Annotated in this window: 39 protein-coding genes and 1 tRNA gene (2 of these 40 running past the window's edge); 14 read left to right on the plus strand and 26 right to left on the minus strand. The window is 47.0% G+C overall.

What is annotated here, in order from left to right; genetic code table 11:
- The 7 genes from ADJ77_RS11565 to proS form a co-directional block, all read right to left on the minus strand.
- On the minus strand, positions 1 to 1214 hold the beginning of the coding sequence (locus ADJ77_RS11565; protein ID WP_050696443.1) for a hypothetical protein. The gene continues 2173 nt to the left of window position 1, outside the view; 1214 of the gene's 3387 nt are visible here — the first part of the coding sequence; it begins with the start codon at positions 1212 to 1214; its stop codon lies off the left edge, out of view.
- Between the two features lie 10 nt (positions 1215 to 1224).
- Complete coding sequence (locus ADJ77_RS11570; protein ID WP_025078193.1) at positions 1225 to 2841, minus strand: hypothetical protein; 1617 nt, start codon at positions 2839 to 2841, stop codon at positions 1225 to 1227.
- A gap of 6 nt (positions 2842 to 2847) precedes the next feature.
- Positions 2848 to 3234, minus strand: a complete 387-nt coding sequence (locus ADJ77_RS11575) for a hypothetical protein (protein WP_025078194.1) — start codon at positions 3232 to 3234, stop codon at positions 2848 to 2850.
- An 18-nt stretch (positions 3235 to 3252) separates the two neighbouring features.
- Positions 3253 to 4668 (minus strand): hypothetical protein, encoded by a 1416-nt coding sequence (locus ADJ77_RS11580; RefSeq protein ID WP_025078195.1) that lies wholly within the window; start codon positions 4666 to 4668, stop codon positions 3253 to 3255.
- Between the two features lie 1311 nt (positions 4669 to 5979).
- Positions 5980 to 6921, minus strand: a complete 942-nt coding sequence (locus ADJ77_RS11590; RefSeq protein ID WP_025078197.1) for a hypothetical protein — start codon at positions 6919 to 6921, stop codon at positions 5980 to 5982.
- 41 nt (positions 6922 to 6962) lie between these two features.
- Positions 6963 to 7898 carry a hypothetical protein gene (locus tag ADJ77_RS11595; RefSeq protein WP_025078198.1) on the minus strand — a complete coding sequence of 312 codons (936 nt, stop codon included), beginning with the start codon at positions 7896 to 7898 and terminating at the stop codon, positions 6963 to 6965.
- Positions 7899 to 8034: 136 nt separating this feature from the next.
- On the minus strand, positions 8035 to 9516 hold the full coding sequence (proS, locus tag ADJ77_RS11600; protein WP_050696444.1) for a proline--tRNA ligase: 1482 nt from the start codon (positions 9514 to 9516) through the stop codon (positions 8035 to 8037).
- A 377-nt stretch (positions 9517 to 9893) separates the two neighbouring features.
- Between proS and ADJ77_RS11605 the strand changes: the two genes are divergently transcribed.
- Positions 9894 to 10571 carry an OmpA family protein gene (locus tag ADJ77_RS11605; protein WP_025078199.1) on the plus strand — a complete coding sequence of 226 codons (678 nt, stop codon included), beginning with the start codon at positions 9894 to 9896 and terminating at the stop codon, positions 10569 to 10571.
- Positions 10572 to 11725: 1154 nt separating this feature from the next.
- On the opposite strand, the gene ADJ77_RS11610 is transcribed toward ADJ77_RS11605, so the two are convergent.
- Both ADJ77_RS11610 and ADJ77_RS11615 read right to left on the minus strand, forming a co-directional pair.
- Positions 11726 to 14029 (minus strand): hypothetical protein, encoded by a 2304-nt coding sequence (locus tag ADJ77_RS11610; RefSeq protein WP_050696445.1) that lies wholly within the window; start codon positions 14027 to 14029, stop codon positions 11726 to 11728.
- A gap of 21 nt (positions 14030 to 14050) precedes the next feature.
- Positions 14051 to 15580, minus strand: a complete 1530-nt coding sequence (locus tag ADJ77_RS11615) for an alpha-L-fucosidase (RefSeq protein WP_025078200.1) — start codon at positions 15578 to 15580, stop codon at positions 14051 to 14053.
- A gap of 704 nt (positions 15581 to 16284) precedes the next feature.
- Here ADJ77_RS11615 and ADJ77_RS13905 point away from each other — a divergent pair.
- From ADJ77_RS13905 to ADJ77_RS11630, 3 genes are all read left to right on the plus strand, one after another.
- Complete coding sequence (locus ADJ77_RS13905) at positions 16285 to 16575, plus strand: hypothetical protein (protein WP_148301590.1); 291 nt, start codon at positions 16285 to 16287, stop codon at positions 16573 to 16575.
- 110 nt (positions 16576 to 16685) lie between these two features.
- Positions 16686 to 19814, plus strand: coding sequence for a SusC/RagA family TonB-linked outer membrane protein (locus tag ADJ77_RS11625; protein WP_025078201.1), 3129 nt, complete (start codon positions 16686 to 16688; stop codon positions 19812 to 19814).
- A gap of 22 nt (positions 19815 to 19836) precedes the next feature.
- Positions 19837 to 21450 (plus strand): RagB/SusD family nutrient uptake outer membrane protein, encoded by a 1614-nt coding sequence (locus ADJ77_RS11630; RefSeq protein WP_025078202.1) that lies wholly within the window; start codon positions 19837 to 19839, stop codon positions 21448 to 21450.
- A 1101-nt stretch (positions 21451 to 22551) separates the two neighbouring features.
- Here ADJ77_RS11630 and ADJ77_RS11635 read toward each other — a convergent pair.
- Both ADJ77_RS11635 and ADJ77_RS11640 read right to left on the minus strand, forming a co-directional pair.
- Positions 22552 to 26583, minus strand: coding sequence for a glycoside hydrolase family 2 TIM barrel-domain containing protein (locus tag ADJ77_RS11635; protein ID WP_050696446.1), 4032 nt, complete (start codon positions 26581 to 26583; stop codon positions 22552 to 22554).
- Positions 26584 to 27590: 1007 nt separating this feature from the next.
- Entirely contained in the window at positions 27591 to 28154 is a 564-nt protein-coding gene (locus ADJ77_RS11640) for a pilus assembly protein N-terminal domain-containing protein (RefSeq protein ID WP_050696447.1), read from the minus strand.
- A 432-nt stretch (positions 28155 to 28586) separates the two neighbouring features.
- Here ADJ77_RS11640 and ADJ77_RS11650 point away from each other — a divergent pair, with 432 nt between their 5' ends.
- Both ADJ77_RS11650 and ADJ77_RS11655 read left to right on the plus strand, forming a co-directional pair.
- Positions 28587 to 29459, plus strand: a complete 873-nt coding sequence (locus ADJ77_RS11650) for a sigma-70 family RNA polymerase sigma factor (protein WP_004359180.1) — start codon at positions 28587 to 28589, stop codon at positions 29457 to 29459.
- Positions 29460 to 29628: 169 nt separating this feature from the next.
- A complete protein-coding gene (locus ADJ77_RS11655; RefSeq protein ID WP_050696448.1) occupies positions 29629 to 32016 on the plus strand; it encodes a TonB-dependent receptor in 2388 nt (795 codons plus the stop codon).
- Between the two features lie 112 nt (positions 32017 to 32128).
- Here the strand turns inward: ADJ77_RS11655 and ADJ77_RS13910 are convergent, their stop codons facing one another.
- The gene (locus ADJ77_RS13910; protein ID WP_148301591.1) at positions 32129 to 32314 is read right to left on the minus strand and encodes a hypothetical protein; all 186 of its coding nucleotides are present in this window, start codon (positions 32312 to 32314) and stop codon (positions 32129 to 32131) included.
- Positions 32315 to 32444: 130 nt separating this feature from the next.
- Between ADJ77_RS13910 and ADJ77_RS11660 the strand changes: the two genes are divergently transcribed.
- The 4 genes from ADJ77_RS11660 to ADJ77_RS11675 all read left to right on the plus strand — a co-directional run bounded on the left by ADJ77_RS11660 (position 32445) and on the right by ADJ77_RS11675 (position 34867).
- A complete protein-coding gene (locus tag ADJ77_RS11660; RefSeq protein WP_234398099.1) occupies positions 32445 to 32975 on the plus strand; it encodes an SMI1/KNR4 family protein in 531 nt (176 codons plus the stop codon).
- A 253-nt stretch (positions 32976 to 33228) separates the two neighbouring features.
- Positions 33229 to 33675, plus strand: a complete 447-nt coding sequence (locus tag ADJ77_RS11665; RefSeq protein WP_025078205.1) for a hypothetical protein — start codon at positions 33229 to 33231, stop codon at positions 33673 to 33675.
- Positions 33676 to 33767: 92 nt separating this feature from the next.
- Positions 33768 to 34337: a DUF6707 family protein gene (locus ADJ77_RS11670; RefSeq protein WP_025078206.1), complete on the plus strand. Its 570-nt coding sequence runs from the start codon at positions 33768 to 33770 to the stop codon at positions 34335 to 34337.
- Between the two features lie 113 nt (positions 34338 to 34450).
- On the plus strand, positions 34451 to 34867 hold the full coding sequence (locus ADJ77_RS11675) for an SMI1/KNR4 family protein (RefSeq protein ID WP_025078207.1): 417 nt from the start codon (positions 34451 to 34453) through the stop codon (positions 34865 to 34867).
- Between the two features lie 473 nt (positions 34868 to 35340).
- Here ADJ77_RS11675 and ADJ77_RS11680 read toward each other — a convergent pair whose 3' ends face one another.
- Positions 35341 to 37041, minus strand: coding sequence for a putative transporter (locus tag ADJ77_RS11680; protein WP_050696450.1), 1701 nt, complete (start codon positions 37039 to 37041; stop codon positions 35341 to 35343).
- Between the two features lie 268 nt (positions 37042 to 37309).
- On the opposite strand from ADJ77_RS11680, the gene ADJ77_RS11685 reads away from it, so the two are divergent.
- Entirely contained in the window at positions 37310 to 38248 is a 939-nt protein-coding gene (locus ADJ77_RS11685) for an HAD-IA family hydrolase (protein ID WP_025078208.1), read from the plus strand.
- Between the two features lie 104 nt (positions 38249 to 38352).
- Positions 38353 to 38425, plus strand: a tRNA-Met gene (locus tag ADJ77_RS11690).
- A gap of 584 nt (positions 38426 to 39009) precedes the next feature.
- Here the strand turns inward: ADJ77_RS11690 and ADJ77_RS11695 are convergent.
- On the minus strand, positions 39010 to 39396 hold the full coding sequence (locus tag ADJ77_RS11695; protein ID WP_025078209.1) for a hypothetical protein: 387 nt from the start codon (positions 39394 to 39396) through the stop codon (positions 39010 to 39012).
- Between the two features lie 48 nt (positions 39397 to 39444).
- Entirely contained in the window at positions 39445 to 39927 is a 483-nt protein-coding gene (locus tag ADJ77_RS11700) for a hypothetical protein (protein ID WP_025078210.1), read from the minus strand.
- A 119-nt stretch (positions 39928 to 40046) separates the two neighbouring features.
- Here ADJ77_RS11700 and ADJ77_RS11705 point away from each other — a divergent pair, with 119 nt between their 5' ends.
- Positions 40047 to 40307 carry a hypothetical protein gene (locus tag ADJ77_RS11705; protein ID WP_148301592.1) on the plus strand — a complete coding sequence of 87 codons (261 nt, stop codon included), beginning with the start codon at positions 40047 to 40049 and terminating at the stop codon, positions 40305 to 40307.
- On the opposite strand, the gene ADJ77_RS11710 is transcribed toward ADJ77_RS11705, so the two are convergent.
- The 10 genes from ADJ77_RS11710 to ADJ77_RS11770 all read right to left on the minus strand — a co-directional run bounded on the left by ADJ77_RS11710 (position 40265) and on the right by ADJ77_RS11770 (position 56630).
- Positions 40265 to 40771: a MarR family winged helix-turn-helix transcriptional regulator gene (locus tag ADJ77_RS11710; RefSeq protein WP_025078212.1), complete on the minus strand. Its 507-nt coding sequence runs from the start codon at positions 40769 to 40771 to the stop codon at positions 40265 to 40267. The two genes, ADJ77_RS11705 and ADJ77_RS11710, sit on opposite strands and share 43 nt — an antisense overlap.
- 1020 nt (positions 40772 to 41791) lie before the next feature.
- A complete protein-coding gene (locus ADJ77_RS11720) occupies positions 41792 to 42256 on the minus strand; it encodes a MaoC family dehydratase (protein ID WP_025078213.1) in 465 nt (154 codons plus the stop codon).
- 372 nt (positions 42257 to 42628) lie between these two features.
- Positions 42629 to 43939 (minus strand): hypothetical protein, encoded by a 1311-nt coding sequence (locus tag ADJ77_RS11730; protein ID WP_025078215.1) that lies wholly within the window; start codon positions 43937 to 43939, stop codon positions 42629 to 42631.
- A 639-nt stretch (positions 43940 to 44578) separates the two neighbouring features.
- Complete coding sequence (locus tag ADJ77_RS11740; protein WP_050696452.1) at positions 44579 to 45937, minus strand: BACON domain-containing protein; 1359 nt, start codon at positions 45935 to 45937, stop codon at positions 44579 to 44581.
- A gap of 7 nt (positions 45938 to 45944) precedes the next feature.
- Positions 45945 to 47705 (minus strand): DUF4302 domain-containing protein, encoded by a 1761-nt coding sequence (locus ADJ77_RS11745; RefSeq protein WP_050696453.1) that lies wholly within the window; start codon positions 47703 to 47705, stop codon positions 45945 to 45947.
- An 18-nt stretch (positions 47706 to 47723) separates the two neighbouring features.
- Positions 47724 to 48647: a zinc-binding metallopeptidase gene (locus ADJ77_RS11750; protein WP_025078217.1), complete on the minus strand. Its 924-nt coding sequence runs from the start codon at positions 48645 to 48647 to the stop codon at positions 47724 to 47726.
- 23 nt (positions 48648 to 48670) lie between these two features.
- On the minus strand, positions 48671 to 50383 hold the full coding sequence (locus ADJ77_RS11755; protein WP_025078218.1) for a RagB/SusD family nutrient uptake outer membrane protein: 1713 nt from the start codon (positions 50381 to 50383) through the stop codon (positions 48671 to 48673).
- Positions 50384 to 50592: 209 nt separating this feature from the next.
- Positions 50593 to 53901 carry a SusC/RagA family TonB-linked outer membrane protein gene (locus ADJ77_RS11760; RefSeq protein WP_050696454.1) on the minus strand — a complete coding sequence of 1103 codons (3309 nt, stop codon included), beginning with the start codon at positions 53899 to 53901 and terminating at the stop codon, positions 50593 to 50595.
- A gap of 557 nt (positions 53902 to 54458) precedes the next feature.
- Positions 54459 to 55313, minus strand: a complete 855-nt coding sequence (locus ADJ77_RS13605) for an RloB family protein (protein ID WP_081784429.1) — start codon at positions 55311 to 55313, stop codon at positions 54459 to 54461.
- Positions 55314 to 55319: 6 nt separating this feature from the next.
- Complete coding sequence (locus ADJ77_RS11770) at positions 55320 to 56630, minus strand: AAA family ATPase (RefSeq protein WP_025078220.1); 1311 nt, start codon at positions 56628 to 56630, stop codon at positions 55320 to 55322.
- A gap of 176 nt (positions 56631 to 56806) precedes the next feature.
- On the opposite strand from ADJ77_RS11770, the gene ADJ77_RS11775 reads away from it, so the two are divergent.
- Positions 56807 to 57013, plus strand: a complete 207-nt coding sequence (locus ADJ77_RS11775; protein ID WP_050696455.1) for a hypothetical protein — start codon at positions 56807 to 56809, stop codon at positions 57011 to 57013.
- A gap of 444 nt (positions 57014 to 57457) precedes the next feature.
- On the opposite strand, the gene ADJ77_RS11780 is transcribed toward ADJ77_RS11775, so the two are convergent.
- A protein-coding gene (locus ADJ77_RS11780; RefSeq protein WP_025078221.1) for a C10 family peptidase crosses the window boundary here: on the minus strand, positions 57458 to 57671 show its end. 2348 nt of this gene lie beyond the right edge of the window; 214 of the gene's 2562 nt are visible here — the last part of the coding sequence; its start codon lies beyond the right edge, outside the window; the stop codon is at positions 57458 to 57460.

The following is a 57671-nucleotide window of genomic DNA, read 5'->3' on the forward strand; positions in this document are numbered from 1 at the left end:
ACAATCAAAGTGACAGCCAACTGACCAGCATCAGTAATGACACCGGTAAGTGAGGTGTTCCCACCATCAGAATAACCCAGCAAGCCACGCAGGTTATTCTTGAAGATATCTATACCTCTTTCTGATAATGGAAGTGTGAAGTAGCTCATGCTTCCATCCCTCAATTCCTTGACCCGCAGATAGAATACTGGTCCGTCAGAAAGTTTCGGACGTGCGTTGGCATCCTCAGCCCATCCTATGACAAACTTATCCTCGCTGAGCAGGTTCTGAATATCTCCGATGAGCTTATAGTCTCCGTCATTTGTATAAGTGAAGGTGTAATCCGGCTTCAGATACACAGGCACATCGCTCATGAAAAGGAGAGAGAACGGACACTCCAGGTTGCCATACTTGGCAATCGGTCCCTTGTCGCGAAGATTTCCGCCTCCACGGTACAGCAGTTCCTGTTCCCACTTGCGGCTCATCTGCTTGAACCCACCGATATTCATCAACTGCTTGTCGCCTCTTTGGGAATTGATTTTCTTCTCAAAGGCTTCAAGGTTACCATTCATATTCTTCATGAACAGGTAAACTTTCTGCAACTGGTCAGGTGAAAGGAAGGCGGTAGGGTCCTCAAACTTACCATCACGATACCAGTTGATGTCACTGGCATCATCACCGAGGCTGGCATAGCTGACACCCGTGAATACTCCCGTCATTGGCGAAGTACCGCCGACCAGATGGTCACGATAGTAGATGAGGTGAATATAGGGCTGTACGTCCGGACTTTTAGCAAGCACATCCTGATTACTCCAGACATCCTTGTCCTCGAAAAGCATCCGGCCGAATGCTGCTGCAATATCGTATCCATTGCCCCTTACGTTCATCTCTACAGGGTTTGAGAAACGAATACGGTCCGGGAACAGTGCGATGACTGCCAACAATCCTCTCCACTCACCGTGAAGCATATCGTAGAACTGCTGCAAGCCTGAAATGTTGATGTTCGGGTCTGGGTTCGCCAGCGTCTGCAAGGCAAACTTGAAGAGCTTTGCCCGTGCCCACGGTGTAGGAACACCCGAAATGAGTGCGCCGAGCTTCTCGGCAGTCAAACCCTCCAGAATCTTTCCTGTTTCAATACCTTGTATGTAGGACGATGCCATGTTAAGCTCGTTCCACTGACCTTGAGTTCCTGTTGTCAGGTTGGTATAACTCTTTATCAATAATGCTTTTGACATAGCTTCCCGATTAATTAAACTTATACAACTTTGCTAATGTGTCGAAAATCAACTTGTACAACTGCTCACCCTTGTTCGTGAGGTTCTGCCAGTCCTTTGAACTGTCACGTTCCTGTATAAACTGTTTCTTGAACGGGTCGAACTTTGAACGGAATCCGATAATACCGCTCTTGCTGTATTTGTTGTCCTTGCCGATACCTTCGTTTCTGTAGATACACTCATTCCAGTCCATGTTCATCAGCTCCTTGAAGGTCATGGGTGAGAACAGGTTGGCATTAAAGAGGAAGCTGTCCTGACCGCCTGCCGAACGGTGAATCTGCCGGAGCCAGCCTTCCTGCAGCTTGTCGGCAACCCGTTTCACGAAGAACAGACGAAAATAGTTCTTCAGACTTGTAGCCTGGGTAATGTCCATCTCTATAAACTCCTGGATTTCCTTCTGTCCGCCAGCTCTTGTGCTTTCCACGAAGTCATCCTCTCCATTGCAGAAGAGGGAGAAGGCTATCAGCATACCGAACTTACGGGCAAACTCCTTGGCTCTCTCTTTGCCGACGAAGTCTTCAAAGTCAAGTTTGCCACTTTCATTGACTGCACGGTACTGATAATCGGTCTTGTGCAGGTTCTTGTTCTGCTGTAGCTCGTTCTCATCAGAATTGTAGAAGTCGAGCGCAGCACATGCCGCAAGCAGTTCTATGTAGTGGGAATCATTCTTCTGCTGCTCGCCACCAGTAATGGTTTCAGATATCGTGTCAGCCTTTCTCTGCATCGGGTCCCAGTTGAGGCTGCTGGTACCCATCATATAGAACTTCTGATAGGTACTCTTTACCGTAGCATCATCATCGTAGAACATCATCGCAACCTGTGAGTTAAGCGCAAACTTGTCACTCGTTGCGATAATCTTCTGATTGTCCAGCTCACCGCCACTTGGGGCCCTGAAGCTGAAGTAGGCTGTAAGCAGGGTAGAACCGAAGTACGCACTCTTGAGAACATTGGCTGCACCGTTGCTCATTATCTCTGCAGCCTTTGAGATTGCCTGCGGGATGATAGGAATGGATGAAGCCCCCGTTCCTCCGAACACCGAGCCGAGGATGAACACTCTCGGCTGACCATTCTGTGAAGCCTTGATGAGCTCGCTGAGAAACAGCTTCAATTCACTGCTTGCCTGCGACTCTGCTGCTTCAAGGATTGAATGGTACATCATCATCGAGCCCAGATGGGTCTGTGCACGGTAGCCATGACGCAGATTGAAGTCTTCGACATTGTCAGACAGCACGAGGTCTGCCAGATCGGTCTCTTCTCTATGGTTATATTGCGTATCACCATAGTTGAACACCGCCTTGAAGGTACTCTTCTGCTCGTAGTTCGGGCTGAACTCGTAATATTTTATGTTGGCTGAGAAGAAGGAGTTGTTCAGTGACACTCTGCTTGCCTTGTCCTGTCCTTTTGCATTGCAGTAGGCATCCTTTACTTCCTTCAGCCGTGAGAAGTTACCGTTGTTTTTGTCAGTATCAAGTGCCAGCAGATGGATGTCTGTGTCATCAAACATACCCATGGCACACAGGTGGATAAGCGACTCTATGCATCGCATTCCGGTTCCACCAATACCGAGTACGAAAAATTGTCTTGCCATGATGAATTACTTTTTTTCTTTACCAAGAATTGAACCAAACTTTGAGTGACGGAATACAAACATCAGCGCAATACTTGTAACGAGATACACGCCGAGGTTGATACCGATACATTTGAGGTTGCACGTCCTGAGCATATTCTGGAAGCCGATGTTACGGATATGTGACATAACAACCAAATCATTGTACAGCCAGAAGCCCAGTACGGCAATGATGGCTATCACGACGAAGGCGATGCGTCGCTTGATGTAGGAACGGTCATTGCCACCCTCCCACGGGAACATGTTTGACAGAAGTAAGGCTACGAGAACTGCTACGAGGCCTACAATAACAGCATAGATCATTGTGCTGTTCATCAGCTGGTTAAGCTGGGAGATGTTAGTTACAGGAGTCATATCTTGATAGTTTTTAGTTTATCGTTCGTTGGATTTCACGTAAATCGTATAGACAGGGCAGGTGCTGATCATCGCCTTGATGTCAGGGTCAGTCAGGCACTGTTCCACGCTTGCTGCCACCGATACATTCTGGTTGCCCGGCATGTCAATGCTGTCAAAGGTGAACATAGGCTTATGTTGTGCGAACATAGGTTCTACCTGGGACACACAGATGTCAATCTTGAAATAGTTGTATGGGGAACCGTTCAGCACCGGGTCAGGATAGTAGTTCTGCGTGTCAAAGTGCAGGTTTATCTTGCCGTGGTCGCTGAATTCCTTTGGGTCAATCTTTACGAAGTTCTCACACTCAGCAGGCTGAATCTTCGGTGTGGGCTTCTGCTTCCCATCCTTGGCGCAATAGAAGTCAAAGTATTCCTGGTTGATATTGTACACCTTGGCTGATACGTCAGTTATACGATAGCCGCCGAAGCTGTTTCTGTCTATTCTCCAGCCCGAGATGAAGGGTTCTCCGTCAGGGAGCGGCTCACCCGTGTTGGGGTTTACGGCATTGACAATCAGCGGCTCTATTCCGTCTTTCCAGTCAATTTCCCAGTCCTGTACTTCGTAGTCGCCGATGCCGGGAGAAACCTTTGCATTAAGGTGCTGGTTGGGCTCCGTTGTCTGTGCATTCTTTGACATCAGCTGCGGATGGTCAGCAGACAGATGGAAAACTTCAACCTGTGGGAACTGGTCAAGGTTGACTGTCTGCATGATGCGTTCATAGATGTTTCCCTTCAGCCTCCAGTCTGTGAACAGGATGTAGAAGCGTTTTTTATTGAAATTCTGCCCCTTATAGGGTTCTACGTAAGGTTCTGACAGTATATAGACGTCATGTCCTTTCTTCAGCCACGTCTTCAGGGCATTTGCCATGTAAGGGTTGTTGATGTTTCCTTTGGCGATTGACGGCTGGAAATATTCACCGTCAGTAAGGAGTACCGACTCATTGTTTTCATTCGCCATGCGTTCTGCTGCCGTCTTCAGGTCAGCATAGTCGGTCTCGTTGATATTGCGAAGGAGCAGGAAGGTGGAATCCGGCCGATGCTGCCGGATCTTGTTGCCCTCAATGGAATAATACTTCCGGGTAGCGTCAGTCCACGATGGAACCAATGCCTGGAAGAAGGGAGAATTCTGACCTAACGAAATACATTTTGAACAGTCAACGTACAGGGACAGCTGGTCGCGGGAGATCTCATCGATTCCTTTGTTGAAATATTTTTGATGAAATTCCGGAATGTACTTCGTGTCTGAAGCAGTAGGTATGCTGGAGCTGCATGAGTTCAAACTGATAATGCCAAAGAAGCCTGCAGCCATCCAGGCAAGTGTTTGTGTCGTTGTTCGTAGTTTACGTTTGAGCTGATCGCCATGGACCAATTGATTCTTCCAATCGTTAATCATCGCTTTATGCAATATTAAACACATTGTTCCCGGGTTGTGATTTAATTATATTATTCATTCAACACAACTTGACAAAGGTGGGAACCTGCATTGTAATGTCTTGCATGGCAGCTGCTCTGACAAAACGAATGCAACGATTGTTTAAAGTTGCGCTCCTTTTTTCCCTAATGTGCTATAATGTTAAGACTATTCATCTTTCGCAGGTTAGAGTTTAAGACTGTGCTTTTTATGGTGGGGCTGGGGCGTTGTTCGCAAAGATTGTTGTTTGCACCACATGCACATGGCAAAGGTAAAAAAAATCTTTCATAATCACGACTAACAACTCTGGAAAAATAATCCTGCTGTGTTTTTCTCCTTTGATGCGGATGAGGATGTGGGTTGTCTGATTTCCAGTTTGGGCTGATTCTGAAAGTTTCCTTTGTAGGATTCCTGCCTTTTATTCCCGGTCATATCCTGTCTTTCTCTAAAGAAGTTGAAATGCACAAAGACCTGAAGGTCGGGGATGGCACAGAAGGCTAACACCGTAGAAAACTGAAACGTCAAAGTTTAGCACACGAAGAAATGGAGTGAACGGAGGTTTTTAAATGGCAATTTCTCTGTGTGCCTTATTATGTAGCAGGTTTACTTTATCACTCCATATTTCAGAAGATTCGGAACAAAAGGGTCTTCGGTTAAATGTGTGGATTGGAAACAAGATAAAGGCTTACACACCTGTATGGTATGACTATTCAAAATCAGATGGTCTTACAAGGGAGGGATAGACTACAAGATAAAAATACAGAATAGGCAGACAGATACCGTGTCTTCCCGTCTTCTACAAACAGCTTATTCCCATATCAACCAACGTTTGTAAACTATTTTCATACAGTTCAAAACCAATACATGGTCTTTTGGCTTCCAAAAGACGCCCAATTGGCTTGCAATAGACGCCCTTTTGAAGCCTTACTGACGCCCTTTTGAAGTCCAATTAAGCACCTTTTCTTGCACTACCTTATAACTAACTGATTTACTGCCAGTCGCAAACTTGCTTTTTACACGTGTTTTTGCCTTTGTCTGTAGGTATTTTACCCGAAATTATGTCATGATTTTTCAAACCATTGTCCGCATTTTCAAAGTATTAAAACGAAAGGGTTTTCTGTGGGGGAGGATGATAATAAAACAGGTAGCCAAGACCGTCTTGGCTATGCTTTTATTTAACTTCGGTTCTTCTGCTAAAGCTGTACGAAAAGTGTCCACACATTTAACGGATGAACAAAAAAAGGTGGTGAGGAATGCCTGCACCACCTAAATATATAGAATGTTTCCAATGGATTATTTCCAGCTCTTCTCTATTAATTTAGTAACGGAGCTGTTGGTCATATGCACTCCCATCCTGTTTGTATTTACATCCGAGCTGTATTCGGTAGGCCAACCAGTGTTGAGGAGTTGGATGTTAGTAGTTCCGTTGACATCCATTGTTGCCATACCAATTTCCTTCATCCTGTCCCAGTGTGTCTCCACCTGTGCTATCATCAGTTCAAGGTTTTCTTCTGCACCGACTTCCTTCATCTTGTCAATGATAAGAGCTTTTACGTCGTCTTCTGTCATATTGCTGCTAATCTTCCCAACGATGTTGAGTGCGTTAGCCTTCTTGGTAAGTTCGTAGGTAACAGTAGCTTTTATATCCTGTATATCCTTGTTCTCTTTGTAACCATTCTTGAGGGTCTTACCAAAAAGATAGAAGAAAGTGCTGTTCTCGACCGACTCAATAAAAGATTCTTTTGTAAGTTTGTTTTTCAGGGTCGTAATAGCCTTGATCTTCGGCATTGCCTTCTCAATTTTAGGATTGGCATTGTAGACGGAGTCAAGAAGAGCTATCTCAAACCTGCTTATCTTTGACAGTACCTCGTCATAATTCAAGAGGTCATTTATCTTTCCGTTTGCATCCGTCTTTACAATCATCGGGACATTGTCAAGGTATTGGCTCACCATGTTTCCTGTCTGCCGTGCAATCGCCTGACTGCCTTCTATCTTAATACTGTTTGTCAGTATCTCAACAACATAACCATCAGCCGTAGCCTCTTGTACAGTTATCTTTGTTTTGCTGGTTGTCTTTACGCTTTCAGTACCTTTCGCAGAAGACTTGGTTTTAACATCAGCCACGGTTTCATAGACGGCTTTATCGCCTTTATGGAACTTAGCTTTGATTAAAGTCTGGGCGTTCAAGGCTGTTACAGCGAGAAGTAAGGCAAAAGTAATGAGTGATTTTCTCATAATAGCATTATTGTTTGATTCGTAAATTCATGCATAACGGATTATTTCCAGCTCTTCTCCAGCAATTTAGTAACCGAGGTGATGGTCATATCCATTCCCATCATCTTTGTTTTCACGTCCGTGCTGTATTCTGTTGCCCAGCCAGTGTCAAGGAGTTTAGTGGCAGAGGTGCCGTTGACATCCATCTTTGTCATACCCATCTGCTTCATTCTTCCCCAGTTGGCTTCCAGCTGTGAGGTCATGGATTCGTCAGCACCCATTTGTTTCATCTTGTCAATAACGAAGGCTTTTACATCGTCTTCAGTCATGTTGCTCTTGATCTGTCCTGCAATGTTGAGTGCATTTGGCTCCTTGGTAAGCTCGTAGGTAACGGTAGTCTTTATGCCCTGCATATCCTTGTTTTCTTTGTCACCGCTCTTGATAGTCTTGCCGAATAAGTGAAAGAAAGTGCTGTTCTCGACAGACTCAATAAACGCTTCTTTGCTGAGCTGGTTGCTGATGCCCATAGCCATCTTGTACTTTGGCATTGCTTTCTCCATTTCCGGATTGGCGTTATAGAGTGAGTCGATAAATGCCATTGCGAACTTGCTTGCCTTCGTTTGGACTTCAGTATAATTCAAAAGGTCCTTTACTTTTCCGTTTGCATCCGTCTTTATAAGCATTGGGACATTGTTAAGGTATTGGTTCAGCATGTTTCCTGTCTGCTGTGCAATCGCCTGACTACCTTCTATCTTAATACCGTTAGTCAGTATCTCGACAACATAACCATCAGCCGTAGCCTCTTGTACGGCAATGTTTGTTCTGCTGGTTGTCTTTACGCTTTCTGAGCCACCACCCATAGGAGTGTTTATTTTAACGTCAGCCACGGTTTCATAGACCGCTTTATCGCCTTTCTGGAACTTAGCTTTGATTAAAGTCTGGGCGTTCAATGCTGTTACAGCGAGGAGTAACGCAAAAGTGATAAGTGTTTTTTTCATAAGTGAATTATTGTTTGTTTAGGATTTATAATTTAGGATTGAAAGCATTAACGGCTTCAGAAATCATAAGCATTCGTTGTAAGTCCTGCATTAATTAATATCCTGAAGCCGTTAAATATTTAGTTTTGTGAATAATTTAGTATGACCTTGCGATGATGACACGATACTTGGCTGGCTTGCCGCTGACCATGTCAATGCCCGGTGTCTGCTCGAACATATAAGGAACGCAGCGGATAGTTGCCTGCGTGTCTTCCTTGATCTTCGCCTCAGTCTCCTCTGTTCCATCCCAGTGGCAGAGGAAGAAACCACCGTCCTTCACCTTTTCCTTGAACTCCTCATAGTCCTCGCACTCGTAGATGTGAGCGTCACGGAAGTCCTTGGCTTTCTTGAAGATGTTGTCCTGAATATCGTCGAGGAGGTTCTTGATACGCTCTACGATACCGTCAAAGCTGACGCTCTCCTTCTCCAAAGTGTCACGGCGCATCACCTCAATAGTGTTATTCTCCAAGTCACGACCACCCATTGCGAGGCGTACCGGCACACCCTTCAGCTCGTAGTCAGCGAACTTGAAGCCCGGACGCTTGTTGTCAGCATCGTCGAACTTGACGGTGATTCCCAGCGCACGCAGCTCGTCAATAACTGGCTGCAACTTCTCTGTGAGCTCCTTCAACTGCTCTTCGCCCTTGAAGATTGGTACGATAACCACCTGAATAGGTGCAATCTTCGGAGGAAGAACAAGACCGTTATCGTCAGAATGGGTCATGATGAGCGCACCGATCAGACGGGTACTGACACCCCAAGAGGTAGCCCATACGTACTCCGGCTTGTTCTCCTTATTAAGGAAGGTAACATCGAACGACTTTGCAAAGTTCTGACCCAGGAAGTGGGAAGTACCGCTCTGGAGAGCCTTGCCGTCCTGCATCATTGCCTCAATGGTATAGGTATCTAAGGCACCAGCGAAACGTTCAGTCTCACTCTTCACGCCCTGTACGACAGGAACAGCAAGCCACTTCTCGGCGAAGTCAGCATAGACACGCAACATGGTCTGTGCCTCCTTCTCAGCCTCCTCACGTGTAGCGTGAGCGGTGTGACCCTCCTGCCAGAGGAACTCAGATGTGCGGAGGAAAGGACGCGTACGCATCTCCCAACGCATAACATTACACCACTGGTTGCACATCAATGGCAGATCGCGCCAAGAGTGAATCCAGTTTTTATAGGTATTCCAGATGATTGTCTCACTGGTAGGACGGATAATGAGTTCCTCCTCCAGCTTTGCGTTCGGGTCAACCTCGACGGCATTGCCTTCCTCTGTAGCCTTCAGTCGATAGTGAGTAACCACGGCACACTCCTTGGCGAATCCCTTTACGTGCTCAGCCTCACGAGAGAGGAAGCTCTTAGGAATCAGCATTGGGAAGTAAGCATTCTGCACACCAGTCTCCTTGAACATCTTGTCAAGCTGTGCCTGAATCTTCTCCCAGATAGCATAGCCGTAAGGTTTGATGACCATACAGCCACGTACGGCAGACTGTTCAATCAGGTCTGCCTTTATTACCAAGTCATTGTACCATTGAGAGTAGTTCTCTGCTCTCTTGGTCATTTCTTTTAGTTCTTTTGCCATAAATATATTATTCTGTTCTTTTATTTTGCATCTTTAGGGGATTTCCATGTGCTTATAGGAAAATCCCTTTTGTCACTACAGTCAGAAATGCTAATTTTGCACACAGATACAGCTGACGAACGCAAATGAAGTTTGGTTCTATTCTGCTGAAAGCAGCTTGTCTTCTGCAAAAATAATGCAAACGAAAGCAAAGGGAACTTGTTTCTGATTTGCTGATTGCAGTTTATTTTCTGCAAAAATACAAAAAAATGTTGGCAATGGATGCTCTATGGCATATATTTGTTTAACTTTGCATGAATAAATCGAATTAAGGTACGGCAGCAATGCCAAGCCTTGAGGGTAAAAAGATAATTATTAATCAATAAACAGTTTTGGTTATGAAGAATATGAAGTTGATGGCAGTTGGAATGTGTTTCCTTTCTATCGTAAGTTGCCAGACAAAGCAGGGAACAGGAACATTAATCGGTGGCGGTGCTGGTGCAGCATTAGGCGGTATCGTTGGTCAGATTATAGGTCATAATGGCAGAAGCACGGCAATCGGTGCAGCAATCGGCGGAGCCGTTGGTGCTGGTGCTGGTGCGCTCATCGGCCGTCACATGGACAAGGTGGCACGCGAGGCTGCACAGCAGTTGCCTAATGCACGTGTCGACAAGGTGACGGATGCAAACGGACTGGAGAGTGTGAAGGTGACCTTCGACTCCGGTATCCTCTTCCCACTGAACGGCTCAAACCTCAGTGCTGCAGCAAAGAACGACCTCACGAAGTTCGCTGCACTGATGAAGCGTAACTCTACCTGCGATGTTGCTATCCAGGGTTACACTGATGCTTCAGGTAATGACAATATCAACCTCCCGTTGTCACAGCGTCGTGCAGAGGCTGTATCATCTTACTTGAAGGGTAAGGGCGTCAGCCACAGCCAGATTCGTTCGGTACAGGGCTTCGGTAGTGCCAACCCGATCGAGAACAAGACAGTAAGTCAGGCTAACCGCCGTGTAGAGGTTTACCTCTATGCTTCGTCAGAGATGGTCCGCCAGGCAAACAACGGTTCATTGTAATCATTTGAAACCTTGGGGCATACGCCTCGTATGTCCCAACAAACTTTGCTAAATAAATTCTCAAAAGGATATTGCTTCGGCAGTATCCTTTTTTGTTTGGACTGTTGGCAGGGTAGTGTAGGACACGGTAACAGAAGAACAATAAGGAGAGACGGAATGTCATAAAAACAATGAATGACGGATTGTGCAGGTGATTAGTGGAAAAGACAAAGAAACATGGGCATAGAATGAGAGAGTAACAGATTTCCTTTTCCTTTATTACCCTTTTCCTTTTCTATGCATAAAAGACACATGGAGAAATGGAATGAGCGGAGGTAATATGTAATGATGTAGAGGTGTCGTCAGTGCAAAGAGAAAAGGAGTCATTCCATACATGGTGCTGATATGTTCGCTGCAGAAATCTATCAATAATCCTTGCGGATATGCTCCTTTGCTCCATGTAGCGATGGTGTTGACGTGGTCAATGAACTGTAATATTCAATAAATATCAGCTTTCCGCTTCTTTCGTGTAAGACTTGTATAATTCATGAATTTGATTACCGACAAGTCTGAAACATCGGTTCACGGGATTTGAATTATCCTTACAAAATATTTGGCTGAAATGCTCGGGAACTTCAAAAAACAAGCGTTTTCAATCCTTTCGTAAGTGACTTGTTATCAGACCATTGCGGACTCACGCAAGAAAAGGTGCTTAATTAGACTTCAAAAGGGCGTTAGTAACAGTCCAAAAGGGCATCTTTTGCAAGCCAATTGGGCGTTAATTGACTTGCAATTAACGCCCAATTGATTTGCAGTCTTTGAATTTTATTTACAATATGGGATGGAAAGGGGTAGTAGACAAGTGAACAGGTTGCCTGTGACGGATAGACAGAATGACCCTAAGATATAAAAGAGGCAGAATGACATAAAGGCATAGAAAAGACATGGTAACAGAAGAACAAAAGAGGCAGAATGACATAAAGACATAAAAAGACATGGTTAACAGAAGAACAAAAGAGGCAGATAACAAGAAGATATAAAAAAGACAGAGCAACAGGTTAACCTGTTACTCTGTCCTCATTGTCCTTATGTTACTTTGTCTTTATATCATCCTGTCTTTGCAAGCAACTCGTTAACTCGTCAACTTGTCAACTCGTTAACTTGTTATCTTGCCATCACTTCACAAGTATTTTCTTACCGTTGCGGATGACAATTCCCTTATGGTCTTTGCTGACAGCTCTGCCCATGAGGTCGTAGGTGGTGTCGGATTTGCGTTGCAGCGGGAAGCTGGCGATACCTGTCGAGGTCTCTTTTACCTTTGTCGGGATGAAGGTTGAACCGCCATCCTTGCCGCCGGTCCAGTAAGCCCAGTTGTTGTCAGCACGGTAATTCAAGCCGAAACCCTCCGGATTACAGATGTAGAAACCGTTTTCAGCATACTGGCTTATATTCAATGTCCAGTTGCTGGTATAGCCTGCAGGCAGATTGTCAGCCGCCTGAAGGGTAGCATAAGTGTTGCCGCCACCGTTGGCAGTGCCTTTCGGAGATGGCGATGCCAGCACCTGGCCAGCACCTGTTGCCTTGTTGATGAGCAGGAAACCTGTGTAGGGATTACCTGCCAATGCCCATAGCATGGCATCATCACTCTCGTCAAATGTGCTTGCGAAGTAAACGTTAGGAGTATAGGTCCTTGAAGAAACCCATCTCTCCTGACTGCTCACCTTCATGCTGTACCAGGCAGTGTCAGCAGGAGTTGCCACCTTCATCGGACCGTTCCATACAGCATTGATGCGTACGGTAGCAGGGAGTTCAGTGATGGTCTCCTGGTCAGCCGTCAGTTCGACGAAGTCTCTGCCCAGCTCTTCAGGGATGACCACAGCACCTGTCTTCGCACCGTGGACAACCTTTGAGCATACAAACTCGTTGTTGAAGTAAACATTATAGACCACGGAAGTCTTTGCATCAATGAAGATACCCTCAAGTGATACGTCGCCGTCAATCATCTCTGCCGGCAGAGTGAAGGTGCCGTCAGCATTGAACTTCTCACGTGGGATCAGCAAGTCAACATACTGACAGGTGCCGTGGCTGAGGCTGTCGCCTGTGAGGTTATAGCCGTGGCGCACCTTCAGACCATTGAAATCAAAACCGTGTTCAGGCTTCATCTTTATCTTATAGGGCTGACCGAATGGGATAGAGATGTCGTTCAGTTCAGTTCCGTCAGCTGCTACCACCTTGCCATTGAGCGCACTTTGGCTGATTTTCACTGTCTCGCCGTGCACGTTGAGGCGGATGTCAATGGCTCCACCACCATTATTGATGATGTGGTTGTCGGATACTATGCTGCCTCCTGCATCCGCACAGTCCCAGTCCACCTTGTAACGCATGCGGTAGAACCCGTGCTTGAGGGTGTCGGGCAGAACGAACTCAGGCATGACGAGCGTGTTGCGTGCTCCACCTGTAATCTCCTCGCCGTTGCTGTTGTAGCCTGTTTCCCCGCTCTTGGTGAGGAAGGAATAAGCCAGCAGCTCGTTGCCCGAATCAGGTATGATCATGCCGTCCTTCACGTTGTGCTCAAAGCGGCCGTTGTTGTTCAAGTCAAGATAAACATAGCTGTGCATCCATATTCCCTTATACTGAACAGCCGGACTGAGAGCCTCGCCCGGCTTAGCCAGGAATGCCTGCTTGCTGAGATAGGTGTAGGCAGGGGTCGACTTTGTTATATCATCATAGACGCTGATACTCTGGTCTCCAAGGCTGATACCCTTGAGTCCGCGGTCAGTACGTGTGCAGGTCTGGTCCTTGCTATAGTTCATCGGATAGTCTTCACGGTTGGTAGCGGTGAAGGCTTCATTGTTTACTTCGATGTTGTCAATATAGGCAATGAAGTCTTCCTTCATGCCGTTAGGGTCTTCGCAATCGACAACAACGACGAGACTATGGATGTCAATGCCACCCGCTCCCTTGACCGGGAAGACCGCATCAACCCACTTGTTCGGTTCAATCTCTCGTGTTGAAAGCTCCCAGAACTGCTCGGTCTCTGCGCTCTGACCCGCACGCTCCTTGCGTTTGCCAAGTCCGATAAGCATCGTACGGCCAGCCTTTGGCTTGTGAATCATCACGTGCACGTACTTTGTCTCCGGTGTCAGCGTGAACGGCTGCTGGAGGTCTATGCGTGCACCGAAGGTGTTTGAGCCGAAGCGTGAACGCTGGAAGCCCAGCACTTTGTCGGATGTGTTAGGTGCAGCCTTCAGTATCTCGTCATAGTTCTTGTCGATATTACTCACCACTTGCACGTTTCCGTCCAGTACGGCAGCTTGTCCGTTCTGTCTGCGGAAAGGCGACTTCTGCCAGCTGTCATAGACACCTGTTGCTTTATAGTTCTGATTCTCAAAATCTATTTTAACCTGTTCTGTGGTCTGTGCATGGAGCAAAGTGGTGCAGAATAACAAACCACAGGTAGCCAATATATTCTTTTTCATGTTGTTTCTCAAGTCAAACGATTAGTAAATAGCAATCTCACTCAATACAGGGCACGCCTTGGCATCCTTGATATGTATGCGTATTCCCTTGGCATCAAAGCCATCACCATAGCTGTTTGAGGTGCTTCCGTTGAGCGGAATGATACGCTTGTAGCCGATGGTGGTCAGCTTCACCTTGCTGGCAAGTGGCTTCCATGTGCTGCCGTCGGTGGTATATTCGATCGAGAAACTCTTTACACGCTGCCCGAGTCTTACATACTCCTGCAGAGTTACATAGCGGACCGTTTGGCTGTTGTTCCATTTGAAAGTGAGGGTAACATCCTTCACCTCGTCCTCTGCAGCCCAGTAGGTGTCAGCATTCTCATCAATGAGATTGCCCGCAGCGTAGGTGCGTGTCTGTCCGTTAGCACGTGTACTTGTTGCTTCAACAGCAGCAGTCTTGGCAAGATTGTTGCTGAGTCGGTTCTTCAACATTGTTCCGAACTCCTTCAGACGCCTCGCCTGATTCTGTGGAATCTTACCGCTTCTGTCAGGAGGGCAGTTCAGGATGAGGGTAGCATTGCGACCTACAGTCTCCAAGTACATCTGGAAGGTGCGCTCGGCCGTCATCGGTTCACAGCCTGGATGCCAGAACCAGCCCTGGTCAGTGAACTTGGCATCGCTCTCGCCGGGGAGCCAGAACCAGCCGTTTTCCGTACCATACATGCCATTACGCTCAGGAGCAGTACCACGGTTTTCGTTACACCAGTTGGTTTCGCCTGCCCATCCGTCTTCGTTACCGATCCAACGTGCCTCGCCACCGACACCCCACAGGATGATATTCGGGCTGAGCTTGTGGATGGAATCACGCAGGTTAGGCACGTCATAGTAGGTAGCACGGTCAATATTGATTACCTTGTTCTTACCGCCATAGTAGCCATCGCCGCCATTGGCACCGTCGAACCACATTTCAAACTGGTCTGAACCGTATTGTGCAAGTTCAGCACATTGCTTCAGGAACACGTCCTTCACGTATTTGTCCGTCCCATAGAGACCGCTGTTCCTGTCCCAAGGTGACACGTAGAAGCCATACTTCATCTTCAGTTCCTGTGCTGCTTTGGCAAAGAGGTCGGCAATGTTCACGCCCTGTGCGTTAGGACTTGACGAACGTGAGATGTTGTGGTCGGTTGTCGTAGTTGGCCACAGGCAGAAACCGTCGTGATGCTTCACGACAGCGATACCACCCTTCATTCCCGCCTCTTTCACTACTTCCAACCACTGCTTGGGGTCGGGTTTCTCAGTCGGATTAAAGATGTTCACGTTTTCATCTCCTTTACCCCATTCCTTGTTGGTATAGGTATTCATACCATAATGGAAGAAGGCATAGAACTCCGTCTGCTGCCATTTCCACTGACGGTCAGTGGGTACAGGGAACACAGGACGAGGTTCGTTCTCCGTGTTGGGAACGTTTTGCGTCTGAAGGGTCATAACGGTATTGGTCTGGGCAAAGCCCGTTGCCGATGCCGTCAGGGCAAGTGCAGTAAGCACACCGTGTAAAAATCGGTTGTTCATATTAGGTTTTTAGTTTTGCAGCACTTGGGTTCTAACTCGTTTTGTAAGTGTCTGACTGGACGATGTACAGTTTAGGTTTTTGTCATCATGAGGGTCCTGTATGCCTTTGTGCTGCAATTTCAAGGCATCAGACCACTCAAAAGATGGTCGCAAATATACGAATAAATTTGGATATACGTGTATTATATACCACAATTTATGATTATTGTATAAAAAACCGTCATTCCATGTATTATTCTGCAGAAAGTTCTGCTTTGCAGTTTCACTTCTCATCATTCATCACCTCCTGTCTCTCCTCTCTTCTGTGTAAGCCCTGTTTCTTCAGGAATGTAAAGTAATTTCCTTGACAGGAAGATGCTTTTTCTCCGGCAAATTTCAGAAGTATAATCCGTGCATGATGTGGATGCTTTCCGCTTTGTCCTGTGCGACTGTAAAGTGTTGATAATTAGTTATATGTAAGGATAACACGTGAGCTTGTTTCGTGTTTTGAGATTTTATGTTTTTCAATTGACGCCCTTTTGCATTGCAACTAAGGCTTACTTGCGCTTCAATTGACGCCCTTTTGCATTGCAATTAACGCCCTATTGGAACGCAATCAAGCAGATGTTGTTTTCACACGGTAAGTTTAGTAAAGTTTTTTCGCAACCCTGTGGACTGCTTGTAGGTTGTGTTTATGGGGCATTGCAGGGCTACGGGTATGGGCTGTGAGAGAATTGTTGTCGGTCAGAAACTGGCAGGCAGCTGTATGGATGGTGCCTGTCAACCGTGAAACAGGGATGCAGACAGCGTGCATTCCTGTATGGTTGCCGATAGTATTTTTTGCACCTCTTTACTATATAAATAGGTGTATATTATATAAGGTGGAAATAGCCGGCTGCTGTTGCGATAGCTTTCAGCACCCCTTTTCCATGCTTGCGAAGCTGAATTCATGGTATATTATCAGCCGGTTATTCACGATGCAGAAGCGGACAGGAACAAGTGTCGTAACTGTCTGATTATCTTGTGTGCGAGAACAGGACGATATGCTTAAAAAAAAGACTTATTCTTTTGGTTTATATTGTATAAACTACTATATTTGTGGCAGAAAACCTAAATCAGTAAATATATGTCTAATTTTATGAAAGTGGATCAGAACCGCAGAAAGCATCCGCCGTTTGTAACAGGCAGTCTGGCTTTCTCTTTAGTTGTCGGCTTGATGGCTTTTTCACCGTCATCGGCTTTGGCAAATGTGGACGTGAATGCGATTACAAGTATTCAGCAGCAAAAACAGAGTATCAACGGTGTGGTAAAGGATGCTAATGGCGACCCTGTCATTGGTGCCTCCGTACTGGCTAATGGTACTCCTGTGGCAGTGACCGACGTGGACGGTCGCTTCTCTGTTTCAGTCGCTCCGGGTACGGAGTTGAAAATCAGTTATGTTGGTTTTGCCACGCAGACCGTCATGGTGCGAAGTGGTGTAAGCAACTACAATGTGACATTGAAAGATGACGATCGTGCTCTCAGTGAGGTCGTCGTTGTCGGTTATGGTACCCAGAAGAAGGCGAACCTCTCAGGTTCTGTTGCCCAGCTTGATGGAAAGACGCTTGAAAACCGTCCTATATCGAACGTTTCTTCGGGCTTGCAGGGTCTGTTGCCGGGTATTACGGTGACAGGAGCTGACGGTGCGCCGGGTCTTGATAACGGTACGATTCTTGTGCGTGGTGTGGGAACTTTGAACTCCGCTTCGCCTTATATCCTTATTGATGGTGTTGAGGCAGGAACGCTGAACTCGCTTGACCCGGAGGATATTGCGAGCATCTCCGTCCTGAAGGATGCTTCCTCGGCAGCCATCTATGGTTCAAAAGCATCCAACGGTGTGATTCTGGTAACTACAAAACGAGGGCAGAACGGTGCGCCGAAGGTTAGTTATTCAGGTTATTTCGGTATTCAGAATGCAACAGCCTTGATGGAAAGGATGAATTCAGCCGATGCTGCCTACTATTACAACAAGGCATTGGAACGTAGCGGTAAGGCACCCCGCTTCTCTGACGAGGCTATTCAGAAGTTCCGTGACGGCTCTGACCCTTACAACTATCCTAATACCGACTGGTACGACCTTGCATTCAAGACAGCCTGGCAGAACCGCCATAACGTGAATGTCACAGGTGGTAACGAGTATGTGAAATACCTTGCTTCTGCCGGCTATCTCAAGCAGAGCAGTATCCTGCCGAATGCCGGTCGTGAGCAGTTCAATGGTCGTGCAAACCTCGACATGGTGCTGTCAAAGCGCATCACTGCCCATCTTAACCTTTCTTATATCCAGAACAACTACCGTGATGCGAGCAGTGCATACGCCGGTGGCAGCAGTGACCAGATTATCCGCCAGCTGAACATCATCGCTCCGTGGATTCCTTATAAGAACGAAGACGGCAGCTATGGCACCGTTTCTGACGGTAACCCGATGGCTTGGCTTGAGTCAGGCATGACCGTAAACCGCAACAACCGTAACTTTACGGGTATGATTGGCATTGACTATCAGATACTCAAGGATCTGAAACTGACGCTCCAGGGAGCCTACGTTGATGCTTCCCAGCGTTACTCTTACTTCCAGAAGTTCATCCAGTACAATTCTAACAAGGCTACTGAACCAAACAACTTGACGATTGCCCACTATGACTGGCACCGCACAACCTTCGATGCGTTCATGAACTATGACAAGTCGTTTGCACAGCATAACTTCAAGGCTATGCTCGGATGGCATACTGAACGCTTCAAGTATCTGCCGGATTGGATGTACCGCAAGGGCTTCCCTAACAATGACCTGACCGATATGAACGCTGGTGATGCTTCGACACAGCAGAATGCTGGTCACACTCGTGAGCTGGCAATGGTGTCTTACTTCGGTCGTCTGAACTACGACTATGCAGGTCGTTATCTCTTTGAGGCAAACTTCCGTTCTGATGCTTCTTCACGCTTTGCCAAGGAACATCGCTGGGGCTTCTTCCCGTCATTCTCAGCTGCATGGCGTATCTCCGAGGAGCCGTTCATGGAGAGTGCGAAGTCTTGGTTGAACAACCTGAAGGTGCGTGCATCATGGGGTCAGTTGGGTAATCAGGACGCTCTGAGCGATTACTATCCTTGGATGAACACTTATAACCTCGATGCGAAGTATCCGTTTGGCGGACAGCTCACACCGGGTTACTATCAGGGTAGCTATCATCTTGAAACAATTTCATGGGAACGTTCAACCACATGGGGTATCGGTATCGACTTTACGCTCTTCGGCGGACTGACTGGTTCGTTCGATTACTATAACCGCAAGACTACAGGTATCATCATGGACGTGTCAGCTCCGGCAGAGTTTGCACTCGGTGCATACAAGGATAATATCGGTGCATTGCGCAATCAGGGTGTTGAACTCTCATTGGCTTACGCAAAGCAGTTGAACAAGGACTGGGCAATCAACGTCGGTGCGAACTTCGCTTACAACAAGAATAAGATTCTCTACTTGGGTGAGGGAACAGAATATATTGAAGATAAGGATGACCGCAACCGCCGTACAGCTATCGGTAAACAGTACAAGAGCTATTATATGTACAAGGCAACTGGTAAGTTCTTCAACTCACAGCAGGAAGCTGATGACTACACAGCGAAGTATGGCAACCCGTTCGGACGTAAGTTCATGGCGGGCGACCTTATCTATGAGGACACCAATGGCGATGGCAAGCTCGATTCAAACGACCGTATCTACACCAAGCATACGGACATCCCGGCTATTACTTACAGTTTCAACCTCGGTGCTACATGGAAGGACTTTGACCTGTCAATGATATGGCAGGGTGTCGGTTCAGTATCTCATATCTACAACCGTGAGGTTCTCGGTGAGTTCTCCGGTGATGCAAGCCACCCGTCAACACTGTGGAAAGACTCGTGGACAGACGACAATCACAATGCCAAGCTGCCTCGCGTATTCGAGACAGGAAACAGCCCAAGTGACATGACCCGTGCCATGTCAACCTTCTGGTTGTGGAATACAGCTTACTTGCGTCTGAAGACTTTGCAGCTTGGTTACTCTCTTCCAAAGAGCGCACTCAAAGCCATCGGTCTTGAGAAGGTACGCATCTACTATGCAGGTGAGAACCTCCTTACCTTCGACGCATTGCCATTCAATATTGACCCGGAGGTAACCAGCGAACGTGGATCATCTTATCCATTGCTGCGTTCACATTCTATCGGTATCAATATCACATTCTAACCGTAATTACCCGATATACATTATGAAAACTATAAGAACATATATATTGGCAGGTGTGGCAGCATTGTCGCTGTCATCCTGTGATGATTTCCTCAACACTGTTCCGAAGGATGCAATGTCGCCAGCTACAACATGGAAGACAGGCGACGATGCAGCGAAGTTTCTTGTCGGCTGTTATGATGGTTGGGAAGAAGGTGCTGCCCTGCTTTATTGGGATGCCGGCTCCGACTTTGCCTACAACAACTTCCCATGGGAGGGCTTTACCAACATCGGTAACGGCTCGCTTTCACCCTCATCTCCGGGTTGGTCGTTCTACGACTTCACCATCATCGGCAGGTGTAACACCTTGCTTGAGAATGTTGACAAGTGTGTTTTCAGCAGCGATGCAGTAAAGAAAGACCTTATCGCGCAGGCGAAGGCCATCCGTGCTTATAACTATTTCCGCATGGGTTTCCTTTATGGAGGTGTGCCAATCGTCAAGCCTTTCACCAGTGCACAGGAAGCACGTGTGCCACGTAACACGGAGCAAGAGGTGAAGGACTTGGTATTCAAAGACTTGGATGAGGCTATTGCCGACATCAATACTACGCCTGCAGCACGTGGACGTATCGCAAAGGGTGCTGCCCTGGCTATGAAGATGCGTGCTGCCCTTTACTGGGGCGACTATCAGAAGGCGAAAGATGCTGCGCAGGCTATCATTGACATGGGAAAATACGAGCTTGAGGCTGATTATACCAACCTCTTCAAGTTAGATGGCAGAGACTCAAAGGAGATCATCCTTGCCGTGCAGTATAAGAGCGGTACCCGCCAGTTGGGTACTATCGGACAGCTGTATAACAACGGTGATGGTGGTTGGTCATCAGTGGTTCCGACGCAGAAGTGTGTCGATAACTATGAGATGAGTAACGGCATGACCATTGACGAGGCAGGCTCTGGCTACGATGCAACCCATCCTTTCCACGGTCGTGACCCACGCATGGCGATGACCATTCTCTATCCAGGTTGTACATGGAAAGGCTATGTGTATAACACGCTTGGTGAGGAGCTGAACGGGAAAAAGAATCCTAACTATCCATCAAATGCTGCCAACTCTTCCAAGACTGCGCTCACATGGCGTAAGTACTTGGATCCTATGAGCCAGTATTCTGATATATGGGATACCGAGTGCTGCCCGATCGTATTCCGTTATGCCGAAGTACTCTTGACATGGGCAGAGGCTGAGAATGAGTTGAACGGTCCTTCAGCAAATGTCTATACGATGATTGACAAGGTACGTACCCGCGTTGGTATGCCAGTTGTTGATCAGGCAAAGTATAACACAAAGGAGAAACTTCGTGAGCTGATTCATCGTGAGCGTGGCTCTGAGTTTGCTGGTGAGGGTCTTCGCCGTGCTGACATCCTACGCTGGAAAACCAATGGTAAGATGGTGGCAGAGATTGTGTTGAATGGTCCATTGAATCGTATCACTGGTACCATAGACAGCACTCTTGTCGATCCAACGATGCGTGCCGTAGTCAGTGGAGCAAGCAAGGTAGAGGATCGTACTTTCCAGACTTTCCACAGATATCTGCCTATCCCGCAGTGGAATATCTCGGACAATCCTAAGCTGGAGCAGAATCCGGGCTACGCTAAGTAGTCTGCCTGCCCTGCAAATGGATTTTTTATAGCTTTTTCATCGTTTTGCCCGGACATCACCAAGTGTGGTATCCGGGCTTTTCCGTGGGTGCTTTCTGCTTTTATACACCTTCTTTTTCTTCCTTTCCCTTGTCATGGGAATGTCCTCTGCTGGCTTGCGACTACACCATCTGATTTACAACAAGCTCTCGTCTTTACCTCTGCTTACTTCGTTCCTCCGTGTGAACGCCAATTAACACTTAATTGAGGTGCAAACAAGCATCTGTTGTTTTTTCTTATGATGATTTTTTAGGTTCTTCCGTTAAATGCGTAGATTGGAAAAGAACAAAGCCTTATACACCTGTATGGTATGATTATCCAAAATCAGATGGTCTTATAAGGGGGGGACAGGCTACAAGATAAAAATGCAGAAAAGGCAAACAGATACCATGTCTTTCCGTCTTCTTACAAACAATTTATTCCCATGCTGACCGCTATTTGTAAACTATTTTCGTACAACCCAAAACCAATACATGGTCTCTTGGCTTTGAAAAGACGCCCAATTGACTTGCAATAGACGCCCTTTTGAGGTCTAACTGACGCCCTTTTGAAGTCCAATTAAGCACCTTTTCTTGCATGACTTTATAACTGACTGATTTACTGTTGGTTGCAAACTTGCTTTTTACACGTGTTTTTGTCTTTATCTGCAGGTGTTTTACCCTAAATTATGTCATGATTTTTCAATCTGCTGTCTGCGATTTTCAAAGTATTGACATGAAAAGGTTTTCTGTGTCGGAGGATGATAACAAAGTAGGTAGCCAAGACTGTCTTGGCTATCTTTTTGTTTAACGCACAACTTCGGTTCTTCCGTTAAAGCTATACGAAAAGCATCCACGCATTTAACGGATGAACCATTTTTTATTACATAATCCGTGAAAGTCGGTTGCTTTTCACAGTTGACTGAACTGTAATCGTCAGCCTTTTACCCAACTCTTCAGAAAGCGGTTTCAGAGAACAGGCTACTTGAAAGGCAAAAGCATATCAGAGGATGGTGCATGAAAATAGGGACACACAGACTGTGCGCCCCTATGATTCTCTTTGATTATAGTATCTATACAGGTTCTTACTTCTCCAATACCTTGAATTCGGCACCTGTTGCAAAGTCCTGACCATTCTGCTCACTGAGGGCAGTCAGACGGACGAAGCGAGCCTTGACTGGTGTGGTGAGAAGGATAGCCTTTTCCTTTCTGTTGTTCTCAAACTCACCCTCGGCAACAGCCTTGCCCCATGTCTTGCCGTCGTTGCTTACCTGAATGCTGTACTTCTTGATGTTACCATTGTTGCTGTCCTGACGTGGGAGGTAGGTGAAACCCTTGATAGTCTTCATGCCGCCACAGTCGAAGTCAACCCAGTGTGGGTGGTTAGCCACCGTAACAGAGTACATTGTGTGCCAGTAACTGCTTGGATTGCCGTCGGTAAGATGGCTTGCATCACCCTCGCCACTCTCCTGACTTGAAGCGAAGACCACTGACAATGGGATGCTCTCGATGCGTGAGAAGGTCTGTGAAGCCTTGAGCCAAGCGTTCTCCTTCGTCCATGCAGTAATGGTTCCACCATTGCGCAGGCTGACAGCACCCGTGTACTTCATCGGCTTCTTGCTGTCGTTGGTCGTATAGAAGATGTCGCTTTCTGCACCGTTTGCATTGATAGTCACATTGCCTTCTGCGTCACGAACGATAGTAAGTGGTGTAGCACCGCCAAGACTTACGTTCGCATTGCTGACGAGGTCGTTGGTCTTTGCAGAGCTCATAGGACGAATCATGTAACCGAAGGTGTGTGGCGTTGCCATCACACGGTCGAGCATCAACGGTCCACCCTGTCCGCAGCTGTTACCACCAAGACCGGTGATAGCCATGTCAAGGTGCAGATGCGTGTATTCGCTCTGTGGCAACTCGTGCGGGTGATTAGCCATTGCGATGGTATTATCCGACCAAGGAAGAGCTGAGAAACTCATCTTGTCCTTTGCCACGAAGATAGCCCCATAAAGCGCATCGTTGCCATCATTGCCTGTAAGCGAGAGCCAACGAGTATCCTGATGGTTGCCGGTATCCTGTGGTTTAGGGAAGGCAACGAACTCATCCTCAACTTCCTGCTGCTCGTAGATACCAATCATCTGACCTGTCTTGCGGTCTGGATAGTTGTCAACCATACCACGACCATAGTAAGTCAGGAGGTTGAGATTCTTAGGAACACGAACGGTATAACCCAGCTTAGCGAGTGTAAGATTAGGCTTGTTGCTTGTGATTGCGCTCTCGCTCTCGATGCTACCGTCAGGGAAGATGGTGTAAACCACCTGCGTATTGAAGCGGAAGTCGTCCTTACCGAATGGTTTTTCCTTGTACTCGATGAGCTTCTTCCAGTTGGCATTGCCACCCTCAAGGCGATAAGCGTGAGGTGCCTGTGACTCAACGTTGAATACAACTGATACGGAACCGTCAGCATTTGCGTGGGTTGTATAGTTGGTACACTTGTGCTGCAGGTTGTTCAAACCATTCGCATACCATGCCTCGTAAGCCCAGTTGTCATTGTTGACCCATGCACGAAAAGCGTTCAACTCCGGTCCACAACCATCTGCAATGACGGTCTTGCCATCGTACTGAAGGTTATAGATCGTACCCTTAGCGAGGTCGAAAGTTGTGGTAAAGGTCTTGCCGGAGAAGACAATCTTATTGTCCTTCACCGCTGACATCGTCACCTTACCAGCTGCAGCGATTGCCGGACGAGCTGCCGCAGCCTGCACAGGCAACTGCTCCTCAGCCTGAACATAGCCCGCCTTAGCCCAAGGCATATCACGCTTGAGACGATAGGTTACGTGGAGGAGGTACTCCTTGTTAGGGTCAAGACTCTCGTTGAGTCCTGCGATTGTAATGCTCTTATGGCTTCTTGCCGGTACGCTACCCAGCTCAAGACTGCCCTGCTTGACACGTACACCGTCAGCTGTCAGCACGTATGACATAGCGTAATCGCTGAGATCATCAGAGTAGTAGTTCTTATTGAACACATCCAAAGTGGCTGTCTTAGCGTCCTTCCAACTTGTACCGATATACTGGTAAACCTTCTTCACCTCATAATACTGTGGTTTCGGAGCCTCATCACCGAAGATGACACCGTTCATGACAAACTGTCCGTCATTAGGCGTATCACCGAAGTCACCACCGTAAGCAAGGTAACGCTTGCCATCCTTTGTGTAGTTGTACATACTCTGGTCAATCCAGTCCCAGATAGCACCACCCATAAAGAAGTTGGTTGACTCCATCGCCTCCCAGTAGTCAACGAGGTTGCCCACGGCGTTACCCATAGAATGGGCATACTCCGAGATATGGAAAGGATACTTAAGACCCATCTTTCCCTTCACCGCATCACGTGTCCAAGCGATACTTGGATACTGGTTAGAACCCATGTCCACGATGTCGTTGTTGCGCTCATACTGTACTGGTCTTGAAGCATCGTAAGCCTTCAAAGAGTCGTAGGCAACGACGAAGTTATGACCCGGTCCTGCCTCGTTGCCCAAACTCCAGATAACAACAGAAGGCTGATTGACCAACTGGCGTGTCATAGTCATTACACGGTCAACGTGGGCTGCTTGGAACTCTGGTACGTGTGAAAGCGACGCCTTGCCATAGAAGTACTCATGGCTCTCGATGTTTGCCTCGCTCTCCAAGTAGATACCATACTTGTTGCAGAGATAATAGAAGTAAGGGTCATTAGGATAATGTGAGGTACGCACGTGGTTAATGTTCGCACGCTTCATCAGCATAATCTCACGTTCCATCTGCTCACGAGAGATAACCTTACCCGTCAACGGGTTGGTGTCGTGGCGGTTTACACCCTTGAGCTTCACGGGCTTGCCGTTGATATAATAATATCTTCCAGCCAAACCGAATTCGTCCTGACTTGCTGGTGTATCCTTGATTTCAACAGTACGGAAACCAGTTTGGAAGCTGATGGTCTCAACTACCTTCTTACCCTGCATCAGCTCACCGACAACAACATAGACGTTAGGCTCTTCAGCTGTCCATGCTGCCGCATTGTCCACGGTAAGTGTCTGACGAACGTGAATCTGCCCCTTGCTGTTACAAGCGGTCTTTGCCTTCGCATCCTCGAAAGTAGCAACGAGTTCGTTGTCGTCAGCAAAGAGTCTGTTCTTGTATATGCTCCAACGAAGGTGCAAGTCCTTTGCATTCTTTGTCGTGAGGTTCTGCAATGTCGTGTTGAGGTCGACAGTCCCCTTGCCGTCAGCGTAGGAAGGGATTGCCTTCACGTCAGCCACGTGTACCTTTGGAGTCGCTGTGACATTCACGCTACGGAAGATACCCGGCAGACGAAACATGTCCTGTGCCTCGAGGAAGCTACCGTCAGACGAACGATAAACCTCTACCGCCACCTCGTTCTTGCCCTTGGTTATATAAGGTGTAATATCGAATTGTGCCGTATTGCGCGAGTTCTTTGAGAAGCCCACGTAACGACCGTTGATCCACAAATAGAAGAATGAATCTACACCATCAAAGTTCAGGTAGACTTCCTTGCCGTCCCAAGTAGCAGGAACTTCAAAACTTCTTCTGAACGAACCCACCTCATTACGATACTCGTAAGTGGTGTAGTTCTTTGGCGGTTCACGCATGACACCCTTCTTCCAGTCACCCGGTTCGATGTTATACTTGAAGATAACCCACTGATTTACATAGATTGGCACACCGTACTTCAGCGTTCCATCCTTCTGAATACCAGCCATGTTCCAGCTTACAGGTACCTGCAGACGGTCCCACTTGCTGTCATCATAGCCCTTTGTGAAGAAGTCCTTTGGACGCTCATCAGGGTTCTTTGAGAAGTGGAAACTCCATTCTCCGTCGAGAGAAAGGTAGTCCTTTGCAAACTCTGGCAATACCTTTCTTGCCTCATCGACAGACGAGAAAGAAGAGAACAACGCACGAGCAGGCAGCTTGTTGTAGCCCAATGCGCCCGGCGACTGCCATTCATTACCAGTTGGTGCTGTAGCCTGACCAAAGAGGTAGCCTCCTGCAGGATAGTCATCAGCCTGCATTGGCGCAGCTGTTAATGACGATAATAATAAACCGAATAGTAATTGTTTATACATAATAGAATAGGTGTTAGACATTGTCAAATGTGTCTCCGGCCTCCCTTCTCAAGGACTCTCCAAAGACGGCTATGAGACTGTAACTCAGCATGCAAGCCTCACTTCATTTTTCAACGCAGGCAAAGTTAATAAAAAAAAACAAATAAGCAATAGGAAAGGGAGGATATTGCGTAAATAATACACTATTATCGGATAAGCTGGCAAGTGAACGAGTTGGCAAGTGAACGGGTTGACGAGCAGACAAGTGAACAAGGTGCTTGGGAGGAAAGGGTAACAGGAGGGCGGAATGGCAGAATAACATATTTCTCTTCTCTTTTATCGTTTTCCCTTTTACCTTTCCCTACCAAGCACCCAGCTCTCTTTTCACACCTTTATTTCTTATAAGACAATAGAATTCCATCAAGACCTAAAGCCCGTGGATGGCACAGAGGCTACGTAACTCTTAATGCAATGTCCGGAACTCTGAAGTAATCAAATTATTTGACAATATCGCAAGGGCTAAAATGCAGATTATGGACTCTGATTTTATATCAATCATCAATAGCGTCGTTATTAACGCCTAATTGCATTGCAACTAACGCCCTTTTGACGTCTAACTAACGCCCTTTTGCAATGCAATTAAGCACCTTTTCTTGCAGCACCCTGTAACAGATTGATATGCTGATGGTTATGGGGACGGATAAAACCCACTGTTTTTGATGGAATTTCAGGACTGAAATGAATAGAAACGGCAAGCAGTCTGAGGACTGTTTTGGTAAAAAATTTTGCGTAAAACGGAGGAGAAAGGAAGAAGGGGATGTGCGGAAAACACGCAGTGGGAGGATGAGCCTGCCCCTCCACAGGTGCATTAGCCCCCGATGTGCATTATTTAAAAAGACCATTTCTTCACTCGAAAACGAGTGTTGAAATGGTCTTTCGTTTGTATCTAAGGAGAGATTCTATTTTTACTTACAGACAAGAAGCTGTCAAGTCATTAGTTGACACGCCCTTTTTCTGTAGTAATTTCTTTATTTTACAGTTACGGTTATTGTACCTGCCAGTTTGTTCTTGTCAAGCACGTTGACAGTTGTTGTTCCGGCCTTCACCCCCTTGATGATAACATTGGACTTCTTAACGGAAGCAGTTGCTATCTTCTTGTCCATTACGCTAACCATATATGGAGCATTCCCATTTTTGACAGTTACAACTCCCTCCTTGCCAACAGCAATCTCTAAGCTCGACTTGTCAAAGGTAAGCGGGGTAGCCACATTGACAGAGATGGTGCCGAAGAGCTTATTCTTGTCAGTAACGGTGATAGATGTACTGCCTTCTTTGACACCTGTAACAGTTATGATATTCTTGTCAACTTTTGCGGTAGCAATCTTCTCGTCAGTAGACTTAACCGTGAAAGGCTGTGCTCCGTTACCAATCTTAACTTTTGCAGTGGCTTTGGGAGCTACATTGACTTTAGTAGTACTGAACTTCAGTCCAGTGTTTTTGTCATCATTGTCATCACCGCAAGATGCGAAGGTTACCGTACCAAGGCAGAGGGCTGCCATTACCATTGTTTTGAAAATACTTTTCATTTCCATTGTTTAATTTATTTTATTAGGTTGAAAATAATCTTTCTGTAAATTGTTTTCGCCTATATAAAAACAGTTTTCCAAATATCTTGCCTCGTGTAAAAGCAAATTTTTATTAAAGAATGAGTGCTTTATGAAAACTGCCACAAAGCGGGACAGGATGTACTTCAGTATCATTTGCTGTCCGTTTTGTTCCTCTGCCTTTCCTTCCCCCGTCTTTATCCACATTAATCTCAAATCATAACAGCCTGCTTGAAATTCTCTATTTTATCTATTATCTCCGTCTTCAGACAGGGTTTTACGGTATAAAAAAACATAAAAATACAAAACATAACGCTACCAAGTTTGGTTATTCACATAATTATATGTACCTTTGCACGCCGTATCGAATTTGGATAACGGGAAAATGCTATGTTTTAAGGAGGAAATAGTACACAATTCATGAGACAACTTAAGATTTCAAAAAGTATCACCAACCGATCAAGTGAGGCACTGGATAAGTATCTTGTTGAGATCGGTCGTGAACCGATGATTACCGTTGACGAAGAGATTGAGCTGGCGCAGGAAATCCACAAGGGCGGTCGCAAGGGCGAGCGTGCCAAGGAGAAACTGATTAAGGCTAACCTCCGTTTCGTCGTTTCTGTGGCTAAACAGTATCAGCACCAAGGACTCTCTCTCACCGACCTTATCGACGAGGGAAACATCGGACTGGTGAAGGCTGCCGAGAAATTCGATGAGACCCGTGGTTTTAAGTTCATCTCATACGCTGTCTGGTGGATTCGCCAGAGTATTCTGCAGGCTATCGCTGAGCAGAGTCGCATCGTGCGCCTTCCATTGAACCAGGTGGGAGCCATCTCTAAGATTAATCAGGTGACGAATGAGTTTGTGCAGCAGCACAACCGTCGCCCGTCTATCCACGAGCTGGCAGAGCTGACCGGCATTGACGAGGCACGTATCCGCCAGAGTCAGAGCGCAGACAATCATCACATGAGTATCGACGCACCGTTCAGTGATGACGACGACAACTCAATGAGCGACATGCTGTCATCGGGTGATGATTCACGTACCGACCGTGGCGTAGACTTCGAGTCCATGTCTGACGACCTCCGTGCTGTTCTTCAGAACACACTGAAGGACCGTGAGATAAAGATTGTCACTGAGTGTTTCGGCATCGGATGTCAGGAGAAGGGTCTGGAGGAGATCGGAACAGAGATGGGTCTTACCCGTGAGCGTGTCCGCCAGATTCGTGAGAAGGCTATCGAGAAGATTCGCGAGAGCGGCAATGCACGTGTGCTGATGAAGTACTTAGGCTAAAACAAACAATATAATATAATCCTTCCGAAAGTCCTGCAATGTTGATTGCAGGGCTTTTGCTTTTGAGCCAAATCTGCCATTAGAAAAATCCAACTTCATTTTATCTGAGATACTGCCGAATGTGTGTAGATAGACAATAAAACAAAAGCCTCTACGTTATATAAAAGTTATGAAGCGTAAGGATATTCAGAAATACATATTATTACTTTTGTTCATGGTGACAGCGCAGCTGGCATTGGCACAATCATTCATGCTGCAAGGCAAGGTTTCCGACAAGGATGGCAACCCGATTGAACTGGCATCTGTCATGGTTGTGTCGCAGGGAAAGCTGTCGATGACCAACCTCAAGGGCGAATTCAATATGCAGCTGCAGAGCGAAGACTCCGTAAAGGTGCGCTTCTCTATGATTGGCTATAGGACCAAGACAAGGGTACTGGTGCGTCCAAAGGGTAAGCAGACGCTGCTCATCCAGCTTGCTGACGACAACGAATTACAGGAAGTTGTTGTAGAAGGAAAAAACAAACAGCACGGTACAACAGAAGAATTGGATATTCAAAAGACTAAACAAGGACCATCGACTTCGGGCAATGCCGTGGAAGAGATGGTGCAGACACAGGCTGGTGTTTCAACCCACTCGGAGCTGTCTTCACAATATAACGTCCGTGGTGGTACGTTTGACGAGAACTCTGTATATATCAACAACATAGAAGTGTTCCGCCCCTTCCTTGTGCGCAGCGGACAACAGGAGGGTCTCTCCATCATCAATCCCGATATGGTAGAGAGCATCGGCTTCTCAACAGGTGGCTTTGAAGCGAAATATGGTGACAAGATGAGTTCTGCCTTGGACATCACCTATAAGCGTCCTAAGAAGACTGAAGCCTCCGTTTCAGCCTCACTCTTAGGTGCCAGTGCCTACCTCGGACTGGCTACGAAGCAGCTGACGTGGACCAACGGCGTGCGATATAAGACCAACCGCTACCTCCTCGGTTCACTCCAGACAAAGGGAGAATACCGTCCGTCGTTCCTTGACTATCAGACTTATCTTTCGTGGCAGCCTAACAAACGCTGGCAGGTAGACTTCATCGGTAACATCTCAGACAATCATTATAACTTCGAGCCGGAAGACCGTGAGACGAACTTCGGTACGCTGCAGAACGTAAAGAAGTTCCGTGTCTACTTCGACGGACAGGAGAAAGACCTCTTCCGCACGTTCTTCGGCTCATTGGGCATCACCCGACATCTCAGTTCCCGCACGGATATAAGACTGCTCGCATCGGCTTTCTCGACGAAGGAACAGGAACGATATGACATTCAGGGACAGTACTGGCTTACACAGACGGAAACATCTGAAAACCTCGGTGTGGGCACTTATATGCAGCACTCACGCGACTATCTCAATGCTAATGTAAAGAGTCTGAAGCTGATGATGCAGCACCGTGCAGGCAAACATAGGATTGAGGGTGCTGTGACCTATAAGATTGAGAACATCAAGGAGAACTCGGCAGAATATGAATACCGTGATTCTGCGGGTTATAACGTTCCTCATACAGGGCGTGACCTGAAGATGATTTACTCGCTCCGTGCCCGCAACGAACTCAATGCGAAACGCTTTGAGACTTATCTGCAGGATACATGGAACTTCCAGACACGTGACTCTGTCCCTACCCTCTTCACACTGAATTACGGCGTGCGCTTCGCACATTGGGACTTCAACGGCGAGAGCCTGTTCTCTCCACGTGCATCGCTCACCATCACACCGGGCAGAAACCGTAACCTCAGCTTCCGCATTGCAGGCGGCATCTATTACCAGGCACCTTTCTATAAGGAACTCCGTGACACGACAAAAGTCAATGGAGTCACCTACGCAACGCTCAATAAGAAGATTCGGGCACAGCAGTCTATCCACGCATTGGCAGGTATGTCCTATCGCTTTGAAATGTTAGGTCGTCCCTTCAAATTCACTGCCGAGGCTTATTATAAAGCGCTCTCACGGCTCGTACCTTATTCAGTTGACAATGTAAAGGTAACTTACTACGGTGAGAACACGGCAACAGGTCACGCCACAGGTCTCGACTTAAAACTTTTCGGTGAGTTTGTACCGGGTGCCGATTCATGGCTGACTTTCAGCGTGATGAACACCAGCATGAAGTTGAATGGCAAGAGTATTCCACTCCCAACCGACCAGCGTTATGCTCTCAACCTTTATTTCACGGACTTCTTCCCGGGCACAACCCGCTGGCGTATGTCGCTGAAGCTGGCTTATGCGGACGGTCTGCCTTTCTCTGCCCCACATCAGGAACTGGAAAACAACACCTTCCGTGCACCAGCCTATAAGCGTGCCGACATCGGTATGAGCTACCGGCTGCTGGACAATCACGACGGTAGTCGCAACACGATTTTCAAGAACATCTGGCTTGGCATTGACTGCCTTAACCTCTTCGGTATCAACAACGTCAATTCCTACTATTGGGTAACTGACATCGCCGGACAGCAGTATGCTGTTCCTAACTACCTTACCGGACGGCAGATTAACGGAAGGATTACGGTTGATTTTTAATTGGTCTTCTATGTTACTTTCCAAATAAATCGGATAATGTTTATTTATTTATCAATTCCGCAGCATTTCTCCTTGTAATACAATTTCATATATTGAGATGTCTTTTGGGACTCTATACATTGACAGGATGATTCTTCAGTCCACGCCTCACAGCGATGGATGGGATATGGGGCAAGCAAGCCATTCTTCCCTCTCTGATGCTCCGTATTTTCACTTGAAACACGAGGGCTATGGCAAATGAACCGTAGCTGGCGAAAACTGATGTAGCAGCAGAACCGTACAAGAACAGATCAATCAATTCTTATAAGATGGAAATCAACCGCATTTTAGAATCTAATGGGATATACGGTGCAAGGATATTATCATCGTGCGATTGTACAGCTGTACCTGAGCAATGGCATCCCATACTGAGGGAAGAGGATAAAGGTTTGCGGAAGGATTTTATACTGGACTACTGGAAACCCTTTCATCACCTTCTCCCCAAGACCATTAAGATATTTGAGCAATATCTTGCTGATGCGTTTCTAATCCTACACGACGATCAGGTAAAGATGGCTTACTTGTTCCTGATAGATAACGAGCATATCATATACGTGGGCAATCCTCCTAAAACAGATAATCTGCCCACTATCCTTCCCGGACGACTGCTTGACTTCTACACACACATACATGACGGGTGGCTTGAAGGCATCAGCGGAGGATTAGGACTGCTGCCGACAGAGAACATCCGGTTTCTTGCTGAATCAGAATGGGGACTCCCTGACGAAATGTTACAGTTGGTTGATTTGTCAAGAACCTACTATGTTTTTCATAATGGCGGGGGTGGTTTTCTTTGTATTAACATTGAAGAGGCTGAAAAGCCCAAGTCACTTGTCTGGTGGACAACCGAGCAACCGAAGCTGGACGTTGACTTCTGGAGTTTCTTAGATGCCTGGATAGAAATAGGTTTTCTGTATTAAGTTCAGTTGTTTCTGTCTCGGGAAGGGTTCTTCCTTCAATGATGGCGGATGAAATCTGACGGAGAAGCTGTAAGATAGTACGGTCACTGCCATGAAGAATAAGATTATTTTTCCTATCTTTGTCGGGACTATGGTCCCTGAATCGACAAGAGAAGAACAGTTGCTCGGGGAAGGGAAGGGACATGTTGATAGGAAAGAACGTCAACCATTGTAAGGAAAACAACATAATAGAAACCCTTGAAACGAGCTGATTATGGCATATACACAAGAGAACTTTCAAGACTGGATATTCTTCATCCCTGACAAGATGGAGTATTTCACAGGCGAATTTGCACAGGAAAACGGCTTGACATTGGATTACAGTATCAAGTCATTGGATGAAATAGAGGGGTGGATTCTCGCTAATTTCAAGCATCATAACGACTTGATAGCAGAGAAGAAGCTGCTGGACTATATAACTATTTATATCGGTGAAACCTTCAGAAAACACATCGGTGGCAAATGGTATATTGACTTAGAGAACAAGAAGAACGCCTATTACTCGATGCCTGTCCTCACTGACCCAGCTTATATCGGGGAACGATACGTAGCTTCAATGACCTATGCCACAGCCTGTATCAGCAGACAAAAAGGCAATTACATCAGTACTATTCTGTTAAATTGTATGGAAGACATGGGAATTGTTCCGAAAGACAGATAACCTTTTAGAAGCCGTTTTGCTTATCCCTTCTCGTCATAGAAGTTCCGGCTTACTGCTACCAAGCTGACAAAAGCAAACTAAACAGCATTTTTATGGAAGATTTACTTAACGGAATCAGCACAGAGTTCCTTCATCGTATGCCTTTTGGAGAGCTCTTCAAAGATTGGAACATCTCAAAAGCGGGTGCAGAGGAAAGGTTAGAATACCTGATGTATGCAGCCTATTGCGCTTATTTCGACAAGAAGGACGCTACTGCAAAACAGTTTCTGAGCATCCTGACAAAAGAAGAATTTGAGGGAAACTATGATAAATGGACTTGGACAGAAGGGGCTATCCTTCTGCAAATTCATCTGGATAATTATGCAAACCATCGGTTAAAAGAGAAGCTAAAAACTACCTTGGACTATGCAGAAAGTGAGGCTGTAAGGAAAATATGCAGAAAAGCATTCCAAAGAAGGGCTAAGGGTTTCCTGCTAAACAAGAGGGAATTCCCTTTCCAGGAGGAAGATAAGAGAGTGGATTTTCTTAAAGTCATCCCATATTTTAGCGAACTTATATTCATAAGAACATTCAATGAAAGTGACCTCACCGATGAGCAACTGTCATTAAAGATGTCATTGATAGAGGATAAGATAACGCAGGTTATTTCTTCTTATAAGTAAGCGTTTCGCCACAAAAACAATGGTGAAGCCGCACGATTCATAAAGCAGGAACAAGGCTGTTGCGGTTCGGAAAAAGGACAACAAGAGGCTATCATCTACTTAAAACAGGCAATATGGAATTTGAACAAACAGAACAACAACTGACAACCGCTGAATTAGCTGCTTTTGAACAGCAGTTCAACATCAAACTTCCGATGGCTTTCAAAGAGCATTATCTGAAGCATAACGGCGGCTACCCTCCATACGAATACGTGAAAGGAATTGCGAATGTTCTTACCATAAACGGTTTCTACCCTATAAAATACGGGCGGCTGCCTGTCGAGAAGATAATAGCTGATTACGGTAAAAGCGGCATTGTCTTTGACGGGAAAATACCCTTTGCCTACGATAATGGTGGCAATATGTATCTCATATCGTTAGAAGCAGACACGTATGGGCATATATTCATCATTGAAACGGAGTTCTTGGAGGATAAGAACTACACTTTGGTGTCAAAGTCATTCACTGATTTCCTGGGTTCATTTCATTGATTATAGGCTGGCTATAAAAATATGTTCAGCCTCAAATGACCCGCCTTGGACTGAAACAGAATAAGGTTAACTCCCTGTCTTTTCGATAAAAAACGAACATCGTTTTGCCGTAGCCGGAACTTTGAAATATATTTACATAAAAGTTTATCTTCCTGCCTTGAAACACGTATGAAAACCCTTTTCGTTTCGCACATATAACTAACTGCTGTCCAATACATTACAAAGCTATGCAGAAAAAGGTGCTTAATTGGACTTCAATTAACGCCCTTTTGGACTTCAATTAACGCCCTATTGAACGTCAATTGGGGCTTAATTCGAGTGCTGGAAAGCATAGATTGAAAATGACAAGAGGAAAAAACAGGACAAAAAAGACTCCCCCGACCCCTCCTTTTCGGAGAGGTCGGGGGAGTTCCAGTATGGAATAACTGAAGTATTCCGAAGGGATTAAAGAGGATTATATGGTTTTATTACCCCTACATGTGACAGAAGAACAGCACGAGCACCTGTGCCGTGAAGATTCTGAGGAACATGCTGAGCGGATAAACCGTTGAGTAACCGATGGCTGGAGCCTCACCTGCACAGATTGAATTGGCGTAAGCCAGTGCTGGAGGGTCGGTATAGGTTCCGGCAAGCATACCCATGATGGTGAAGTAATTGAACTTATACTTCAGACGGGCGATGGTTCCAACGATGAGAATCGGGATAATGGTAATGATGAAACCTGTGTAGACATACTTCAATCCGTCGCCCTGAATAACTGTCTGCCAGAAGCTCGCTCCAGCCTTTATACCTACGGACGCAAGGAAGAGTGCCAGACCAATCTCACGCAGCATCATGTTGGCTGACGTTGTGGTGTAGGTCACAAGTCCCATACGATGACCGAAACGACCTAACAGAATGGCGATAATCAGCGGACCACCAGCCAGACCGAGCTTCATTGCTACAGGCATCTCGGGGATAGAGATAGGCAGACTTCCGAAGATGACACCGACGATGATGCCGATGAAGATGGTTGCGATGTTCGGCGTGTAGAGACGTTTCTCGGAGTTACCCATCAGCTGGGCAACACGGTTCACATTCTCCTCCGGACCGACAACCATGATACGGTCGCCCACAATGAAGCAGTGGTTGCGACCGGCAAAGAGGTCCATACCCTGACGGCTGATGCGTGTCACGTTCACGCCATAGACTGAACGGAAGTGCATCTTGCCCAGTGTCTTACCGTTGATTGCGCTGTTCGTGATGATAATACGACGGCTGATCATACGCTGCGGCTGGTCTTCTTCGTGCCAGTCAACCTCGATTTCCGGACCGATGAATGCCTGAATAGCCTTTGCGTCACTCTCGGCACTGACGATGAGTATCTCGTCACCCATCTCAAAGACGGTTTCAACCGTCGGAAGGGTCAGCTCACCGTTGTGCATGAGACGCGTGCAGACAATGTCACGGTTGAGGAACTCCGAAATCTCTTTCAGCTTCCGCCCTGCGATGTAGGTGTTCTCCACCCTAAGATACATCGAATGGGGCTTCGCCTGTGGATTCTCAGCCTCTTCCTCCTGCAGCTTATCGTTCTCTTCCTTGAGGTTCACCTTGCAGATATAACGCACGGCAATTGTCGCACCGATAATACCAAGTACACCCAACGGATAGGCACAGGCATAACCCGAAGCAATGTCGAAGTTCATGCCATTCTTGAAGACACTGTACAGTGCCTCATTGGCAGCACCGAGACCCGGCGTATTCGTTACGGCACCGTAGAGCGTACCTATCATCATAGGCAGGCTGCTGCTATCCTTGGTATCGAAGAAGATAAAGTAGCAGGCAAACATCACAAGGATGTTAAGCAGTATCGCTACAGTCGAGAGGATGTTAAGTTTAAGACCGCCTTTACCGAAGCTCTCGAAGAAGCCCGGCCCCACCTGTAGACCAATCATGAAGACAAACAGAATCAAACCGAAGTCTTGCAGGAAGTTAAGGATAGGCAGTGGTCCCGTAAAACCAATGTGCCCGGCAACGATGCCCACAAACAAAATAAAGGTAACGCCAAGCGAGATACCTCCAATCTTAATCTTGCCAAGATAGACACCCAAGGCAATAACACAGGAATACAATGCCACAATGTGAACTACAGTATCCTGTTTGTCCGGAGAAAAAATATCAGTTAACCAAGTCATAAGTATTATTTATATGGGTGCAAAGGTAAGGATTTAAAAGCATATAAACTAATCTTTGGTGGCGAATTTTAAATAACTGTCTGCTTTTCGGGGTAGTTAGCTGCGCCTGATATGTGTGAGAACTTCTTTGAAAAGACACAGAAAGCCATCCGGAACACCATCAAAAGCCTCCCAGACTCCAACAATTATCACCGTTTTTCATCACAAATGGCTGATAATAGGAAGATTTTGTCTATATTTGCCGATTAAAACGAAGTCCAGAACAGACATGTCAATCAAAAACAAACTACAAACGCTCTCTTTCCGCACAGGTGTCATCGTGCTGCTTATGTGCGTACCTTTCTATGTCCTTTCCTTTGCCCAGATGTTTCTGCCAGTGTCAACTGCCACGAAAGGAATACTGCTGACCGTGTTCTTCGGACTGGCAAAGAGCTTTCAATATGGCGGCATTGCAATCCTTGGAAAGGAAGGATACAAGCGTGTGAAAGGTTATTTCCGACGGAAGAAGGCACAGGAAAACAACGAAGCACCGACATACAGTGAGCCCGTCCGCTGCTGTCCCGACCTCTTCTCCAATCCCGATATTCTCGCAGGAATCCGTCTTGTCATCTTCGACTTCGACGGAACTCTCGGCGACTCGCAGCAGCTTATCACCGACACGATGCTTGCCACAATCGAGAAACTCAACCTGCCCGAACGTACCCGTGAGGAGTGTGCCCGCACGATAGGCTTACCGCTGAAGGAATGCTTTTCCTCTATCATCCCCATGACCGACGAGCAGGCGGAACAGTGTGCCGAAACCTATCGGGAGATATTCAATGTGAAGAACGTTCCCGGTGCCGTGACTGCCTTTCCCGGCGTCAAAGAAACCCTTGAAAGGCTGTCGGAACGGGGTATAAAGATGTCTATTGCAAGCAGCCGAAGCCACCACTCCCTCGCCTCTCTTGTACAGGATTTAAAGCTATCCTCATACATCACCTATCTCATTGGTGCCGACAATGTTACGAATCAGAAACCGGCAGCAGAGCCCGTCACCCGTACCCTGCATCACTTCAATGTAGAGGCTCACGAAACACTTGTCGTAGGTGACACCGAGTTTGATATTCTCATGGGACGGAATGCAGGTACACATACCTGTGGTGTGACCTACGGAAACGGAAGCCGGGAGAGTCTGGAAGAAGCAGGTGCAGAGTGGATAATGTGTTAAATTATGTATAATCATTTGGCGGTTACACAGAAAACCACTACCTTTGCACTCGCAATTCAGGAATGCACTTCGGTTCATGAATGAATTTCATTGATAATTAACATCGCGGGTTGGAGCAGTTGGTAGCTCGCCAGGCTCATAACCTGGAGGTCGCATGTTCGAGTCCTGCACCCGCAACTACACAGCTTAGAAACGCTTAGAGATAAGGTTTCTAAGCTGTTTTCGTATGTAATAATCTGCGAAAACCGCTCCCCTGGAAACCTCCGCAAGCTCCTCCGAAGGAGGCGATGTTGCAGACAGCAATGGGATGCCATAGATGACGATGGGGGTTTACAGGTGGCAACACACGCCCCCCTTCGGAGGAGACAGGGGAGGTTTTCACCCTTCATCCGCCTGAAATATATTTACAACAAGACCTGCCTTTCCTTGTTCTCGGACAGGGAAAGGCAGGTCTTTCTTTATGCTTTATAACAATCAGACAACCAATCGGTTACAAGACAGTGCACGAACTGGTGCTTAACAGCGTTGCTACTGACGCCTAATTGCAGTCCAATTAACGCCCTTTTGCATTACAACTAAGCACTGATTGGAACGCTATTGATGCTTGCTTCAAAGAACGGATGCATAATCTTATGATGTTTTATTTACAAAGGGAGCGTTCAGAACGGACGGATACAAACTTTCCCTTGACCCTCCACGTGCTTTATCCACACCTTATTAATATGCAATCTTGTCAACAGCCGCCTTCGTGTACACGTTGATCAATATTCAATCTTGTCGATTGTCGGCTTCTTGATTTCCGGCATCGGAGCCTTTACGCTTGGTTCCGCCTGTCCTTCCGGAACATCAGGAACGATGACTGGCTGCTCGGGTTCTGTAGGTTCTTCCACCTTTGGCGCAACCTCCTTGGGTTTTTCCTCCTGCTGTTTCTCCTCTTTGACTTCCTTTTCCTCGATTTCCTCCTTCGTGAACACAGGAGTCTTCGGACCGTTGTCAATACCGATGACCTCACCCGACATATCCACCTCATACTTACGGGGCGGTGCCATCTGGCGAGTCTCCATAAGGATTGCAAGGATTATCGCACCTACAACCAGAGCGATGGCGCAGATGGACACAGGGGTCTTATAGGTTGGTTTCTTCTTCATTCTGTCTTGCCTTTATCTGTTTGTTCCTGTTTTTCTTTCCGTTCTACTTCATTCCGTAATCTGCATGCAGTACGGCAGAGGCTGCTGGAGAATAAGGAAAGTAACCGTCGGCTGGTTCTCCTTCGTGCAGATCAGCGTACTCTTGTCGCCCTTCACAGCGTTGCCCATGTCATAGCCCATCGCCTTCACCTGCGACTGCAGCCCTGCGAAGGCTGTGCGGTTGAACACATACACGTAGACCGTCTTGCCGTTCTGTGCAAGAAGAACCATGCTTGAGTTGCCACGCTTCATGGCTGTCGGGAGGAAATCCTTTGTCAGATTCATGTTCTTCACCCAGTTATAATCCTTCCCGAACTCGTCGGACGAGACGCCTTTATAGCTGTATCCCTGCCTTTCCAGCACCTGCTTGCCCGTGTAGAGCGTCTTTGCCTGGAAAATCTTGATGGCATCAGCCACCGAGACAACATCTCTCTGCGCCTGCATCCCCGTAGCGAAGAGGAGGGCGGTGAGTAGGAGTAGTATCTTTTTCATTCTGTTTCGTTAGGTTTATCCCATGCCTGCGAATGCCCGCTTTCCTTGCGTGCAACCGTAATATGACACGTTACAAATTTATGAAAAATATGGATAATAAGCAAGAAAAGGAAGAAAAAATGAAAAAAGCACACATCATCGGGCATATTCCCAAGCTGTTTACTGCCGTGATTTGCCGGTATCAGCGTGGTTTATATACTATGAGCAGCGGCTGGTTTCTGCATATCCTGCACCGACAAGCAGACTGGACAAAACGCAACTGTGGCTGTATCGAAACAAGCATTGACACGCTCCAGTGCTTCGATACAGCCACAGTTTATTTCTTTCACGCAGCAGGTTATTTCCTCAACGTGGCACGTTCCTCACGGAGCCTTGTATAGGCAGCCTCCTTTGCCTTGGTGCGCTGCTCGGAAAGACGTGCAATGATACCGTCAAGCTCCTGTGTAACAGGCTTGATTCTTTCCTGTCCCTCCGCTCCTCCAAGCACCTTGTCAACCATGCAGAAGGGGATGTCCTTGGCCATCTCTTCCAGTTCCTTTCCGTGTTTGGTAAGCGAAACAAAGGTCTCACGTGCATCCTTTTCATTTTTTACACGGTTGACAAGCCCTACCTTTTCCATGCGCTGGACAAGCGGTGTCATCGTGTTTGAATCGAGATAAAGGCGTCGTGCAAGTTCCATTACTTTCAATCCGTCTTTCTCCCACAGCACCATCAGTACGAGGTATTGCGGATAGGTGATGCCCAGTTTGTCGAGCAATGGATAATACGTCTGTGTGATAAGTCGGCTGGCTGTGTACAGTCTGAAACAGAGTTGGCTGTGGAGTTTTAATTGGTCGTATGCCATCTTTCTTCTTAATAATGCTTTTGAGAGTCAATAATATTTATTTTATCCTGATCTATTTGTTACCAGAAGCGGTATTAATTTCTGCAAAGATACAATAATTTCCACCTAACACTACTGATACAAGAAAGGATTTAACATTTATTGCACGGAAAGCAAAACTCTTTTAAATACTCTGAAATCCCCCATTAACACTTTCGATATATTCAAATAGCTGTTCCGAAGGGAAACTCCGAGCTCATGAAAGCAATGGTCATAGAGGAAAAGAAAACCCAGAAAGGAGGGAGATTTAACAGGGAGAAGGGGGAGATGGGATGATAAAAAAGGAGAGGGAAGAAAGGAGAACAGAGGGAAAAGGGTTCTTCCGTTAAACACATAGATTGTAATTATAAAGGATTACATACCTGCATGGTATGACTATCCGAAAACAGATGGTCCTACAAAGGGGAACAAGTTACAAGATGTAATGTAGAAAGACAAACAAAATATTTTGCCTATCTATTAACAAGTTTGCCGTCTTCTATAAACAACTCATCCCCATACCCAACCTATGTTTGTAAACTATTTTCATGCACCTCAAAACCAATACATGGTCTTTTGGCTTCTAAAAGACGCCCAATTGAGTTGCAATAGACGCCCTTTTGAGACCTTACTGACGCCCTTTTGAAGTCCAATTAAGCACCTTTTCTTACACGACCTTATAACCAGTTGATTTACTGTTGGTTGCAAACTTGCTTTTCATGCGTGTTCTTGCCTTTATTAGTAGATGTTTTATCTGAAATTATGTCATGATTTTTCAACGCCTTATCTGCAAAGCAATATATTATCTTCAACAACTGATAGCAGCTCATAACACTTTGCCCTCCAAAATCTCTAATGATTTGGGCTTAACGGATGAACAGAAAAAGGACAGGAACAGGACGGGACTCAGAGTGGGAAAAACAACGGAAACAGGCGTTTACAGGTGCATAAAAACACTTGCAAACGCCTGTTCTATAACAGATAGGGGCAGCTTACTGCCGATTACTCAAAGTAATAAAGGAAGGTAGCGATGCCCTCAAGTGCCGGCTTGCGCTCACCCTCAATCTCAATCTGGAACTTGATGCCAGCCTTGCAGATACCACGGAGGTTCTCGATGCTGTCGAGCGATGCAACAAGACGGATACGTGAACCGGTGAGAACCGGACGACCGAAGCGCATCTTGTCCATACCGTAGTTGACCATCATCTTGAGATTATTCACCTCAATGATTTCCTGCCACATGTGCGGAAGCAGCGAGAGCGTCAGATAACCGTGGGCGATTGTGCTCTTGTAAGGGCTTTCCACTGCAGCACGCTCCGGCTCAACATGAATCCACTGATGGTCGAGGGTTGCGTCAGCAAAGAGGTTTATTCTTTCCTGGTCAACGAGAATCCATTCGCTCTCGCCGAGCTTTTCGCCCAGACGGGCAGCAAGCTCATCGTAATTGTTTACTGTTAATTTTGCCATAGTTATTGTTTTCTTGAAGTTTAGGGGTTGGGGGATGCATGGGAGACAAGCGGCGACAGGCGGAGATAAGCGGTTACGAGCCGCTTGCGAATGATGCTGGCGGGTGCCGCTTATGGGTGGCTTATGTGTCGCTTATGGTTGCCAGTGGGGCTGCAATTGTTGGAGTGGCAAGGTTTATTACAGGCTTTGACCAATGCCTCCTGCCAGTTATCACCCTGCAAAAATACTAAAAACTTTCGGATTTCCCAAATCAACTGACAGGACTGAAGGTGTTGCGAATCACTCTTCCAAACCAACTGGCAGATGTGAAAGTGAGGTGAAACACGCCCCGGAACTGGCGGGAGAAGCAGGGATGACGTGAGACTTCCTGAATCATCTGATGCCCGTAAAGGCACTATGGAAAGAGCGGAAGTAGTAGAGTGTCTCGTGACGTGCCTCGCTGTTGAGCCACCACATCGGCTCCTCCCCCGATGCATGGCGCTGCAAACGCTCCAGACAAAGGGCGATCTTACGCCTGTTATTGCGCATCTGGGTCATATCAGCCTGTGCAGGCGACTTCTTCGCCAACGACTCACAGCGCAGCCGTTGCATGAAACGGTCGTAACGGTTATAGAGCCGTGCCAGTTCCATCATCTTCTGCTGGTCCTGCTCAATGCCGTCAAGACCGAGCAAGTCAGACAGATGTTCATAGCCCCAGTCGTCAGCCTTCAGCCAGAACCACTGGAACGCCAGCTTCTCTTCCCTCACAAGCAGTTCTTCTGCCAGTGCGTCCTCGTCAACACCTTCCTCCTGCAGACGCTGGAAGACAGAGCGTGCAAGGCGTACCGGGTCAAGCTCGATTCCCTCGACTGGCACCGAGCCCTTCGCCACCATGATGCGCCAACGGCTGTCCTTATGCTTCACAAGGGCATTGAACGAGCCCATCATCAGTGCCGACAGCTTGCCCGTAGCAGGCTGGTCGCCTACCTTTTCCATATTTCCATACCGGTTGCGAACCGACAGTGTGCCGTCCTCGTACCATATATACTGATACGACTGACCGAGGTCGCTCAAACTGACAGCAAAACGGTCGTCGCTGCTGTTGCCCACAAAACTATAGTTAAAAACCGACAATTCAGCGACGGATATTTTCAGTTCGCCTGTCACCATCCTACCATCAGGGTCGGTGATATTGAATCCTGCGAACGGCAGATGAAGTTCCAACGTGAACGGAGTACTGCCATCAGCAGGCATCAGCGTGCAGAGCAGCGGCCTGCCGTCACTGAGGTCGGCTTTGTGCACCTCGTATCCGTCGTCCACTTTCCGTGCATCCTCCACCTCAACCTCACCGTGATTCCAGTGAATGCTGAAGACGGTAGACTTTGGCTCCAACCGTTCCACCTGCAGGAATTCCGCCGGTTCCACGCCCAGGCTGATTATCCCGACGGGCTTCACCTCCTCGCCTTCATCGCCGATTACCTTTGCCTCGATGCGTCCCACGGGGGCAGTATCACCCCACTCCTCCGTACCTTTCCGACGGAAGACGACGGAGCTCTGTTGCACCTGCTTTGCCTCCTGCCCTTCCCGGCAGAGGCTGAAACGTGTAGACTTGCCGAGGAGCGGAGTCCTCACGAAGGAGCTATAGTTATCGGGTTGATAATTCACCTCGGTCCACGCCTGTGAGCCCAATGTCGTATTATCCATATCTTGTGTTTATTGACTGATTATTTGTAATGCCATGCCCTTGGAGCAATATGATGGGACAAATTTACAAAAAATATCCGAAACGGAGAAAGGGGAAGGACGGGAAAAGCGGGACTGGGCAGCGGAAAGGCTTGAGGAAAGACGGGAGGAGGTTGTTCCGAGGCAGGGCATCGGAAGCAGGAAACGGATAAGGGAAAGACTGCCATGGATCAGATAATTATAGAACTGCAGAATTATCAGTGCCGAATTGCGTTCCAACTAACGCCCTTTAAGCGTTCAATTAAGGCTTAGTTGCAGGTCAATTAAGGCTTAGTTGCAATGCAATTAAGCATCTGTTATATTCCATGCGTGACTTTATTCTTACAAAAGGGTGTTTTGTTTCTGACGGGGTCAGTGGAATCCTGCAACATTATGGAGCTGTGAGAATATGCCCGGATTATCAAGGTTTCACACGGAGCGAAGGAGTGAAAAGCAATCAGGCATTAGCTGCGATGCAGCTAATGCCTGATTCTAAGCTATAAATCTGATGTCTCCGAGTTTCTTGCAGCAAGTAACAGGCAACACATGAATCCGTAAACCTGTCTACTCGTAAACCAAACAAGCAACTTGTCAACTCGTAAACTTGAAACTCTCTCACTCCTAAACCTTTGCCATCGCCTTGAGCATTGGCAGACTTACCTTTGCTCTTTCCCGAAGGAGGTCAGCCGGCTTGGCATTAGAGCCTTGCGGCAGCATGTGATAGAGCAACGGAACCTGAAGGAGGAGCAATGGCTTCTTGAACTTATCCTTCTGTCCGACCCGGGTGTACTCGTAAACGCCTAACATGTTTGCGTTGAAGTTATTGATAGGGAAGCCCAATTCCCCCAAGCCTTTCTGCTTGCCTATGAAGTCGGCATTGGTACCACTGTCCGCAAAGAGTCCCATGACCACACCATCTTCCTTAGAAGCAAGCATAGGGGCAGACATAGACAGGTATCTTGATGCAAAGATGTCAAAGATAGCCGGCACCGTTGAGCCGACGAAGCTGTTGTATTCGTCATCACTCAGCTTGCCTGCTGAATGAGCCTGCGTAGCCTGATTGAACAACTTTGCCAAAGCAGCATAGAAATCCTTGTCCCAGATTGCCGTCTTGCGAAGCGTAACACCGCTTGCAGCCGTCTCCTTCAGGATAACATCATTGCCCTTGATGCTAAAGCTCAGCGTTGAAGGGTCAAAGCCGAAGTGCAACTCCATTTCAGAGTTATTGACATCAAGTGCCACCTCAGAATCAGAAACCTTCACCAGCTTACCCGAAATCTGGGTTACGAGTTCATCCATACTCTTAGTAGAAGACGTGAGTTTCAGCAGGTCATACCCATAGAGATGATATTCCTTTCCGATAAAATCGTTCAAACTTCCCTGTGTTACCATGATGGTATCACACTTGTCCTGATTCTTCAGAACAAGATTGACTGTGCGCACCTCGCCCGTTGTGTTGGCATTGAAATGCGCCACGAAAGCATTACCCTTGTCCTCGGTTGATGCTACTACTGGTGCATCGCCATTGTCGGCAAGACTGATGGCAGGCTCTGCTCCCACCTTCGTGTAAGGCAGTGTGAGTGTTGTTGCCTCATCGCTGACAACGTAATACTTCTCACCCGTGTACTTGAAGACAGCCCCGGTCTGGAGGATTGGGACATTTGTCGAGTCAGCTCCGTTCTTGATTGTCAGCACAGCAGAACGACTGTCAACAGCCGCATTGTTGGTAACACTGACAACTACAGAATCGTTCTTCAGCTCGGCAGTAGCCCATGTCTCACTGACGGATACCGTTGAGCCGGCAGGTGCGGTAAACTTCACACCACCCTTCTGTGCATTGGCATTGAAGAAGAGGTTTGAACTGACCACCTGTACAGGGTTCTCGCGCAGGTAGCTGCTACCCGCATCGTTGTCGTCACTGCAGGCAACGAAGCCTGCAGCGACAGCAAAGAGGAAACCGATATTGAATATCTTTTTCATAAGCCAATCACTTATTTAATTCTACTTGTTTCTTATTCCATGCTGGAAGAAAAGTGTTCCAGTCCACATCAAGGCGGGCAACACGGTTAGGCATATACTGTGGCATCACGAGTGCCGCACCGCCGTTTCCACCGTCCAGATGCTCGTCAAGCGACTCTGCAGGCTTTGCCGGTGATGAACCTGAAGCCTTCTTCGTCAGCACAGGGTTGAGCCATCTGTCCCAATATCCTGCCATGTTATCCTGTGAGAACGGCTCACCTGTGTATGCCCAGAGGACGATGCGCTCTGTGGTCAGACCCGTGTACTGAGGCTGTCCGTTGGAAATCAGGAACAACGGACCGCACAGTGACGCACTGATGTCGCCATTGTCAGCGATGTTGAAGGTAATAAGGTTGTAGGCACCATTGCCTGCTCCTGTACCACGGCTTGCATCAATATTGAAGGCATTACCGATATAGTAGGTTGCACTTGAGCTTCTGAGAGTCATCACCTTCTGTCCTGACTGCATCAGGAAGGCATGTGCCGAAGCCACGTAAGTAAGCTGGAAGAGGTAGTTTGCACCGTATGGACTCTCTACATCGAGGAAGTACTTCCTGTTGTTTCCGCTGCCCACGTATCTGATCTTGGCAGTACGTGTGTTCTGGACAAACTTCATCTGTCCGCCATCGCGTACGAGAGAAGTCATCGTGAGCTGGTAATTACCCAACAGAGCCGGCAGGTCGAACTGCAGCACCTGTACCTGAGCCTCGTCAGCACCGTTTGAAATCTTGATCTTTGCACCACGTGCCTGTGTAGCCATTGCATTGGCATCCACCGTAATGGTCAGCTTGTTGCCTTCCTTGCTGAGGTGAACCCATGAAGCATCGCAGCTGATGTTGAGCTTGTCAAGATAAGGAATGACCTTCGTGACGGTCTTTTCACCATTTGAAACGCTGATGTTACCAAGAACCTTGGCAACGGTATTGACATCAACATACGACTCTGTTGTCTCAACACCGTTGGCAGACAGCTTCGCAGTTGCGGTATCAAACGTCAGGTCATGCACCCGTACACCGTTCAATGTAACCGGCTGGTAGAGGCGGATGCCCTTGTCGGTAAAGGCATAAGCCGAAGCCACGACACGTGTTGTGCCGTCATAGATAGCCAGCTGGCGTGAGTCAGCATCGGTGATGACGAGCGTGTACGGCTTTCCGCCGATGTTCAGCTTCACCTCCGAGAAGATGAAGATGCTGGAAAGTTCGGTCACCTTCTCCATGTATTCAGCAGCATCAGCAGAGAGTTTGCGGAGATACATGTGGTTCAGCGAACGCTTGCCGTGCACCTTGATGCAGTCAGAACCGATGCTGTCGATAACAAACTCGAAGTCACCTTCCTTGCCACGGAACTCGCCCTGCTTAGGGGTTGCATAGGTGTGGAGGAACGTATTGTAGGTATCGAACGACAGAACCGGTCCGCTGTCCTCCTTCATCTTGTAGAGCGACTTCACCTCTCCGTCGTCAGGCTTGTTCTCATAACGCACGATGGCATTGTCACGGGTGAACCTGATGGTATAAGCCACACCACCGTAAGACTGGTTGCTCTCAGGATAATAGTCGAAAGCCCAGCCATGCTGTGCCTTCACCAGCGTGTCCTGTGCCTGCTGCAGGAACTTCTCCATACGGTCAGAGTAAGACGAGTCGAAGACATCATCCTGATCTGTCAGACATGACTGGAGGACAAGTGCCGGCAAGGCAAGCAGAAGATATATAAATAGTTTTTTTGCTTTCATATTATGATCCTTTCTTAATTAATTAAGATTTGTCAGATTATAACTGCCGCTGACAACGTCGTTCTCACGTTCGATAACCGCATCACGCACCTTGTCAAGGTCGATATTGAACGACTCCTTGTAGTAACGTTTGCATATCTCGAGCTTCTTGTTGATGGCAGTCACACCCGGCTGGTCGCTCACCGCCTTGCCGTTTGCATCGACGATGACAGCCTTCTTCAGGATAGCATCCCACTGCTCCTTGGTAGAGATGATATAAGTACTTACCATCTCGGCAATGTCCTCACGCTCTTCCTTCTGCGAATAGGCAGTTACGAAGCCACGCTGTTCGAAGCCTGTTCCGTACTTGCTTGAGCTCCATGAGTCGTTGACATAACCGCCCGGCGTAACCTTTCCGAACTCGCGCGGATAGTCCTTCGTCTGGTTGACGATGTGCACGAACTCGTGGTGGATGGTCTTGAGATAATACTCATCCAGGTAGGTACGGTTGTTCTTGTACTCATCCAGATGGTTCACACCCAGGAGACGGATCTTCTTTCCGCCCTCGGCAGTACCCAGCTTGAACGACCCGCTGTTCTCAAACTCGAACTCACCGAGGAAGCTGAAGAGCTTCGGGAAGTAGCGGCGTGTGAAGTCGATGCCGGCTGCCTGCGTGTAAGCCTCTACACAGGTGTACTTGATGATGTGTGCCAGTTCAACTGACTGGGCAGAGTCGGCAGGAACATCATAGTAAGACATATCCGACTCGTTATCCTCATAACGCCACTGAACCTGAATGTTATAAGGTACGACGAAGTTCTTGTGCAACCACTTGTCAAAGACAGTCTCTGCCGTCTTTGAGGGCTTGATGACGCTCTCACTTGACAGGTCTTCGTCCGAACAAGCAGTGAAGCCTGCTGCGACAGCTGCCAATAGCGACAATGCCAATATATTCTTCTTCATTTCTTTTCCTTTTTAATTAGCTGTTAAAACGTAATGACACCCGGGCTGAGTGGACGCTGGTTGACCAGCGAGAGCTCAGGCTTCTTGTACTGTGAGATGTCAACGAGCTTTGTAGAAGAGCTGAGTGCCTTTGTAGGGTTGCCCGCTACACCAGCCTCACGGATGCTCTGTGGTATCTGTACAGTCTGACGTGGGTCATCCTTCACCAGCCAGTCGAGGTTCTTCAACGGCTTGCCATTGGCACCGATCAGACGGCGTGGTATCTCGATGTTGTAACGACGGATGTCGAACCAGCGCATTCCCTGATGTACGGTCTCGATACGACGGAAGTTGAGCATGCACTGCAGCAGTGACTCCTGTTCAGAACCTTCAGCACCGATGGTGAAGCGTGGGCTGATGTGTTTCTTGAAACTCGGCACCAGCTTCTCAGCATCATCGTAGGCATAAGGAACGGAATTGAAGTAAGCGGTCACACTTGCCGGTGTGAGCGTTACTGACGTGTTAAAGTAGTTCTGCATCCAAATTGTCATGTCAGCGCAGGCTGCATCGTTCTGACCGAGCATGATTTCAGCCTCAGCACGGTTGAGCAGTGCCTCGTCAATAGTGAAGTCGACGTTCAGCGTACGGAGATAACCCGAACCGGTTGTCACGTTGACAATCTCCACCTCACGTGGGAGCTTCATCGTCATGGCACAGTTGCTCTCACCCTGGTTGATGGTAAACGGCTTCCAGATAAGGTTCGACTCCGTCCCCCAGATGTTGTTGCTCTCAACCACCTCCGTCTGTGAGAGATAGTTTGTCAGGGCATAACGCTTGTAGTAGTTCCATGGTGCAAGTGCCATACCGGCATTGCTGACGCTGGTCTGGATAAGCAGGTTGCACTCAGCCGCAACGTTACAGTAAGCCTCGGCAATCTTCACAGCCTGGTCAGAGTTACTCAGCGGCATTGCCTGCAGTGCCTTGTAGTCGCGGAGTGAGGCTGCCGGATTGCTGCCCAAGAGCCTGTCAGCATATTCCTTTGCCTTGGCCCACTTCTCATAATAGAGGTAGAAACGGGTTGCAAAGGCGTAGGCAGCCTTCTTGTTGAAGTGGTACTTCTGCACCTCGTAGGTGTCATTGATCAGCGGGATACCAGCCTCAATGTCAGCAGCTATCTTCGCATAGACGTCAGCCACGTTGCCACGCTCACCCTGCTGTGCACCTGCCGAGAAGTCAGCAATGTCGGTTGCATAGTAGATACCTGCATCGGTCGTGCTGGTCTTGCCATTGTAAGGACGGCAGAACTCGTTGGCAAGGATGAAGTGGTTATAGGCACGCAGCAACAGTGCCTCACCCTTTGAATTGCGGAGCGACTCATTGTTTGCACCGCCGAGTTCCTCGATGGCAGCTAGAGCCTCGTTAGCCTTGTAGATGCCTTCGTAATAGAACATCCACACCTGCTCTGGTGAGTCATTGCCACCCTCCGTATGTTCCTGCCAGAAGAAGTACTGGTCACCGCCACGGTCGCCCAGGCTATTGCGTGGTCCCATGTAGTCAGTATTGTCAGACATCCACTCGTTGAAGAGTGTCGGTGTACGGTCAGGATAGGCTGTCACCAGCAGTCCCGCAACCTTCTTCGGTGTATCCAAAGTCGTACGGTTGTCGGGCAGCGTATCCAACTGGTCGGAACAGGATGCGAGCATCGCTGCGGATGCAAGCACCAGACTGCTCTTGTATATGATATTCTTTATTTTCATATTCTTTCTATATTAAGTTACTTCAGTTCCCGATTCAGCTTCCGGAGGCGGAAGACAGTGGCAGAACACCGCCGTTCTTTGTCATTCCACGATGTTACAAACGGCTTGTAATCATGTTACAAAGGCTTTGTAATCCTATTACAAACGGCTTGTAATCATGTTGCCTGTGCCGGCAAACCTCCTGCTGAGCATGAACCTCAGTTAAGATATTAAAGACCTAATCTCAATGTCAGGGTGAACTGCTTTGGAACCGGGGCAGCCACACCACCCGTATTGAAGAACTCCGGGTCCTGACCGTTCAGCTTCTTGTCAGCATAGAACAGGAAGAGGTTGGTTGCCTGCAGCTTCAGTGCGAGACTGTTTGCACCGATGTGTCTGATCATTGCAGCCGGGAAGGTGTAGCCCAGTGAGATTTCCTTCATGCGGATGAAGTCACCCTTTGCAATACGTGCATCTGAATAGTTATAGGCATTGTAAGCCACGTTCAGCTGTGGGTTATTGCGGTTCTGACGGCGTGAAGCGATGACAGGGATGTCAGTAGAAGCCTCGTCGCCACCGTGTGTCCAGCGGTTGCGGAACTCCTTAGGCAGTGCGTCCATGTCGTCATAGGTACGGTTGAACACCGGGTTGAGACGTACCTTGTTGCCGAAGCTGTAAGTTACGAATACGTTGAGGTCCCAGTTCTTGTAACGGAAGATGTTACCGAATGAGCCGGTTGTCGTCGGGTCAGCAGGACCTTCATACTTCAGATACTTGATCTTCTCCTGGTCACGCTCCTGGAGGTTGATGTCGGAGATGGTTCTGTTGCCGTCCTCGTTCATGAACGTCGGCAGACCCTCGCCGTTAAGTCCAGCGAACGGGATGCTGAAGATGGAGTTGACAGGATAACCTACAAGACTGTAACCTGTTCCCTGTACGAGGTCGATGACACGTGCATGGGTGAAGAGGCTGGTAATCTCATTGTGGGTCCATGAGAAGATGAAGTTCGTCTCCCAGCTGAAGTCCTTGCCCTTGATGTTATGTGTGTTCAAGGAGATTTCCATACCGTTTGACTTCATTGAAGCAACGTTGGCAAGGTTGTAGGAACCCAGCTGTGGATGGTTCACGTAACCGATAAGGTCACTATTGCGACGCCAGTAGAAGTCGGTGGTAAGGTTGATGCGGTTGTCAAGGAAACCGAAGTCGAAACCGAGGTTGAACTCACGCTTCTTCTCATAGGTAAGGTTCTTGTTACCGAACTGCTCGTCGTAACCAGTCTCCTGTACGGTTGTGAACGGACGCCAAGGCACTGTTGCCGAGAAGATTGGCAGTGAGTTCGTAACAGGAGGACGGTCACCGGTGAGTGAATAACTCAGACGGAATGTCGCATGAGTCAGCGCCTGCTTGAACAGCTTGCTGAACCAGCCTTCCTCGTGTGCGTTCCATGCACCGGAGACGTTATAGGTCGGCAGCCAGCGGGCAGAGGTAGCCTTGCCCAGATAGTTCGTACCTTCATAACGGAAAGTACCAGTCATCTGGTAGCGGCCCTTATAAGAATAGGTACCTGTACCGAAGTAAGCAAGACTGCGGATGTGGGTGTTTGATAAAGAGTAATAGTCCGTACCCTGCTCCTGGAACATCTTGAAGGCACGGTAGTTCAGCTTGGCAATCTCGCCAGCATCGAACATCATACCCCATTCACGGTCGAAGGTCTGCTTACGGTCAACGCTGTTGCTTTCCACACCGGCATAGAGATTCACGATATGAGTATCGTTGAAAACATCATTATATGCAGCCGAAAGACGTGTGTCCCAGCCGAAGAAGTGGTTACCTGTCCTGTCGAGAATACCGCCCTCAGGGAGGATTGACTCAGGAAGGGCGAACGGATTGTCCGGATCCTTGTAGAGGTAAGGGTTCGCATCACGGATGGTCGTCGTACCCATAGCACGGTAAGCCAGCGCCTGGTTGGAGTTCTCGCGAACGGAGTGCTCCATGGTTGAAGCCGCACTCTTGACAGCCACCAAGGCAGTAAGTTTCACCTTCGTGACAGGTTTATAGTCAACACTTGCCTGTACACGGAAGTCGTGTACGTTAAGGTCCATATAGTTGTTGTTCAACTCGTTGAAGATATTGAACGGAGCATAGTTACGTGTGTAGAACTCGTTAGGGTCGAGTGTACGTGACGTATTCAGAGAGTAAGAGTAAGGGTTGATGTCGAACGCACGGCTTACGGCACCTGTTGCAGGGTCGATGGTACGGCTCAGTGAGCCCGGAGCCCTCTGCTTACGGTAAGAAGCATTGGCAATAAGGTTCAGACCGATCTGCTTGTTGATGTTGTAAGTGGTATTGATGTTACCAGTGTAACGCTGCACACGGCTTGACTTGTACCATCCCGGGTCATACATTGCAGAGAGGGAAGCATAGTACTGCCCCTTGTCCGTACCGCCTGATGCACTGACAGAGTGGTTATGCATGATTGAGCTTGAGAAAAGCTGGCCGAACCAGTCGGTGTTGCGGTATTCCGCTGCACGCAGGTAAGCATCACGTGCTCTCTGTGTGTTCTCCAGACCGAACTGTCCCTTTGTAGTGTCATACTGGGAGAGCAGCTGGTACATACGACCGTAGACGCCACTCGTTGAGGCATTTGCAATCTCGGCATAGTTCAGGTAACCCTTCTTCTCCAGCTCACGGTAAACCTCCATCTGGTCCTGTGAGTTCATGATATTGAAGTTCCTGTAGCTTGGCTTCAGACGGAGGGTGTACTCGCCGGTATAGCTCAGATGGCTCTGACCAGCCTTACCCTTCTTCGTCGTCACGACAATCACACCCGCCATGGCGCGCGCACCATAGATAGATGTAGCCGAACCGTCCTTCAGAATCTGGAAGCTCTCAATGTCGTCAGCGTTCAATCCGGCAATGGCTGAAGAAATCAAGGTCTTCGCATCACCTGATGACAACGAACTTGCATCAACATTGGCAATGTCTTCCATGATGACACCGTCAACAACCCAAAGCGGCTTTGACGAACCGAAGATTGACGTGGCACCACGCACACGGATCTTCGGAGCAGTACCGAACGTACCTGACACGTTCTGCACGCTCACACCGGCAGCACGCCCTTCGAGCGAACGGCTCACGTCAGCCATACCATCCAGCTTCGCCTTTGAAGCGTCAATCTTCGTGGCAGCACCTGAGAAGAGGCGCTTGTCCTGCTGGGTCATACCCGTCACGACAACCTCGGTGAGCTGGTGATTGTCATTGGCAAGCACTACCTTCATGCCATCCTTGGCAGCAAGGGTCTGCGTGACCATACCGATGTAACTGACTACGAGTTTCTTTCCTGCAGGAACATCGAGCGAGAAGTGACCGTCAATGTCGGTGACAGTACCCGTCGTGGTACCCTGTACCATGACTGACGCACCGATAACGGCTTCCCCGTCGTCCTGAGAAACTACGGTACCATTGATTTTTGCCTGACCGAATGCCGTGCCCAAAGACAGGATAAGACCAAACAAAAACAGAGTAAATCTTTTCTCCATAGATCTCTTTTTGTTATTAAATGAATTATTATTGTGTTACTGTTTCGCTAAACTGCATGTATAAAAGTTTCGCTCAACTTATGCGCAACTGTTTGCTTTACCTACGTTTAACAGTCTCCTGAACTTACGTATCCTTGTTCGCAGCACAATCCTTTCACAAGGAATAAGTCGTACTCATTATATAATAAGGGCATACCGCCACTCATTCATAATTCTTAAAATCTTTTACCATATAGGCTGCAAATTTAGAAATTATTTATAACAACCGCAAGTTTTTATCATCTTAAATTACATTTTCTATTAAATTTCAGCTTATTAATTACTAATCCTAATAAAAACCGCATAAATAACACCTATAACAGCAAACCAACACCGATTCATCTATGAACCGCCCGTAAACCATCTATAAAACCTTTTATTTGCTGACTACTAACTCCATGAAGCAACACCTGTTCATGGGTATTGCGGAGAGGAAAATAGGGATTGTCAGAAGTTTACCGCACACCAATACTTCAAAATACTTATGATAATTATTCTTTTGCAACAGTATAATCTAATTACACCTCGCTCTTCTTCCTTATCTCTTCCAAATTAATTTGCTGCTGTTTAAGATATGCATCGTACTCGTTGGCATTCGCATTCATTCTACCTATTATAAACTGAGCCAATCTGTGCATTTGAGTGGCGAAAAGAACAGGAATATCATTATTGTCCTCCCGATAATGCTCAAGACTATGTTCTACACCTTCCTGTAGATGTTCAAAAGCATATTGCCCGTGAAGACCACCTTTTACAATTTCATTACAAACCTTTTTTAATCTTTTGCTTCGTTCTACAACTGTTAATGGTTCTATACAAGCCAAGTCGTGAGTGGAGTCATTCTTATAACAATAGTAAAGCCATATCTCAAAGCATGGATTACTTATTATCCAGTTGCCTCGGTCAGCAGCTGGCTTAGAAGAAAGAATCTTCTGTAACTGCTCATAGAATTCATCAACATCAGACAACAGGAACACCTCATCCATCTTGTCTAAATGATGAGACAGATTGTTAAGTACAAACTCACCAGCATCACAAATGCTCTGCCATTTTTCCTGCATTTGATATGGCTGTAACCCTTGCCTTTCTTCTGTAAAGAACAATACCTTTAAAGCTGAAATCTTCTGACCATTAATAAGCTCTTTCAGGAAATCTTTTTCTCTTTTTTCTCCACCAGAGATAATAAGAACAAGTGATGGTGTACGGAAACTGTCACCCTTCTGATAGCCGAGAGGCAGAGCAGAAGGTGTATCAACGCTGACAGTTTCATTTTCTTCTACATTTGATTGTTCAACTTCTTCTTCGTGCTGAACAGGCTTTTCCAAAGTCTCTTCAGACTCACCTTTTTTGTATGTTAGCTTTGAAAAGTCCATAAGCTATTACATATTCAGCTCTCCAATAAAGGGAATTGCACCATAACGTCCTTCCATATATCCGTTTTCAATCTTGATGGTATTATGAATCTTAAACTCATTTAGTGAGTACATCCTGGTGCTACCCTCCTTCTTCTCCACCATCCAAACCTCATCTGTACGGATAAAGTCCTGATTCAACAAACAAGTCTGGTGAGTAGTGAATATCAGCTGACCTGTTGTTTCCTGCCGGGAGAAGTATTTTACCAACTCTCTTATGAGATGCGGGTGAACACTATGATCCAGCTCATCAATCAATACAGTTTTCCCCAGCTTTATCGCATCATAAAATGCAGGGACAAGCGTAAGTAAACGAACGGTGCCATCTGACTGAGCCATGATATCCATATCCTTTGAGAAGCCGTTTTTTCCGAACTGCTCAAACATCAATTGGCTGACTTTTCTGACTCCTTCCTCTATAACGACATTTCTTATATTCCTATTTTTATCAAATGTAGAAATTGCTCCAGACTGCATGTTCTTTAATCTTTCAATAGGCACATCGGTTTCATTATGAGCGCGAATCCAATCATCAAAATCCTCTGTTTGAACCTTAACCTCATTGATTCCTAAGTCAACAACCTTAAAAAGGTCAGATGCAAATTTATTGATATCTTCATTTTTTCTGAATATCTCTATTAAAGTCGGGCAGATTGTATTTAGACCTATTAAAACCAACTCTTCATGAAACCACCTCTTGGCAATTGCGATGTGCTCATCAGTTAACACAGGCATATCATCATTAATCGTCAATAAACTTGCAAAAGGGTTCTTCTCTAACCATCCTCTAATCATCCGCTCCACCTCATCTGACGGCTTTACTGCGAAGAATAAGGACTCACCATCTCTTGTAAACACATCTCTGTTCTCTTTAAAGCCAAGTCCGGATTCCTTTAATATTTCAGACTTAATCCCATCTTTAGCGATTTCCACAGAATAGAGGTATGCTTTTCCTATTTCTGTAACAAACTCTATTGCCAGTTCTATCGGTTGGGAGTCGGACTCTTTCCTTAAAGCATAAAAATATCTGGAGACTTCTGATTGATTTAAGAACTCTTTATCAGTTACCAACGACTTGATAAATTCAACTCCCTTTAACATATTAGATTTGCCTGCACCATTAGCACCATATATGGCAGCCATTCTCAGTACAGGTAAAACGCCTGCTGCCTTTGAGATATGATCAGGAAGCGATGTTCTTTTCATATTAGGGAACATATCAAACTGGACCTCATCTTCAAATGACAGGAAGTTCTTTAATATAACTCGGAGTAACATAATGCACAGATTTTAAATGAACATAATTGAATAAATACAGATAATATCTAAATATATCTATTATTTCACAAGTGCAAATATATAAAAAAAAGATTAGTCCGTGAAATTTTCACGCAAAAACGCGACATGTTATCCTATTTTCAGCGCAGATCAGTTCATTAGAGCCTGAACAGGTTTTGTTTTACTATCGAGCTGCTGGTCTTTGTAACAAAGGCGTAGCAGGCTACGGCAAGCTAAAATGGACTGACACGATACCGACAAGAAAACAAAAGATGTCAGGAAACAGTACGATTAATAAGGATAATGAGCCTATTGTAGTCAACTTAGAGAGTGGGATTGAATTTCCTCACGACTCCAAAAGGCTTCGTTACCCCACGGAATAATTTTGGAACGACACGTCCTTTTGTAAAAATAAAATCAATCACGGAAAACAACAGGTGCTTAATTGCGCTGCAACTAAGGCTTAATTGGACGCTTAAAGGGCGTTAATTGGAACGCAATTAAGCACTGGTTATTTTACGACTTTACAATCAGCTGATACTCTGCAGATTGCACGTTTGACGCCTCACCCTGCCTTTTCATGATTTTAAAAAGGTTTTTCCGTTTTTATGTAAGAATATTTCATCGCTTCACATCAGCTGTCCGGTCTCCTTTTTCATACTTCTCTAAAAGAGGCTTTATGTGTCTATACAAGGAAAAACAAGGAACAGGGAAGGTGAAGAAAAGCATTGCCGGCGCAGTGCTCTTTCACCTTCAGCACAAAAAAAGGGGCGTACAAAGCTGTACGCCCCTGCTTGATTACAAATCTCATTTCCAACACAGGATTCCTACCTGACACGTACCTTCCTGCCATTGACGACATAGACGCCCTTGGCAAGACTGCTGAAATCAGAAACAGCCTTGGCTACGCAGATGCCGTCAAGCGTAAAGACATCGAATGTGGCGGATGGAGCTGCCTGCGGAGTGGGGGATATTCCATTGGCAGCAGACTGGACGGTGAGCTGTGCGGGGAAGTAGTTGAAGAGATAGTTGTCAGCAAGA

The organism is Prevotella fusca JCM 17724 (assembly GCF_001262015.1).
Classification (GTDB): domain Bacteria; phylum Bacteroidota; class Bacteroidia; order Bacteroidales; family Bacteroidaceae; genus Prevotella; species Prevotella fusca.

What these genes read in the sequence shown, in the direction of transcription:
- ADJ77_RS11580 (WP_025078195.1), bottom strand. Translation starts at nt 4,668, where the DNA reads ATGATTAACGATTGGAAGAATCAATTGGTCCATGGCGATCAGCTCAAA.
- ADJ77_RS11680 (WP_050696450.1), bottom strand. Translation starts at nt 37,041, where the DNA reads ATGACTTGGTTAACTGATATTTTTTCTCCGGACAAACAGGATACTGTA.
- ADJ77_RS11670 (WP_025078206.1), top strand. Translation starts at nt 33,768, where the DNA reads ATGGAAGATTTACTTAACGGAATCAGCACAGAGTTCCTTCATCGTATG.
- ADJ77_RS11640 (WP_050696447.1), bottom strand. Translation starts at nt 28,154, where the DNA reads ATGGAAATGAAAAGTATTTTCAAAACAATGGTAATGGCAGCCCTCTGC.
- ADJ77_RS11720 (WP_025078213.1), bottom strand. Translation starts at nt 42,256, where the DNA reads ATGGCAAAATTAACAGTAAACAATTACGATGAGCTTGCTGCCCGTCTG.
- ADJ77_RS11635 (WP_050696446.1), bottom strand. Translation starts at nt 26,583, where the DNA reads ATGTATAAACAATTACTATTCGGTTTATTATTATCGTCATTAACAGCT.
- ADJ77_RS11705 (WP_148301592.1), top strand. Translation starts at nt 40,047, where the DNA reads ATGAAAAAAGCACACATCATCGGGCATATTCCCAAGCTGTTTACTGCC.
- ADJ77_RS11610 (WP_050696445.1), bottom strand. Translation starts at nt 14,029, where the DNA reads ATGAAAAAGAATATATTGGCTACCTGTGGTTTGTTATTCTGCACCACT.
- ADJ77_RS11615 (WP_025078200.1), bottom strand. Translation starts at nt 15,580, where the DNA reads ATGAACAACCGATTTTTACACGGTGTGCTTACTGCACTTGCCCTGACG.
- ADJ77_RS11745 (WP_050696453.1), bottom strand. Translation starts at nt 47,705, where the DNA reads ATGAAAGCAAAAAAACTATTTATATATCTTCTGCTTGCCTTGCCGGCA.
- ADJ77_RS11770 (WP_025078220.1), bottom strand. Translation starts at nt 56,630, where the DNA reads ATGTTACTCCGAGTTATATTAAAGAACTTCCTGTCATTTGAAGATGAG.
- ADJ77_RS11655 (WP_050696448.1), top strand. Translation starts at nt 29,629, where the DNA reads ATGAAGCGTAAGGATATTCAGAAATACATATTATTACTTTTGTTCATG.
- ADJ77_RS11750 (WP_025078217.1), bottom strand. Translation starts at nt 48,647, where the DNA reads ATGAAGAAGAATATATTGGCATTGTCGCTATTGGCAGCTGTCGCAGCA.
- proS (WP_050696444.1), bottom strand. Translation starts at nt 9,516, where the DNA reads ATGGCAAAAGAACTAAAAGAAATGACCAAGAGAGCAGAGAACTACTCT.
- ADJ77_RS11710 (WP_025078212.1), bottom strand. Translation starts at nt 40,771, where the DNA reads ATGGCATACGACCAATTAAAACTCCACAGCCAACTCTGTTTCAGACTG.
- ADJ77_RS11570 (WP_025078193.1), bottom strand. Translation starts at nt 2,841, where the DNA reads ATGGCAAGACAATTTTTCGTACTCGGTATTGGTGGAACCGGAATGCGA.
- ADJ77_RS11625 (WP_025078201.1), top strand. Translation starts at nt 16,686, where the DNA reads ATGTCTAATTTTATGAAAGTGGATCAGAACCGCAGAAAGCATCCGCCG.
- ADJ77_RS11695 (WP_025078209.1), bottom strand. Translation starts at nt 39,396, where the DNA reads ATGAAGAAGAAACCAACCTATAAGACCCCTGTGTCCATCTGCGCCATC.
- ADJ77_RS11700 (WP_025078210.1), bottom strand. Translation starts at nt 39,927, where the DNA reads ATGAAAAAGATACTACTCCTACTCACCGCCCTCCTCTTCGCTACGGGG.
- ADJ77_RS11755 (WP_025078218.1), bottom strand. Translation starts at nt 50,383, where the DNA reads ATGAAAATAAAGAATATCATATACAAGAGCAGTCTGGTGCTTGCATCC.
- ADJ77_RS11605 (WP_025078199.1), top strand. Translation starts at nt 9,894, where the DNA reads ATGAAGAATATGAAGTTGATGGCAGTTGGAATGTGTTTCCTTTCTATC.
- ADJ77_RS11685 (WP_025078208.1), top strand. Translation starts at nt 37,310, where the DNA reads ATGTCAATCAAAAACAAACTACAAACGCTCTCTTTCCGCACAGGTGTC.
- ADJ77_RS11650 (WP_004359180.1), top strand. Translation starts at nt 28,587, where the DNA reads ATGAGACAACTTAAGATTTCAAAAAGTATCACCAACCGATCAAGTGAG.
- ADJ77_RS11740 (WP_050696452.1), bottom strand. Translation starts at nt 45,937, where the DNA reads ATGAAAAAGATATTCAATATCGGTTTCCTCTTTGCTGTCGCTGCAGGC.
- ADJ77_RS11590 (WP_025078197.1), bottom strand. Translation starts at nt 6,921, where the DNA reads ATGAGAAAATCACTCATTACTTTTGCCTTACTTCTCGCTGTAACAGCC.
- ADJ77_RS11730 (WP_025078215.1), bottom strand. Translation starts at nt 43,939, where the DNA reads ATGGATAATACGACATTGGGCTCACAGGCGTGGACCGAGGTGAATTAT.
- ADJ77_RS13605 (WP_081784429.1), bottom strand. Translation starts at nt 55,313, where the DNA reads ATGGACTTTTCAAAGCTAACATACAAAAAAGGTGAGTCTGAAGAGACT.
- ADJ77_RS11630 (WP_025078202.1), top strand. Translation starts at nt 19,837, where the DNA reads ATGAAAACTATAAGAACATATATATTGGCAGGTGTGGCAGCATTGTCG.
- ADJ77_RS11760 (WP_050696454.1), bottom strand. Translation starts at nt 53,901, where the DNA reads ATGGAGAAAAGATTTACTCTGTTTTTGTTTGGTCTTATCCTGTCTTTG.
- ADJ77_RS11575 (WP_025078194.1), bottom strand. Translation starts at nt 3,234, where the DNA reads ATGACTCCTGTAACTAACATCTCCCAGCTTAACCAGCTGATGAACAGC.
- ADJ77_RS11595 (WP_025078198.1), bottom strand. Translation starts at nt 7,898, where the DNA reads ATGAAAAAAACACTTATCACTTTTGCGTTACTCCTCGCTGTAACAGCA.
- ADJ77_RS11665 (WP_025078205.1), top strand. Translation starts at nt 33,229, where the DNA reads ATGGCATATACACAAGAGAACTTTCAAGACTGGATATTCTTCATCCCT.
- ADJ77_RS11675 (WP_025078207.1), top strand. Translation starts at nt 34,451, where the DNA reads ATGGAATTTGAACAAACAGAACAACAACTGACAACCGCTGAATTAGCT.